Here is a 57,671-nt window from a genome sequence, read left to right as displayed (position 1 = left end):
CAGGCATGGTAGATGTGGAAGTAATAGAGCTTTTTGATAGAGGGACTATGCTGGCCACCAATAAAACTACTATGGGTCTTTCTCCTACAGGAGGCAAGGAACTTTTGGTTACAGGAGGGGAATTTTTTATTGAAGCTACACAAAATGGACAGTTGCTACAACTTATTTGCCCTATGCAAGTTCTCGTTCCAACGGCACTTACCGGAGGTGATGATACTGGAATGACGCTTTGGGACGGCCTAATAGGTATGGATTGTGATATTGAAACCGGATGTGATGATGTTACCTGGGTAGAGCAAAAACGTGATGGCCTAGGAGCTGGTATAGACATTGGTCAAGGTGCTGCCGGGCAATCATTATATATGGCCTTATTCAACAGTTTTGGATGGACAAACGTTGACCGTTTTTGGAATGACCCTAGACCTAAGACGAAGTTATGGGCAGCGGTACCTGAAGGTTTTGATAATGGGAATTGTGCGCTTTATCTGTCCTATAATGGGGAGGCAGGCTCACTTGCCAACTTGGACGCCTATGACCCTGAGACCGGATTATTTTCCGAGCATACCGGTATTATTCCAATTGGTCTAGAGTGTCATGTCATCTTTGTTAGTGAGGACAACGGCAATTGGGTATATGCCATAAACCCCGTTACAATAATTGCAGATGGCACTATAGTTGTCGAAGAAAGCGATTTGAGCACGACCACCGAGAGCCAACTGATTACCATGATAAACGCTTTGCCATAACTGTAATAGACAAAAAACAAAATTTGTTTAGGAAACAGGGTAACAAAAACAAAGGACTGTTGATATAGAAATATAAAACAATAAACAATACAAATTTAAAATAACCTATTATGAAAAAATTGATGCTAATATTAGTTCTCGGAATTGTGTCCTGTACTCCAGATGACGGTGACCCCACAGTGTTTTGTGATAATTCCACTTCGGACTTCCAAACACTTTATCAAAGTATGATCAGTGCCGGTCATTCGGACAATGTAACGTATGACACTGAAATACACGAATATACTTTTATGCTATCTGCAACCAAGGAAGTATGCGAAATTGGGTATCAGAGTCAATCTGGTGTTGCCACTACACCTTATGTTATAGAAATAGTGGACAACACTACAACAAATACTATTTACACTGGTTCCCACATTTTCTCGGCTACAGGAACATCATATGTAGCACCTTCTGCTACCATTAACCTAGTAGCAGGAACCTCCTACACCATAAAACGAATTCAAACCAATTGGGGGGCGAACATTGGAAATACTATTGGACGATTGGCAACCAATAATGCTATGAGTTTTCCATACAGTAACGGAATAATGACCATTATAGGTTCAAATTTTCATCAAAATGGCGGACCGGCAATAGACTTTGGCGTGCCCTATATTGATATAATCTTTAAATAAACCCTTTAAAAAACAGTTTTCGAAAAAAAAATAGAAATCAGGGGTAACAAAACTGAAGCCCTCTTGATATAAGGATGTAAAACATTAAATAAACAAATCTTAAAACAATCAATTATGAAAAATACTAGAAAATTATTCGGAATGGTAGCAATGGCAGTAATAACAATGGCCAGTTGTACAAGGGAAGAAGGCGATCAAACGGACGAACAGGGAATTCCGTTCCAAGCGGCCACACCGCAGGAATTTGCTGGCCTGAAAGCGGATGCCTTGGCAGAATTGACCCAAAATTTTCAGTTCGATGCTTCTGGAATGGGAGTTTTTACAACCGAAAATGGAACCCAAATAAGCATTAATGGTACTTGTTTAACAAAAAACGGGAATGCCGTTACTGGGCAGGTAGCTGTTGAGATTGTAGAACTTTATGACAGGGGTAATATGTTGTTGACCAACAAAACAACAATGGGCAGAATGGACGACGGAGGGAAAGCTATTATGATCTCAGGCGGCGAGTTTTATGTCAATGCCACGCAAGGAGGTGATCAATTGAACTTAGGTTGTAATATGCAGGTAGTTATTCCTGTTGATTTAACCGGTGGTGCCGATAACCAAATGTCATTATGGAAAGGTACCATTGGTGAAGATTGCGATAACACCGTGGGATGTGACGATATAATTTGGGATGAAATTCGTGATGAAGAAGGAAATATGCCTGGTATAGAAATAGGTAAAGGTATAACTCAGGGAGACGCCTATTATACCTTCTTCCAAGAATTTGGATGGACCAATGTTGACCGTTTTGCGGGCGACCCTAGACCGAAAACTGGACTCTTGGTTGATGTGCCAGAAGGATTTAATGATGAAAATAGTGCCGTCTATATCTCCTATGATGGAGAACCAAACGCCCTGGCCTTTTTGGATAAATATGATGAAGACCTAGAATTGTTTACAGAGCACTATGGTCAAATACCTATCGGTTTGGAGGCTCATGTCATCTTTGTAAGTGAAGACAACGGAAACTGGTTATATGCCATAAAAGCGGTAACCATTGTGGACAACGGGACAATTACCTTTAATTTATCGGAAACGGCAACTAAATCGGATACCCAGCTTAAAGCCTTGATAAATAATTTACCATAGTAATTAGGCAGACATTATATATTGAAATGGTTTTGAATTATATTTCAAGAATGGTGGCCAGAGAAGGCCACCATTCTATAATTCGTTAATCCCGCAAAAGAATTTTAACATATACCAAAGAGTTATAGTAAACGTTAGGTACTTGGGAGTTTTAAAAGTTAAACCCAATTTCGCTCCAATGCAAAAACAACTCACATTACTTTTTCTGTTATTTTTCGGATCAATTGTCCATGCCCAAGAAACGGTTGCCAAGGATACGGTAGTGCGTTACGCCAATATAGGGTATGATGCCAAGGGCAATGAGGTGTCCTTTCTTTCCGATACCCCGCCATTACAACAAATAGCAGGGGCACCAAAGGCTTTTTATAGCTATTATTGGGAGTTTGGGGATGGCACTTATAGTACCGAAAAAGACCCAAAACATACCTATAAAAAAACGGGTAGCTATGAGGCAAAACTCTGGGCAACCAACAATTACGATACAGGGAAACCACCGGCCACCAGACCTAAAAAGGTGGTCATTAACGAAATTACAAAGGACGTAGACGATCTGGCTACCATGACTGACGATTTCATGTTGAAACGCAATCGAGAGCCAATGATAGATGAAGAAATGGTCATGATCGTAAGTTACAAGAACACCAACAACTACACATCTTCAGGTAATATTCATCTGTTTTATAACGAAATGGCATTTAAGAACGATAACTTCTTAGAACCTGAAATTAGGTTGCACCATGGTGAAAGTTTGATTCTTACGGATGTGATGGTCTATAATAGGGACTATAATCCAACAAAAACCTTTTTGACTTCAATAGAAAATGAACTGGTTTCTTATAGCACACAGGCACAGGATTCTACAAAAAAAACCAACCTTCCGCTAAGTATGGAGGAAGCTAAACAAGCCTATCGCTCACAAAAATCAATTTCATTTGAGAATATGCAGCCTGGTGAAGAAAGAAATGTTTTTTTGACCATGCGCACAGCGCCCGAAATGATAAAGGATACCAGTGCCATTATTTCGGTTAGAGGTATTTACGTACCCGACAATAATTATGGTGACCATACGGTGAAAGATATGGAAATGGAAATCGTGACTTCCCATGACCCTAATAAAATGTCCTCCAACGGGGTATTAATGAACTACCGTTTGGTGCGTTTTAAAACCTTGAAATACAAGATAAAATTTCAGAACAACGGGGAGGGACCAGCACGGACTATCCGCTTGGAAACAGATATTCCCGAAATGTTGGATATGGCTACCTTAAAATTGGAGGACCAATATCCGGCATGTCCAATTTGTCCGAAAGAACCGGTGCGCTACAGTTGTTTGGATACCACTTTCTTGAAGAACAAGGCCATTTTTACTTTTAAGAATATCTATCTCCCTGGAACGGAACAAAAAAATGTACAGGAAAAAGATTCCACCAAGGGATTTGTAAAATATAGCATCCGTTTTGCAAAAGACTTCCACAAGAAGAAAACGAAGAGTCGAACGGCGATTATATTCGATAAAAATGAACCGATTATAACCAATTATGCAACAACACGGTTTACACCAGGTATTTCCATCGGGATCAAAGCGGGGTATAATTACTATCCCAATGTAGAAAACGCAAAAAGCTATTTTCTAAGTGCTGTAGTCTCTCCGTACAAACCGTATCGTTTCTATGGACAGGCGGAATTCAGCAATAGTTTCAATTCCAGTACAAGTACAACAAGTGTTGACCAAGTTGTTGACGATCCCAGAAATGGAAGCATACAGCTACAACGTACCATTACCGCCACCGAACAAAAAAGTGTAAATTGGGAGGTGCCAGTTTTGCTTCGCTATAATATCAATAATTATATTGGGATAGGTGCTGGTGTGCAATCTAATATTAATGTGAGCAATACGACCCAGAACAGTACAACCGTCGAATATTATGAAGGGGATACGGACCAATTTTTAATGGATTCCAAGACCGATACCAATTCTATGAAGGAATCCTTTACCAACTGGAGAACTGGTATCTTTTTGGACTTTACTGCAGGATTTTCCCGAATAGGACCAAGTTTAGGTGCTCGCTATGTTATGAACAATAAAACGGATTTCAACTATTGGCAACTCTACGCCTTATGGCGTTTCTAATTGAAAAACCTAAGTAAAATATTCGTCTGTGTTTTTTGGGCGCTCCCCTTCTGGAGTTCGGCCCAAGGTACAGCGGATGAACTTTACAAGGAATTGGACCATGTCGTGACCAAGCCAACACTTGAAAATCTCCAACGACTTGCAAGTTATGCGGACAATTTTGGTTCAATGGCTAAATCTTCTGACCAACAACTTGCTTTGGTTATAGCCAGATCTAATCTTGGATATTATTTCGAGAAAAATGGGGACCTTTCAAAAAGTGTCGAAAACTATGAAGATGCCTATCATCGCTTTAAATCCAACGAATTATCGGATTACAATATTTATGAAAATGCAGTAGTGCCTTTGGCAGCTATTTATATCCGACAGGGAGACTATTTAAAGGCAGAAGAATTGTTGATACAGTGCGCTTCCCATGCCAAAAACACTGCAAATAATTCCCTGTTGTTCAATACAGTATTATCGCTATCTGCCCTTTACAATTCCACATCCAGATATGAAAGGTCGTATTTGTTGATAAACGAAACTCTGAAGATGAAAGGCATTCCTAAGGGAACTGCAGCGGCTTTGAAGAATAACCTTGCCACGTCTTATTTTCGGGTCGGAGATTTTGAAAAAGCAAAACAGCTGCTTTCTGAAATAAAAGTAATAACAGGAGTTGAACTTGTTAATACCTACAAAAGTCTCGCTTTTATAGCGCTTAAAGAGGGACAGAAGAAAATGGCTTTGGATTACATTGATAAAGCGAAAACAGCTCTTTTGAACGATGAAGGTGTATCTGCACACCAATGGGTAAACTTATTGGTGGAAGAGGCAGAATTATTATTGGAACTAGGTAATATCCTTGATGCTAAAAACACATTGCACAAGGCATTATCGGTACTGCTTCCCTCCTATTCCAACCAAGGACTACCGGACGAAACCAAATTATTTCCAGATCGGAATTTTCTGCGCATTTTTGATGCCTACGCTGCTGCCACTGAAACTGTCACGGATGCCTTGAGAGCATATGATCTTGCATTTTATGTGGCCAATTTATTACAACAGGACTATACTTCCCAAGAAACCAAAATAATACACCAGGCCGACGTAAAACATCGTACTGAAAAATGTTTGGACCTTATCTGGAAGCTCTATTCTGACAGCAAGGATCCAATATGGGCCGAAAGGGCCTTTACTTATGCCGAACAGGGAAAGGCTTCGGTCTTGATAGAAAGAACTGTGCTTAACAAGCAGCAGGATGGAAAAGCTAGTGGATTGGAAGTTCTCCTAAGAAATCGTGATAGGCTCACCGATCAATTATTACGGGCGCAGTTCAAAAACTTGGGAGACAAGATATTGAAATCATTAATTTCTGAATTGGCGGACGTAGACCGGCAAATAAAGATGGTACAATCCCATTTACCTAAAATACTCCGGACGGAGCTAGATCTAGTTGCATTGCAGCAGAAGCTAAAAACGGATGAAGCTGTGCTACAATCCTATTTTTTGGGGGCAAAAAGCAACTATCAATTTACAATCGACAATTCTGGATTACGGATGTACCAACTTCCCGATACCGAAGAACTGTCCCCTTATATTTTGAAATTTGTACATCTATTTGATGGTCCCGAAGCTATAAATAATGACGTGCCCCACTTTACAAAAACCGCTTATGAGCTATTTGAGGTGCTACAAATACAGAATGGTTTGAATAAAAACCATCTAGTGTTGATTCCGGACGGACTACTTAATTTTCTTCCTTTTGAATCGCTTTTGACCGAACCCGCAAAGGGAACCTCGTTTTCCAAGATGCCTTTTTTAGCTGTATCCAAAAAAGTAGCTTATGCGGTAAATGCCCAACAGTATCTTACATCAAAATCCGATAGCAAAAGAAAATCGGTTTTAGGAATTTTTCCTGTTTTTAGTGGAAGCCCCGAGGAATTATCTTATTCCGAAGAAGAGGCAAAAGCAGTTGGGAATGCAATGTCCGCTGAATTGGTTATGGAGTCCCAGGCCACGAAGGACAATTTTATCAAGAAGGCCAAAAACCATGACCTTATACATTTGTCTACCCATGCCGGCAGTGGTAATTTTGTAGTTCCGGCCTTTGTACAATTCTATGATGATCTGCTGTACCTGCCTGAACTACATAGTTTGGATATGAATGGCAAGACCATTGTTTTAAGTGCCTGTGAAACCGGAATAGGAAAACTCCAAAAAGGGGAAGGAGCTATCAGCGTAGCACGTGGTTTTCAGTATGCAGGTGCCTCCTCTGTACTTTTTTCACTTTGGAAAGTAAACGACCAGAGCACTGCCTCGGTAATGTCCCGATTTTATGAATCTTTTAGATCTACAGCATCCTTATTTGCATCGAATCAAGAGGCAAAGCTTTCCTACCTACAGGATAAAAATGTACCCAATTCTAAAAAATCGCCCTATTACTGGAATGGTTTTGCGTATTATGGAGCCATTGATTCCTATGAAAAACCCCATAATACTCTTTGGTGGTGGGCTGCTTCACTATTGTTTGTTGGATTCTTGGCAATAGTATTTGGCTTGAAGAGAAAACAGCATTGAAGTATAAATGGTTTACTTTTTCTTTATTGGACCTATAATATTAAACCCATACTTGCAGTTGTTTGATGGAACTCCTATTTTAGTCTGATTAAATATAGCAACATAAAATCCGGTTGTCTTACTTTTCAACATTAATTGATAGGACTTCTTATAATCAAGTATATCCCAATGAACTCCACTGTACTACAAACGCCTATTGTCTACCTGAAAGGCGTTGGTCCCAACCGTGCTGAGACCTTACAATCGGAGCTTGGAATACATACCTATCAGGATTTAATCAATCTTTTTCCCAATCGCTATATTGATAAGACCCAATATTATAAAATTAGTCAATTACAGCGAACCAGTTCGGATGTTCAAATAGTTGGAAAGATTGTCAACATTAAAACGGTTGAACAAAAAAAGGGAAAACGATTGGTAGCCAAATTTATAGATGATACAGGAGAAATGGAACTGGTTTGGTTTAGGGGCCAAAAATGGATCAGGGAAAACCTCAAGTTAAACATTCCATATGTTATTTTCGGTAAGGCAAATTGGTTCAATGGCACTTTCTCTATGCCACACCCTGAAATGGAATTGTGGGAAGACCATGAAAAAGGCTTAAAAATATACATGCAACCCGTTTATCCTTCCACCGAAAAATTGGCAAACAAGGGCATTACCAATAGGGTGACCAACAAACTTATACAGCAATTATTTTTGGAAACCAAAGGACGGTTTACGGAGACCCTATCCTCTGGCCTCATAAATGAATTAAGCCTGATTTCTAAAGCGGAGGCACTTTTTAATATCCACTTTCCAAAGAATCAGGAATTATTGGCCAAGGCACAATTTCGACTAAAATTTGAGGAATTGTTTTATATACAATTGCAGCTGATTTCCAAAAACTTAATGCATAAACAGAAAATAAAGGGTTATAATTTTGACAAGGTTGGAACACTTTTCAAGACTTTTTATGAGCAGCACTTACCATTTGAACTGACCAATGCCCAGAAAAGGGTAATCAAGGAGATCAGGGCCGATTTGGGCAGCAATGCACAAATGAACAGATTGCTACAGGGAGATGTAGGGTCTGGCAAAACTATTGTGGCACTTATGACCATGCTACTAGCTATAGACAACGGCTTCCAGGCCTGTTTAATGGCCCCTACGGAAATTCTGGCCAACCAACACTTCATGGGCATAAAAGAACTTCTAGGAGATATTGGCGTTAACATAGCCTTGCTTACGGGATCGGTTAAAAAATCTGCCCGTAGGGTAATCCACGAGCAATTGGAAAATGGGGAGCTACAAATTCTAATCGGTACCCATGCCCTTTTGGAGGATAAGGTTGCCTATAAAAATCTGGGACTTGCCATTGTGGATGAACAACATAGATTTGGTGTGGCACAGCGCGCCAAGCTATGGCACAAGAATGATATTCCTCCCCATATCTTGGTTATGACCGCTACCCCTATCCCCAGGACTTTGGCAATGAGTTTATATGGGGATTTGGACATTTCTACCATAGATGAACTTCCCCCTGGAAGAAAACCTATTAAAACGGTCCATAGGTACGATTCCAACCGCTTAAAAGTATTTCAATTTATAAGGGACGAGATTAAAAAGGGACGGCAGGTATATGTGGTCTATCCCTTGATCCAGGAATCCGAGGCCTTGGACTATAAAGACCTTATGGATGGTTACGAGAGTATAGCCAGGGATTTTCCCTTACCGGATTTTCAGATTTCTATAGTGCATGGTAAAATGAAACCAGCAGACAAGGATTACGAAATGGAGCGATTTGTTAAAGGGGAAACACAAATTATGGTTGCTACAACGGTAATAGAGGTGGGTGTAAATGTCCCCAATGCCTCTGTAATGATCATTGAAAGTGCGGAGCGGTTCGGGTTGTCGCAACTGCACCAACTACGGGGCCGGGTTGGTCGCGGGGCCAATCAAAGTTTTTGTATTCTAATGACGGGACATAAGTTATCCTCAGATTCAAAAACCAGATTGGAAACCATGGTAGGCACCAATGACGGATTTCAGATTGCAGAGGTAGATTTGAAGCTACGTGGTCCCGGAGATTTAATGGGTACCCAACAAAGTGGTGTTCTTAATCTAAAAATAGCAGATATAATCAAGGACAATGATATTCTAAAAACAGCCAGGTACCATGCCCTCAAAATATTAAGGGAAGATATTAGTTTGAAAAGGCATCCTGTTATACTCCATACCTATACGCAACTGGTTAAGTACAAAAATATTTGGAACTATATTAGTTGAAATTGGCCAAGAGGATTGGTCAATTAGTTTTATTACGGTTTTTTGGGAGACTTGCACCTCTTGCAGAAATCGGATAATGCATTGATCTCCTTTTTAACTATTTCATGTTCTTTTTCCAACATTGCCGCCTCGTTGCCAAAGTCCGTTTCCGAATAGACCCTTGAACTAATCTTATTTCGCTCCGTAATCATTTTATCAAAATAAGGTTGAAAAAACGTGGCGTTGGAAAAGGTTTTTTTGTTTTCGAATAGTTCCTTCCTAATCTTTCTGGCATAAAGCTCGGAGAGATCAAAATCAAATTTAACAAGGGCTATAAGTCTTTCTGCAGCCAAACTGTCCGTAGCCATTATCACTGCTGCATCCTTATGAAATGTACAACTCACTTTGGAATTAAAGTTCTTAGTGAACATAAATTCAACATTAGACATTTGAAATTCAAAATCCAAAATAACCCCAGATTGTACCAATACTTTGTCTATGTCCTTCTTAATAGCTGTTTTTGTGCCTTGAAAATCTTCAATTTTGAAATCATAATCTGGTTCCCATTCAATGGTATTCACCTGAGAGAATAATCCATTGGTTAGTATTAAAAAAAGAAATAATAATTTGGTTGACATATTATTGATATCCCTTGTCCACAAACAATCTGCTTTAATGATCGTTCATATCTATTTATGAAGTAAATATAGTAAATATGAGGTGTTATTGAAGGTTTCTATTAAAACGGAACTTTAGGTTACAAAAAAACCCTGTCATTTCTGACAGGGTTATATTTCTGGGTGGAAGACCGGGTTCGAACCGGCGACCCTCGGTACCACAAACCGATGCTCTAACCAGCTGAGCTACAACCACCATTTGTAAGCGGTGGCAAAGATAAATCTTTAGTGCTATCGTTCAAAATAAATTTTAGATTATTTTATATCATTTCATAAAATGCTCATATAGCGAATTATACCATAATTTTCCGCCCTAACTATCGACCAAATACTCATAATACTGGACGAAACACACAAAAAACCGCACTTTCACAACATAAATTAGCCTATTTTTTAAAGGAAAGATATTTTTATCAACAGATAAATTAGGATAAATGTCTTTTAAAGCATTAAATATAAGCTCACGGGAGATTAAATTAAAATTAACCGTGTTCTGGATTTTCCTTTTCTTTTGTGGAATCAACTCCGCCCAGGAATCCTCCATTGGAGAATTAAGGCAAAAAATCACCACTTTACGAAGTCAGAAGAAACAGGTTAATAAGGATACCATATACATTGGGTTATTGATGGATCTTGGCGCCAAGCTAAGATTCTTAAATCCTGATAGTCTCTTATTGCTTTCCAGTGAAGCCCAAAAATTAAGTAGCAATATAGATTATAAAAATGGAGTAAGTGAGGCTCTGTTCAACCTAGGGACTTATTATTCCGATATAGGTGAACACAGCATTGCAATAGATAATTATGAAATGGCCTTGGTCAATGCCAAAAAGGGTAATAATTATGCCTTATCCCTGAGAATTGGTAATGAATTGGCCAATGAAAACGTATATAGCGGTAATTATTCAATTGCCTTGCTAGGCTATTTGGAGAATATTAAACTGGCACAGTCCTATGGCAACAGGAAAATGGAGTCGATCCTGTATGAAAATGTAGCCGATTTATACGCTACACAAAAAGATTATGATCAGGCACTATATTTTTATAACAAAGTTGAAAAAATAAATAACAAAATAGGAAATGATATTAACTCTGCCCAGACCATGAGCAATGTGGCGTCCATATATGCTGAAACTGGGGATTTCCAAAATGCCCTTTTTAAAATAAACCGAAGTATCAAAATTTTTGCACAAGGTGAGGTATGGGATTGGCTGGCCTATTCTTATGAAGTGAAGGGCAAAGTATACCTAAAACAACAACAATATACCAGGGCATTATATTGGTACGACAAAAGTGCAGAACTACATGAAAATCTTCAGGACGACCGAGGGATAATAGATCTGTACAACGGGATGGCCGAAGCTAATTTTGGACTGGAAAAAGACAGTATTTCACATAAGTATGCCATGATGGCCTACGAAATATCCTCGACTATTAAATCTATGGAGGGTATAAAAAAATGTTCCAACACTCTTTATAAAGTATATAAAAATCAGGAGAACTACGCTTCAGCCCTTAAATATCATGAAATTTTTAGGCAAATATCGGATACCTTGTCCAGAGATGAGAACAAGATGAGTATGACTATGTTGAAAACAGAAATCAGCCATAAAAATCAGCAGGAAGCACTGGTATTAAAAAATGAAAAAGCCTTAGCAAAACAGCGCCTCTATATCTATATAGCCATACTCTTTGTTATCATTATGGGGGCCATAGCATTTTTAGTTGTAAGAGGACAAAAAATCTTAAAAAAACTGAACAAGGAACTAGAAGTTCAAAAGGAGGATCTAGAACTGAGAGAGGCCGAGTTATGGGAGACCAATAACACTAAAAACAAACTTTTCTCTATTATTGCACATGATCTTCGAGGTCCTATTGGGGCTTTGGAGGGACTGTTGAAATTACTGAACAGCGGTGATATTAAAGAATCGGAATTCAAGGAGTTTATTCCCAAATTAAAGAACGACGTAAATAGTATTTCCTTTACCTTGAACAACCTTCTTACTTGGGGTCAATCGCAAATGAGGGAAGCCACTACCGACCCTGCCAATGTAGATCTAAACGCCCTGGTAGAGAACAATATTAATTTGCTCGGTGAATTGGCATTTACCAAAATGATTACCATGGATAATTTAATAGTCAATAAGGCTATTATTTGGTCCGATGAAAATCAAATGGATATTGTTATAAGAAATCTTTTGAGCAATGCACTAAAGTTCACCCCCAACAACGGACATATTACCATTGGCTATGTAGATAGACCGGATTATTTGGAAGTATTTGTTAAAGATAACGGCATCGGTATGGACGATTACGTTCAGGAACAAATACTTGCAAAAAACACCAATATCACCACCTATGGTACCAATAATGAAAAGGGAACAGGGCTTGGCCTATCGCTTTGCAGAGAAATGGTCATAAAAAATGGTGGTACCTTATGGGTCAAGAGTGAAATAAATGAAGGTTCTACCTTCTATTTCACAGTTCCCAAGGGAAAAAAGCAGTTCCAAAAATCGGCCTAAATTAGGCTATCAAGGCTTTTAACAGCAACAAATCTTTCTGTAGTAAAACCTTCCCCATAGGCTATGCCGATCATCCTACCCAGGTCTCTTGATCTGTAAACAACACTATCTATAAAGTTTTTGCTACTGATAGGCGTTTCCGGTTCCTTACTTTTGGGGTCGTAAAATTGGGAACTGTAAGCCATTATTGCCTTTACCTTTACATCTATGAATTCCGATACATCTACCACAAAATCAGGTTCAAGGTTTTTCCACTGAATATAATGATGCACAAGTTTTGGTCGCCAAGCTTCCTGCCAGTTTTCTTCCCCATCAATCTTAGTATCTATTTTTATAAGTCCACTTAGGAAGCATGCATCACTTACCAGCTTGCTACCCTTGGCATGATCAATATGCCGATCTTCAATGGCATTGCACAATACCGTTTCTGGTTTGTATTTCCTGATCATTTTTATTACTTCCAACTGATGCTTCTTGTCGTTTGTGAAAAATCCATCGGCAAATTCCAAATTCTCACGGACAACTACCCCTAAAATATCAGCCGCTGCTGCGGCTTCCTTATCCCTAATTTCTGCTGAGCCACGGGTACCTAATTCCCCACGGGTCAAATCCACTATACCTACTTTTTTGCCATTGGCCACTTCTTTTGCTATTGTTGCCCCTGCCCCTAATTCGGCATCATCAGGATGTGCACCAAATACTAATATGTCTAATTTCATTTAATCTATGTCTACTTTGTTCTTGAAAGCTTTCAAATTTTCTTCCTTAAAACTTCAATTTTATTGATGGTATGTTATCTCTAGTTATTTGGCCGAACGTGAATCTAAACAGCCAATTCCTTTTCCTTCCTCACCTTTTCCAAAGCCTGTTCAATATCTGCAATTAAATCCTCTGTTTCTTCAATTCCTACAGAAAAGCGTATTAAACCATCCGCAATACCTTGCCGCTTTCGCTCTTCAGCGCTCAAAAGAGAATGTGAGGTTAAGGTTGGTGAAAGTACTGTACTTTCTACTCCCGCCAAACTCATGGCAGGTTTTATTAATTTTAAGGACTTTTGAAATTTGGAAGCATTGAAATCCGCATTTAATTCAAATGACAGCATACCTCCGAAGCCCTTCATCTGCTTTTTTGCTATATCGTGGTCCGGATGTGAGGGCAGGCCAGGATAATACACGGCAGATATATCTTTATGGACATATAGGTATTCGGCCATAGTGTGGGCATTTGTATTTTGGGCCCTAACCCTGATTCCCATGGTTTTAATACTCCTTTCCAATAACCAAACGGTATAATCGCTAAGACTACCTCCAAAATTTTTAGCCAGTTGGAAAATGCGCTTAATATTAACTTCGGTAGAGGCAACGGCACCCGCACAAATATCGGAATGTCCGCCCATATATTTTGTAGCACTATGTATTACTAAATCTATGCCAAAATCAATAGGATTTTGATTCACAGGACTAGCAAAAGTATTGTCGATCATGGATATAAGACCATGTTTTTTGGAAATATCGGCAACAGCCTTTAAGTCGGTTATGTTCAACAATGGATTTGATGGAGTCTCAATATAGATAACCTTGGTGTTTTCCTGAATTTTTGATTCAAAATCCTCTGCACTAAAACCATCCGTAAAGGAGTACGATATCCCAAACTTTTCAAATTCTTCCACTACAAGATTATAGGTGCCTCCATAAATAATCTTTTGTATTACTATATGGTCCCCAGCTTTTAAAAATGCCAGTAGTGAAGTGCTGATGGCGGCCATACCGCTACCAAAAATCAATGCTGCCTCGGCATGTTCCAAGGCCGCTATTTTTTTGGCCAAAGCTACCTGATTGGGAGTGTTAAAATATCTTGGGTATCGTTTAACGTCGATATCTTCAAAGGCATAGGCGGTTCCCATATACAATGGGGAAATAGCCCCTTTGAATTCCTTATCCTCCAACTGCCCAACATGGGTACAGATGGTATTAAGGCCTTTTTTTTGCTGTTTCATTCTATCGATTTAAATTGATTAAGATAATGGTGCATAAAGTTACAAAAATAGCTCATACCTTAATTTCTTTCCATTTACCCTTTTTAAAGAGTATGTAGCTTATTACGGTAAGCAATATCTCAGCTATTGAAATGGCCAAAAATACCCAAACCGCCCCAAACTTAAATGTGATAGCCATAACATATGCAAAGGGAAGCTGTAATACCCAAAAAATTAAAAAATTAATTTTAGTAGGGGTCCTTGTATCTCCTGCTCCGTTAAATGCCTGGGTTAATACCATTCCGTACGCATAGAATACATAACCTGCTGCAATAATTTGTAAGCATAAAGTGCCATATTCAACAACTTGCGGTGTGGTATTAAAGAGCATAATAATTTTTTCTGGGAAGCATAAATATATTAATGAAATTGAAAACATAAAGATGGCATTATACTTGCCCGTTTTCCAAACAGATTCTTCGGCTCTATCAGGTTTATTGGCACCCAAATTTTGGCCTACTAAAGTAGCCGCCGCATTGCTCATTCCCCAAGAAGGCATTAAGGAAAACATTATTACCCTTATGGCAATGGTATAACCGGCCAGGACTTCACTACCAAATTCAGACATAATTCTCATTAAAAATATCCAACTAGACGTTCCAATCAAGAATTGTGCAATGCCACCAGCAGATACTTTAATGATGTTCATCATCACTTTAAATCGGATTACGATATCGGAAATGCCAATTTTGATCTTGCTCCATCCATAGAACAAAATAATAAACTGAAACAAGACTGCAGTTCCCCTTCCAATGTTGGTTGCTATTGCAGCGCCCATAACTCCATATTCGGGAATTGGTCCCCATCCAAAAATAAAGATTGGATCAAGAATAATATTGAGACCATTCGACAGTACTAATATCCACATGGCCACCGAGGCATCCCCCGCTCCTCTGAAAATTGCATTTATTAGGAAAAGAAGCAAAATAGTGATATTCCCTCCGATCATCAGCCGTGTGTATCCATGGCCCTCTTGAATAAGTTCAGAACTTCCCCCCATTAAACCAAGGATTTCCTTGGAGTATATAGCCCCGATTAATCCGGTGATAATGGCCACAGTTATCCCCAAAATGATGACTTGTACCGCCGATTCCCTAGCGCCTTGTAAATTTTTTTCACCAACCCTTCTGGCTACTATTGCCGTTGCGGCCATACTTAAGCCAATGGCTACGGCGTAAATCAATGTAATTACCGATTCTGTGAGTCCTATTGTGGCTACGGCATTGACACTAACCCTCGATACAAAGGCAATATCTACCAAGGCAAATATAGATTCCATCAACATTTCCAATACCATAGGAATGGAAAGCATAAAGATGGCTTTTCTGATGCTCCCAGTGGTAAAATCAGAGTCCTTGCCCGTTAAGGCAATAATAAAATACTTATATAATCTAGCTGGAGTAAGTTTGTTTGTATCCGGCATGTGTAAAGAATTATGTTATACGAAGAAAATAAACACCATCAATAGTTAAGAATTCAAAACATGAATTCTTAACATTCCTACTATGATGTCTATAAAAAACATAATTCCTTTACTTCATAATAACACAAAATTGCATAAATATTGCAACATATCAAAATTACTTGGCGTAGTATTTTTTATTTCGCCAGTAACTTAAAGCTCCCAATACCAATACCCCAAACACAGTGTAATAAATAAAAGTAGGGGTTATAACCTGTGCCCCACTTGCATAACTATGAAGCCCTACCAGATAGAAATTAACCCCAAAATAGGTCATCATAATACTACCAAAGGCAACTACACTTAGAAAATTGAACATCCATTTACCACGCAGACCAGGAATCAACCTTGTATGAATTACAAACGCATAGATCATAATTGAGATCAAAGCCCATGTTTCTTTTGGATCCCATCCCCAATATCGGCCCCAACTTTCATTGGCCCATTGCCCTCCCAAGAAATTACCTATAGTCAACATAACCAGACCTACCGTTAGGGACAGTTCATTGATAATGGTAAGTTCCTTGATATTCAAATCCATCCTTTCCTTGTTTTTGTTGTTCGTCATTATAATCAACAACAGGCTCACCACACCCAGGATCATACCTACGGTAAGGGGACCATAACTTCCAACAATTACGGCAACGTGGATCATTAGCCAGTAACTATCCAACACTGGGACTAGATTGGCTATTGAAGGATCTACCCAACTCTGGTGGGCAATCCATAATAACATAGCTGTTACAAAAGTAGCCGCAGCAACAGTCATATCACTCTTTTTACTAAAAAGGAGCCCCATACCCAAAGTTGCCCAGGAGACATATAAGATACTCTCATAAGCATCGCTCCAAGGTGCGTGTCCGGATATGTACCAGCGCATTGCAAGTCCGAGCGTGTGCAAGATGAAAAATAAATAAATTAAGACTTTGATACTGGCTATGCTAAATCGAAGCGCCTTTCTATCCCTAATAATCTGGAATACCAAGAGAACAAACATCAACAGACCAACAAGGGCATAATACTTATAAAGCTTATTATATAAATCGGCCTTGTTGTAAAATACTTCCGCGTTAATCTTGTTTTCCGATGGCAATACTTCACTACCATGGTTTTCCTGGTTCTTTTTAAACGCTGCGAGTAATTTATCGGCTTCGGAATAGTCTCCGCTATTTACGGCCTTTTCAAGGCTCATTAAATAAAAGGGAATTGCATTTTTTATGAAATTGGCATAAAGGGAATCCGATACCTGGAACTGGCCTCCCCTATATTCCACGGCTGAGATCCATTTATTATTCTCGTCATTGAGCAATGGGAATATCTTGACAATTTCACCTCCCAACGCCCTATTCAAGAGCACCAAACGTTCGTCCAAACTCTTAAAATCCTTTTGGTACTGGTTTGGGGTATTGGTAGCATAGGCCTCTTGAAGATAAGAGGTTAATTTGTATTGCCCTTTTTCATCAAAAAAATCAGTGGCCTTGGCAAACTTTTTACCATGTTCCAAACCTATGATCTTACGAATACTGTCGTTTTGCCCTTTTTTGTCCAAGGCAATAAATTCTGCATAATACCAGACCCGTGGATTCAGCATCATGGATAGAAATACCTGATCGGAATTAAAGTCGGTATACTTGTCTTTGAGACTTAATTTCCTCAACAGTTCGGAAGAGAATGTATTTATGGGTTTCATACGTCCTCCGGCATCCTGAATAACCAATTTGCCAAAAGATGCAGCATGCTCCTTTGAAGGGGTCATGGCGTGCAGCAATGAATCTACCTGCTCGGCAGTAGGTGTATTATCGTGTGCATGCGCATCTGCATCTACATTTTCCTGTGCCAACATACTTAAACTGCTACCGAGAATAAATAGCACTGCCAATTTGGATCTTTTATTTTTTAATTTTTCCAAGGAAGCACCCAAACTTTTAAACCTGGTCTTACCAAAAAACATAATACCCATAAGACCGGCATACAGTAGAAAATATCCAATATAAGTTATCCAAGTACCCCAAAAGTCATGGTTAACCGACAATACAGTACCCTTTTCATCAGGGTGAAAACTGGCTTGAAAAAAACGATATCCCTTGTGGTCCAATATATGGTTCATATAAATATCATAATCATAAGGACGTTCGTCCTCAATGGTAACCTTGCTCATAAACGAAGCATAGCTGTTCTCTGTTCCCGGATGCTTTTCGGCAATAAAATCGTTTAATTTAATTCCAAATGGCAAGGTATATACCTTAGATCCGTAGGACATATTAAAGGATAATCCTCCTACCTCAAATTCCCCTGAAAAATTGGCCACGCCTTTTGCTCCCAATAATTTTTTGTGCACTGTTTCACCATTGCTACTAATATCTACGATCAAGGCATCCAGGTCATTCTCTGTTTTTTCGTTCTCGGGAATGGAAATAACTCCATAAGATCCCTTGACAATCGGCTCGGGAATTACGAATTGCATGCCCGCGGTGGTATACAGGGATCTTAATTGCAGCGTTTGAAGACTATCTTTCAATAATTCTCCCTGCAACTGATCGGCCATTCTCATAAATTGTCCTTCAAAGGGCGATTTTATTTGATAATTACCATCAGACTCAATAATATTGATGGCGCCTTCGGTCATCTTGTTCAAGGAAAAGAGCACATTGTGAATGCTGCTAACCTCTCCACTTTCCAAATAATGCTCATGACGTTGTCCATCACCCGCTTCTACAATCTTTAAATATTCCTTTCCATTGGAATCTTCTACCAAACCTTCTTTTGCCCCCTCAATAAAGCCCACATAGGAAATGGTAAATGGTTGTCCGTTAAAATCTGACTTCCAGGGTAAGTTGGATTTAATAGCTTCAGAGGTAACCAATATATCGTCTTCCAATATCTTCCGCTTGGGCTCGTTGTCTATTTCCCCATCCACATAAACCGTTAGAAAGGTTTTGTCCGAGTAAAAAACATTTTCTGTATTTCCCTCCCTAATTGGCATCATTCCTTCGAAGCTTATGTAACGGGTAACAAATGCCCCAACAATAATTAAAATCCAAGAGAGGTGTAAAATAAGTACTGCCCATTTTTCCTTCCTCAGTAGGTTATAACGAGCAATATTCCCTACGAAATTGATGACAAAAAATACCATGATAGCCTCGAACCATGTGGTATTATATATCCAAATTCTTGCGGTTTCCGTACTGTACCAGCTTTCAATAAAAGTCCCAAAAGCCATTGCAGTAGCAAAAACAATAAATAAAACGGCCGTTAAACGTGTGGAAAAGAAGATTTTTTTAAGGAGTTCAATCATTTTGGCAGGAAAGGTTTGATTTAAACATGCAAAAATACATTTTTATAAGGGTTTAAATATTAAATCTTTTGTTAATTGAGTATTTACTTTTTTAAAATTTGAACAAATTTTTGACAGATAAAAACAGCTACTTTCCCTAAGGCAAGTGTTAATTGGAAAAAAGTACTTATGAATTTTCATTTTATATTTAGTTTCCGCTAAAATTATGTCGAATATTTTCCAGAGGATTTATCTATTGGTATTTGGATACATTCCTAAGGTTTAGGTTACATACAATTTTATAATTAAGATCTTTTAAATCCCAAGAAGGGTTGTGACATGAAGCGACCAAATAATGCATAGTCCTCATAGTTTGATTTTGAAGCGTTTCATTTAATCAGAAATTATCAACAAATAGCACGGAATTGGCTGCCCACTTCGGACTTATTAAAACAATAACATTCAAAAAACTTATCGCCTAGAACCCTATAATTTTGATTTAATATTTACTTTTGACTATGATATCTATTGTTTTACTAGGAACTGGCAATGTTGCCAAACATTTGTTCAATGCCTTTTTAGGTGTCAATGAAATAAATGTATTACAGGTTATTGGTCGGAACGAAGGCCACCTTGACCATTTTAAGGACAAGGTTCAAACTGGAACGGATTTTACCAAAATTACCGACGCCAATATTTATATTATTGCCGTGAGCGATGATGCCATTGCTCTGGTAGCACCTTATCTAAAAGATAAGAAAGGATTGGTGGTACATACCTCTGGAAGTGTACCCATAAAATCTCTAGGAGAGCTAAATAATAGCGGAGTCTTTTATCCATTGCAAACCTTTAGTGAAGGCAAAACAATCGATTTTAAAAAAGTGCCTATCTGCTTAGAGGCAGACCACAAGGGCGATATGGACAAATTAAGGAAATTGGCAGGACTCATCACTTTGGAGGTCCATGAGATTACGAGCGACCAACGTAAATCGCTTCACTTGGCAGCAGTATTCGTTAATAATTTTGCCAATTATCTTTTTACCATCGGCCACGACATTTGTACGGAACACAATATGCCCTTTTCCATGTTAAACCCTTTGATTAAAGAAACCGTTAATAAATTAGATTATTTAGCTCCCTTGGATGCCCAAACCGGACCGGCGAAAAGAAATGATGTTAAGACTATGGAAAGCCATTTAAATCAGCTAAAAAATAAAAATTATCAAGATATTTACAGCTTGTTAAGCAAATTGATAGGAGAAAGATATGGACAAAAGTTATAAGGAACTGCTTCAGGACATAACCACTTTTGTATTTGATGTGGACGGTGTATTTACGGATGGAAAAATTTTGATTACCTCTGATGGAGAAATGTTAAGGACTATGAACGTCCAGGATGGCTATGCTGTTAAGGTAGCCATTCAACAAGGGTATAATATCTGCATCATTTCCGGTGGAACCAATGAAGGCGTAAGATTGCGTTTAAGGGGTTTGGGAGTTACCGATATACATATGGGGGCACATCATAAAATAGACCCTTTTGACGAATACTTGGATATTTACAATATAAACCCGCAGCATGTTCTTTATATGGGGGATGACATCCCCGATATTCCTCCAATGAGATTGGCCGGTATTCCAAGTTGCCCACAAAATGCTGTCCCGGAAGTAAAGGCAATGTCCAAATACATCTCCCATAAACATGGAGGGGACGGATGTGTAAGGGATGTAATAGAACAGGTATTGAAGGTGAGAGGGCATTGGGCCGAAAATTTCAGCGCCAAGAACGATTAACAATATGCCCAACAACAAACTAAAGGAATATCGGGTTATACTAGCTTCGGCATCCCCTAGAAGACAGCAGTTCTTTAGGGAAATGGAAATAGATTTTACAGTACATCCCATACATGTAAAGGAAATATATCCCGATCATTTAAAGAGTGCAGAAATTTCGGATTATCTGTCAATATTAAAGGCTGCTGGATATGAAAAAAAACTGGAGAACAGGGATATCCTCATAACTTCCGATACCGTGGTTTGGCATAACAATGCCTCTTTGGCTAAACCTGCCGATCCTGACCAAGCCTTTTCCATGTTAAATACACTTTCCAACGATTGGCACGAAGTAATTACCTCTGTTTGTTTTACAACCAGGGAGCAGCAAATAACTGTAAATCAATGTACCAGAGTGAAATTCAAGGAATTGACCTACGGGGAAATTGAAAACTACATTCAGAACTATAATCCGTTCGACAAAGCCGGGGGCTATGGCATTCAGGATTGGATAGGACTTATTGGAATTGAAGAGATCCAAGGTTCCTATACCAATGTGGTAGGTCTGCCGACCCAATTGGTATACAAAACGTTAATGGCCATGGTGGGTTAGGTTATTTTGAATAATTTTAGGAAAATTTAATTTCTATGCAACGGCTGTTTACTTTCATTTTTGTCCACATAATATTATTATTGGTTCTTTTTAGCGCTTGTAAGGAAAACGCTAAAGAATCCGAAAACATTTCCTTGATAGGAAATGATATGAAAATGTCCGAGGCTAAACCAGTAAAAACTCCGTTATCCAAGGAGTTCAAAGATTATTGGTATGCCGGTAAGGCCGAAATCACTTCTTATAAATTGGAACAGGCCCGTTATGGTGAATTAAGGAACGGAAGTGCGGTTTTAATATACGTTACCGAACCTTTTTTGGCGGACAAACAGGTGAAGGCCGATCAATCCAACCCCGATAACGTATCTGTACTAAAACTGAACAGTACCAAAAATTTCTTAACCGGTATTTACCCCTATTCCATAATGAACAGCAGTTTTTATCCCGTATCGGACAATCAGCATGCCATAAAACTTACCACCTCTGTTCAGGAATGGTGCGGCCAGGTATTTGCCCAGTTGAACAACAGGGATAAATTTGAGGTAAATTCCTTTTCTTATTTTGAGAGCGAAGGTGATCAAACCATAACATTGGACAAAGCAAATCTAGAAGACGAAATTTGGAATAAAATAAGGATCAACCCCAACAACCTTCCTACGGGTAATATAAATATGGTTCCCTCTATGGAATATTTACGTTTGGTGCACAAACAACTAAAGGCCTATGAAGCCCAAGCAGAATTGAATACTGAAGCAACTCTTAACACCTACAAAATTACTTATCCTGATTTGGACAGAACCTTGGAAATTAACTTTTCCAAATCCTTCCCTCATACCATTGAAAATTGGTCAGAAACTTCTAAAAGTGGGTTCGGGCCCAATGCACAAACACTTACTACCACGGCAACAAAAATAAAAACATTAAAAAGAGCTTATTGGCAGGAAAACAAAAATAGTGATGTATTTTTGCGCGACAGTTTAGGATTATAATTTTTATGGAAACATTTTATTTGGAGTACAAAAATGAACTTTTAGGCACTGGCATATGTTTATTAGTGCTATTGATATTAAAGTATTTAGGTACCAAAGCAATACAAAAAGTTGGTAAAATAAGTGATATTAATGAGGTCCGTACGCGGTTGATCGTAAAATACTCCACTGTTGGACTTACCACATTTGGAATAGTTGCCTTGATTCTGATCTGGGGAGTAGAAATGAAGGATATCGGCCTTGTCTTTTCCTCTGTTTTTGCTGTTATAGGAGTGGCGCTTTTTGCCCAATGGTCCATATTGAGCAATGTTACTGCCGGGGTTATCCTATTTTTCTCATTTCCATTCAAAATTGGGGATAAAATTAAAATAATGGACAAGGAAATTGAATTGCCCAATGAAGTATATCTTATTGAGGATATTAGGGCATTTCATGTGCATCTTAGAAGGAATAACGGAGAACTTTTCACCTACCCCAATAACATGATGCTTCAGAAAGCCATAGCTTTGGCACAAACCTATGAAGACTCCTTGGAAAGCAGCGAAGTTTTATAAGGTGTTAAAGTAGTTGTAAAAATTACAGCCACGGATTTTATATTTTTATATTTGGGAACCAACTAAAACATAAATTATATGCGCCTTCCTTGGGTATTCTTTTTTGGGATACTACTTTCATGCCAACTTATTGACGCTCAAGCACCTAAAAAAAATACATCTTCGGACATATTTAATTCCCTTCAAAAATTAAATTTTTTGGGTTCGGCCCTTTATATTGCCGCACATCCCGATGATGAAAATACACGACTAATTTCCTACCTTTCCAATGAAGTAAAGGCTAAAACTGCTTACTTATCTCTAACCCGAGGGGATGGAGGCCAAAATTTAATAGGTTCCGAACTAAGGGAGTTGCTGGGAGTTTTAAGAACACAGGAATTGTTGGCTGCCAGACGTATTGATGGTGGGGAACAATTTTTTACAAGGGCGAATGATTTTGGCTACTCCAAACATCCGAACGAAACCCTTAAAATTTGGAACAAAGAGGCTGTGTTAAGTGATGTCATCTGGATTATACGCAATTTTAAACCAGATGTTATTATCAATAGATTCGACCACAGATCACCTGGTTCTACCCATGGCCATCACACCTCTTCGGCCATGCTTAGTTATGAGGCCTTCGATTTGGCCAACAATCCAAATGTATATCCGGAACAATTAAAAAGCACGGAGGTTTGGCAACCAAAACGACTTTTTTTTAATACCTCTTGGTGGTTTTATGGTAGCGAGGACAAATTTCAAAAAGCGGACAAATCCAAAATGATCGATCTGGATGTTGGGGTCTACTATCCACTAAGGGGGGTGTCTAACAACGAAATAGCATCTCTTGCGAGTAGCCAGCATTTGTGCCAGGGTTTTGGAAGATTGTCAACGCGGGGTGGTGAGAATGAGTATATAGAACTTCTAAAGGGCGACCTTCCAAATAATAATTCCGATATTTTCGACGGAATAAATACTACTTGGTCACGCGTTGAAGGCGGTGAAGCCGTTGGGAAGATTTTATATGAAATTGAAAGAAATTTTAATTTTGTCCAACCGTCAACACACCTGCCACAACTTATTGAAGGGTATAAGGCCATTTTGAAATTGCAGGATGAGCACTGGAAGGAAATCAAGAAAAAGGAGTTGGAAGACATTATCCAATCGGTTTGTGGACTTTATTTGGAAGCTACTGCTACAGAATCCAATACTTATCCCGGAAGTACTATCGACATAAATATTGAAGCATTGAATAGAAGCAATACCGACATTAATCTATTAGCTGTTTCCTCTGGCCAGGATAATCGTGTAAATAAAAATATCGCCCTAAAAGAAAACAAGAAGGAGTTATTCCAGATAAATCTAAATGTTCCCAGTAATAAGGGATACACCAGTCCATATTGGCTAAACAATAAGGGCACTACGGGAATGTATAAGGTAACGGACCAAAATCTAATTGGTAAACCAGAAACGCCCAATGCCTGTGAGGTAAGTTTTGAAATGGTATTCAATGGATTTACCATAAATATTAAAAAACCCATTGTATACAGATATTCCAAACCTGAAAAAGGTGAAATTTATCAGCCCTTTGAAATATTGCCGGAGGCAACAGCGAGTTTTAAGGATAAGGTAATCATATTTGCCAACTCCGAACCCAAGGAGATTCCGGTTACTATAAAAGCGCTTAAAGACAATGTTAAGGGAGAACTACAGCTGTGTTATGGAAAAGGTTGGAAAGTTGATCAAGAAATAAAATCTTTTGAAATAGCAAAAAAGGGTGATCAGCGAATATTACAATTCCTCTTGACTCCACCATCCACCGAAAATGAAAATTATATATCTCCTATAATTAAAGTGGATGGTAAGGAAATAACTAAAGAATTGATAGAAATATCCTATGACCACATCCCCAAACAATCTGTGTTAATGCCTTCCGAGACCAAAGTGGTTCGACTGGACATTAATAAGAATGGAGAAAATATAGGATATATAAACGGGGCTGGTGATGAAATTCCTGAAAGTCTGTTACAAATAGGATATAAGGTTGAAAAAATAGACCCTTCCACCATACAAGCCGGATCCTTGGCCAAATTTGATGCCATTGTTGTTGGCATAAGGGCATACAATGTTGTGGATGAATTAAAATTTAAGCAACGTTATTTATTAGATTATGTAAAGGAGGGCGGTAACTTAATTATTCAGTACAACACCGCTGGCAGAAATGGATTGGACATGGAAAACCTTGCCCCCTACCCCTTATCCATTTCCCGTGATAGGGTAACGGATGAAACCTCCAATGTAAGCATACTGGCGAAAACACATGCCCTTGTCAACTATCCAAATAAAATAACCCAAAACGATTTTAACGGTTGGGTACAGGAACGTGGTCTGTATTTTCCAGATCAATGGTCCAAGGAGTTTACTCCTATACTTTCAATGAACGATGAAGGGGAGCCAGCTTTATCCGGTAGTCTATTAGTTGCACCTTACGGTAAGGGAAACTATATTTATACGGGATTAAGTTTTTTCAGGGAGTTGCCGGCGGGGGTAACCGGTGCCTATAGACTGTTCGCCAATATGCTTTCCCTTAAACAGGATAGCCAAAAATAAAAAACAAATAACAAGAATATTATGTTCGAGAAATTTGATTGGAAAAAAGAGTATACGCTAGTATTAGTGCTTAATATCATATATATTATTGTTTTTTATTTAATAATGACCGGAAACCGATAAAATGGCTGAAATAGATTGGATCATACTTATTGGAACCCTTATTTTCATAGTTGGATATGGTGTTTGGAGGACAAAGGGAAGTAAAGATGTAAAGGACTATGTCCTTGGCGGTCACGATGCCAAATGGTGGACCATTGGTCTTTCCGTAATGGCAACACAGGCCAGTGCCATAACATTTCTATCCACTCCCGGGCAGGCCTTTCATGATGGAATGGGATTTGTACAGTTTTATTTTGGCCTGCCGCTGGCCATGATTATCATATGTATAGTTTTTGTACCCATTTATCACCGGCTCAATGTATATACCGCCTATGAATTTTTAGAGAATCGATTTGATCTAAAAACAAGAACCCTGGCAGCATTGTTATTTTTAATTCAACGTGGTCTTGCCGCCGGTATTACCATTTTTGCTCCTTCAATTATTCTTTCTGCTGTATTGGGGTGGGATCTAAAAACTCTTAATATTTTAATAGGTATTCTTGTAATAATTTATACCGTCTCTGGTGGTACCAGAGCTGTAAGTGTTACGCACAAACAGCAAATGTTCATCATAATGACAGGGATGTTTATTGCATTCTTTTTTATACTTGGCTATTTACCGGAAGACATTACTTTTAGTAAGGCACTCAAAATTGCCGGGGCTAGCGATAAATTGAATATTTTGGACTTCAGTGTCAATACCACAAGTCGTTATACCTTTTGGAGTGGAATTACAGGAGGTCTTTTTCTTGCCTTGGCCTATTTTGGAACAGACCAAAGTCAGGTTCAAAGATATCTTTCTGGAAAAACTGTAAGGGAAAGTCAGCTTGGGCTTATATTCAATGGCTTGCTTAAAATACCTATGCAATTCTTTATCTTATTGGTGGGTGTAATGGTATTTATATTTTTTCAATTCAACCATTCTCCTTTAAACTTTAATCCAGCAGCTACAAATGCCATATTGGAATCTACCTATTCGGAGGATTACAAGTTATTGGAAGAGGCACATTTGGTTTTGGAGGACGAAAAAAGAATGGCCCAAAATAAATTTTCAGGCGCCCTTGATCTCAAGGAGTACGATGCCATTGAGGATGCCAAACAACATATTATAAGTATAAACAATAAGGATAAGGAAAATAGAAAGGCTGCCCAGGCTTTAATTTCTATGGCCGATGATGGTGTAGAGACCAATGACAAAGATTACGTTTTTATTCATTTTATTTTAAATTTTTTGCCCAAAGGACTTATTGGCCTTTTATTGGCTGTGATTCTTTCAGCTGCTATGTCCTCTACCGCCTCTGAATTAAATGCTTTGGGAACGGTTACATCTTTGGATTTATATAAAAGAAATAAGAAAGGTGAATTTACACAGGCGCATTATGTAAAGGCATCAAAATTATTTACCCTTATGTGGGGTGCTGTGGCCATTGCAATTGCTTGTGTGGCCAACCTATTTGATAATCTCATTCAATTGGTCAATATTATAGGCTCTATTTTTTATGGGAACGTTCTAGGTATTTTTATGATCGCCTTCTTTCTTAAATTCATAAAGGGCAATGCCGTTTTTGTAGCAGCCTTAATAACACAGTGTATCGTAATAATTGGCTGGAGTTATGACTGGATGTCCTATTTATGGTTAAATGCCTTCGGTTGTTGCCTGATAATAGTATTGGCAACCATATTGGAAGGTTTTGATCGTCTTCTTAAAAATCCCCCTATAGAGGCATAATATTTCACTGCATTTTAATTGTTTTAATATTGCACCTAGGTGCAAAAACGAACTTTTAACTATCCATTTTTACTTGGATACAGATAGCTCTGATAGTTAGTATAAACTGAAAATTTATCAAGTCCACGAAAATTTTAGGTAATTTATATGGATTATTTCTATATTTATTGTTAGCAAACTGTTAAAAGTTTCTTGATATGCCAAAAATAAAATCCTGTTCTCGTATCCAGTACTACAATGATTAAGGAGAAATATACTATAAAGGACATTGCCCAAATGGCAGGTGTTTCCAAGGGAACAGTAGATAGGGTATTGCACAAACGAGGCAAAGTTTCCAAAAATGCTTTCGAAAAAGTAGACAAGGTATTAAAGGAGATCGACTACAAGCCCAATCCCATTGCCAGGAACCTTAAAAAAAACAAAACTTATAGTATCCATGTTCTGCTTCCGGATCCGAATAAGGACCCCTATTGGATTCCTGCCTATGAAGGAGTTGTAGAGGCTTCTAATCAGTTCACCCCGTTTGGAATACTTATTAAGAAGTTTTTTTATGACCCTACAGATAAATCTTCCTTTATGGGTCAATCACATGAAGCTATCATATCACAGCCCGATGTACTTTTGATGGCACCCATTTTTGAAAATGAATCCCAAGTGGTGTTAGGACAATGTTGTGTAGCCAAGATTCCGGTAGTTCTGTTCAACAATCATATAAATTGTTTTAAGGAACAGATTTTTATAGGTCAGGACCTAAATCAAAGTGGCAGGGTTGCCGCAAGTTTAATGGAGAAAATAATTGGAAAGAATGATGGAATAGCTATTATCCATATAAACAAAGAACCACATATGCAAACAAAGGAAAATGGGTTTATAGAGTTTTTTACGGAAAAGTCGGACAATAATCACATTATGGTTTCCAAAACTTTTAATTCAGCTGAAGAAAACGTTTTTAAACATGAAGTATCCCAATTCATAAAAAGTAACCCAAAAATTAGCGCCTTTTTTGTAACCAATTCAAAGGCATATATGTTGGTAGAAGCTTTTCAAGATCTTAACAAAGATGATGGGATTATAATAGGATACGATTTGTTAAAGCCTAACATTAAGTACCTGAAACAGGGGGATATAAAATTTTTAATTCACCAGAAACCAAAAAGGCAGGCATTTCTCAGTGTTAATTATTTGGCAGAACATTTCCTTTTCGGAAAGCCCTTGCCTCCGCATGAGTTCCTTCCTATAGATGTTATTACTACAGAAAACGCGCACTATTACCTTTAATTAGGTTGGTAAAACAGAATACTATTCAGCAATAACCTTAAAAAAATTAAGGTTTTATTTAATGTGCTCGAACACATTAACACCGATACTATTTGTTTTATTAAAAAAAAAGATTAATTTCACTCTTAACTTAATATTAACAAACAACTAATTTATTAACTCAAACAATTTTATTATGGTCAAAAAATTGCTATTATTTTTTGTACTAGTGTTCGGAGCTTATCCGTTACTGGCGCAAAGCAAAACGGTGACAGGTACGGTCACCGATGCTACGGATGGTTCCCCTCTACCAGGTGTAAACGTACTTGTACAAGGAACCACAACTGGATCTCAGACTGATTTTGATGGAAATTATTCCATTGAGGCAGAAAACGGAAGCGTATTGGTATTTTCATTTCTTGGAATGAAATCCCAATCTGTAACCGTAGGAGCATCAAATACAATTAATGTATCTATGCAAGAAGATGCGGAACAACTGGGCGAAGTGGTTGTAACGGCATTGGGTATTAAAAGGGAAGAAAAAACCTTAACCTATGCCCAGCAGACCGTTCGGGCAGATGAGTTGACCGCAACCAGAGATCCTAATTTCATGAACAGTATATCCGGTAAAGCTGCCGGTGTTGAAATTAAGAAAAGTAGTTCTGGTGCTGGTGGATCTACAAAAATCGTTCTTAGGGGTAACAAATCCTTGAGTGGTGATAGTTCACCATTATTTGTAATTGATGGTATTCCTATGGCCAACAATAAAGGAGGCCAACCAGGAATGTGGGGAGGAGTTGATGCCGGTGACGGACTTTCAGCCATTAACCCGGACGATATTGAGAGTATCAGTATTCTTAAAGGTTCCAACGCTGCCGTACTTTATGGTAGTCAAGGTGCCAACGGGGTTGTTGTTATAACCACCAAGGCAGGTAAGTCTGGTAAAACCACCGTAAGCTTAAATTCCGGTTATACTTTTGAACACTATCTTGAGTTGCCTGATTTGCAGTTTAAATACGGAGCTAATGGTAATGCCAAGGAAAGCTGGTCCACTACCCCCGGTGACTATCAAAGCAGTTATGTAGAAGAATTTTTCCAAACTGGTCATAACTTCAACAACACTGTAACCGTTAGTGGAGGAAATGATAATACCACAGCTTATTTTTCCTACGGTAATATTACTGCCTCGGGAATAACACCAGAGAATAAATACCAGAAGAATAACTTTACCTTTAAGCAATCTACAAAGATGTTCAATGATAAGGTAACTGTTACTTCCAGTGTTATTATGGCTTTGGAGGAAACAGAAAATAGGTTACCTTCAGGGTATTACCTAAACCCATTAACGGGGTTATATATGTTTCCAAGACAGAGAGATTTTTATAGTTTCAAGAACAATTACCAGACTTTTGACACTGACAGAAACTTATATGCACAGAACTGGTTTGTTGTGGATCACCATCAATCCAATCCTTATTGGATAATTAACAAAGAGCCTAAAACTGATGAAAGCAAAAGGATAATAGGTAGTTTGAGCCTTGAATATGATATTGCCGAAAAGCTTAAATTACAGGTGAGAGGTAACTATGATTATGCTGCAAAAGAGTTTGAACAACAGCACGCTGCTACCTCCAACTCTACTAACGTACACCCAAAAGGTGCTTGGGATTACAGAAAGTATGAGGACCAATTGGTATATACCGATGCTATTCTTAGCTACGATACCGATTTAAGTGACGACTTTAGTTTAAACGGTGTAGTGGGAGCAAGTTATCAGAAAACTGTTTACGGCGATGGGGTAAGTGTAGGTACCGGTACCTTAGGTTTACTTTATCCTAATGAGTTTACTTTTCAAAACTTACCAACCAACGTTCAGGTACTTTCAACCTATGACGGATCTGTTATTAAGCAAGGTGCTTTTGCCAACCTTCAATTGGGTTATAAGGAAATGTTATTCTTGGATCTATCTGGAAGAAATGACTGGGCTTCAACTTTGGCTCTAACAGGAAATGATTCTTATTTTTATCCTTCTGTTGGTGTAACCGGTATTCTTAGTGAAATGTTTACTATGCCAGAGGCTATTAGTTTTGGTAAATTAAGGGCTTCCTATACCCAAGTAGGTAACGAAGTACCTTTTAACAGAATTAATCCGCAAAACACTATTGCCAGTAATGGTGGTGTAAACAGAAATACGGTAAAACCATTTTTGGATGCGAAACCTGAAATTATTACCAGTTTGGAATTCGGTGCTGATTGGAGATTTTTTCAAAACAGATTGGGATTAGACATTACCTATTATAGTCTAACCAGTAAAGATCAGTTCATAGAAGTACCTTTATTACAATCCGAATCTGAGGGTGGATACACTACCAAATTCATCAATGCCGGGGAAATTACCAATAAAGGTTGGGAAATTACGCTTAACGCTACCCCTGTTCAGACTGATGATTTTCAGTGGGTTACGGCTTTTAACTTTACGAACAACACCAATGAAATTGTGGATATAGGACCAGATGATGATAAGGTAATCAATCTTGGATCTTCAGAAGGTTATCAATCCAAATTGGTTGAAGGTGGAGCTTTTAATGACCTATATGTACTTAAATTCTTAAGGAACGATCAAGGACAAATATTGTTTGATGGTGGAAAACCTTTAAGGACAGCAACTACTGAGCTAATTGGTAATTTGGATTCTGACTGGACCCTAGGCTGGAACAACAACTTTAGTTATAAGAGATTTACCCTTGGCATGCAAATAAATGGTAAATTTGGAGGTAACGTGTTTAGTCAAACCGAATCCATGTTGGACGGTGCAGGAGTTTCACAAAGAACTGCTGATGCAAGGGATGCAGGTGGTGTTACTGTTAACGGTGTAGACCAGACCTCTGGAGCAGCTATAACAACTGTGGATTCCGAAACTTGGTTTAGGGCCATAGGTGATAGAAACGGTGTTGGGGAGGCCTATGTTTATGACCGCACCAATATTAGAGTTAACCAACTTTCTTTGGGTTATAATATTGATGTGTCAAAATTAGGATTACCGATATCTGCGGCATCATTGTCTTTCATTGGAAACAATTTGTTCTATATCTACAAAGATGCTCCGTTCGACCCAGAATTGGCAATGAGTACCAATCAAAATGCTCAGGGATTGGATAACTTTAATCTTCCTTCAACAGGAACTTATGGATTTAATCTAAAAGTAACATTCTAATTTATAAAAGATGAAAAAGTTAATATATCTAATTACAATGGTCATTGCCTTTAGCGGATGTACCAACGATTTTGAAGAAACGAATACCAATCCATATCAAATATCCGGTGAATCATTAAAGCAGGATTTTAATCATGTGGGGGCATTTTATTCCTCTATGCTGAGCCAAATATTTGGTAACCAGGTAGACCATAACCTGACCAATGTTACCTTTGCGCAGCATTTGGCCACTCCTACCCCATTTGTTGGCGGTGTAAACAACACTACCTACTATATACGTTGGAATGGTTATTGGGCTAGGGAATACAATAATGTTATGGCTCCTGCCAAGCAAGTAATAGACATTGCAGCAGCGGATGGCTATGATGTATTCGTAGAATGGGCCAATTTAATTAGAATTGTATCCATGTCCAGGGTTACTACCTATTATGGACCAATTCTTTATACCAATTATGGTTCTACTGGAAGTGCACTTTATGATAGCGAGGAAACTTTATATAATGCTTTCTTTAGTGATTTAGATAGAATCATTTCAGTTTTCAGTGCCAATACGGACTATGTAGGTCTAACTAATTTTGATGCCAGTTATGGTGGAGATGTTAGTAAATGGGCAAAATATGCCAATTCATTGAGATTACAATTGGCCATGCGTATCTCCAAGGTAGCTCCTGACGTGGCTAAAACCCAAGGTGAGAAAGCTATGGCAGATCCAGTAGGACTAATTGAGACCAATGCTGACAATTTTAATATTTCTTTGTATGGCGTAAAATTTCACCCTGCACAAATTTGCTTTGAATGGGGCGATACTAGAATGAGTGCTACCATGGAGTCTATTTTGATTGGTTATAAAGACAACCGTATTGCGCCTTTCTTTGATCCAGTAACCGATATGTCTTTGGTAACTGATCACCCAGACTATCCTTACAAAGGTATCCGCAACGGTGCCGAATTGGTGGCCAAGGATGACCGATTGAGCTTTTCAACCATAGATATTTCGTTTAACGATCCCGCAAAAGTTACCAAACGTAAGGTAATGAGCGCCGACGAAGTATTCTTTATTAAAGCAGAAGCTGCTTTACGGGGATGGTCCGGTGCTGGAGATGCACAAGCCAATTATGAGGCTGGTGTTAGGGCTTCCTTTGAATTATGGGGAGCAGGTGGTGTTGATGCCTATTTAGCGGACAACACAAGTTTGCCAATAGATTATAATGATCCAGTCGCAGCAGGTGCCGTAAACGATTTTGTGAACCAGATCACCACAACGGTTGCTTGGGATGAGGCTGCGAGCAATGAGATTAAATTGGAGAAAATTATTACCCAAAAATGGATTGCTGCCTATACCAACGAAATGGAAGCCTGGGTAGACTACAGAAGAACCGGGTATCCAAAATTACCTCCCGTTTATCAAAATAGCAGTAATGCCGATTGGGGTGTTATTCCTGATGGCGAGGCTATTAAAAGAATGCCGTTCGTGAATACAGAACGCGAAGGTAATGCCGCTGGTGTTGCGGACGCAACGGCCAAATTAGGTGGACCGGATGAAATTGGAACACGACTTTGGTGGGATACTGGCGGACCAAATTTTTGATATTTAAAATTGTAATTTATTAGTGTTTAAGAGAAAACCTGTGACTTTAAAATCACAGGTTTTTTTTATTTGATCATCCTATAAGCAATTAAAAGATTATTATAAAAGTCTAAGAAATTCTTTTATATCCCCCCATTTATAGTGGTGAGTCCATAGAATTAATTAACTTACCTTTTGTAATTTTTACTGTTATATCATTGGCTTTTGATTTTATAATGCAATTCACAAAATCTAGCCTATGTTGATAAATTCCTAATTATTATGATTCAAAATATCACCAAAATATACCTTCTTGTTACGACATTATTTATTTTTTCTTGCCAAGGAGTAGATGATAGCAAAATGTTCTCCCTAATGCCGAGCAACAAAACTGGAATTACATTTAAACCTGTTTTACAGGAAACCGAAGAATTTAATATTTTAACCTATGGCTATATCTACAATGGTGGTGGCGTAAGTGCAGGTGACATCAACAATGATGGTCTTACGGACCTTTATTTTACAGCCAGCATGGTAGGAAGTAGGCTATATATTAACAAAGGCAACTTTAAATTTGAAGAGATTGCCCAAAAAGCTGGAGTATTTGCCGAAGGTTTGTGGAATACCGGAACCACCATGGCCGATGTTAACGGGGATGGTTTTTTGGATATCTATGTATGTAGATCGGCTGCCAAGGACGATTATAAAAGAAAGAACTTATTATTCATTAATAATGGGGATTTAACTTTTACGGAAAAAGCGGCGGAATACGGAATTGATGATAGTGGCTACTCCACTCAGGCTGCTTTTTTTGATTATGACAGGGATGGCGATCTAGATGTATATGTAGTAAACCATTCTTCACAGGAATATTCAAGCTTTAGACAAATATCCAATAACCTTAAGCAACAAAGAAACCCTGCCTATGAAGACCGACTTTATAGAAACGATAATGGAAAGTTTGTGGACGTAAGTGATTCGGCCGGACTTGTTTCAAATGTGTTAGGTTTTGGACTTGGTATAGCCGTATCGGATGTAAATAATGACAATTGGCCAGATATTTATATATCCAACGATTTTAAGGAACAGGACTATTTGTACATCAATAATCATGATGGTACTTTTACTGAAAGTCTCGAAGATTATATTGGGCACACCTCCCATTTTTCTATGGGTTCGGATGTAGCAGATATCAATAATGATGGCTTTCCGGAAATTATGACCTTGGACATGCTCCCAGAAAATAATTACCGCTTAAAGATGGTCTCCGGTCCGGACAATTATGACAAAAATACCTTCTTGGAGAAATCCGGATTCTATTATCAGACCATGAGAAATATGATGCATTTGAACAATCAAGGGAAATCTTTTTCTGAAATTGGACAATTTTCGGGCGTTTCAAATACTGACTGGAGTTGGGCCTCACTTTTTACTGATTTGGACAATGATGGTTTTAAGGATTTATTTATTACCAACGGTGTAAAACGGGACTACACTAATATGGATTTCTTAAATTTTGCGGTTCAGGATAGAGTCAATCAAAATAAAACCGGCGTTGAGACGGCCATTACCGATTTACTGGAGAATATGCCTTCTACCATTGAAGAGAATTATACCTATCACAACAACGGCGACCTTACTTTCTCCAAAGTGAATGAAGCTTGGGGCCTAAATCAGAAATCGCTTTCCAATGGAGCCGTATATGCCGACCTGGACAATGATGGAGATCTCGATCTGGTGGTCAATAACATAGACGAATACCCCTTTGTTTATAGAAACAATAGTGAACGACACAATTCCAACCACCACCTAAAAATTAATCTTAAAGGTGAAGGAAAGAACACTTCTGGCATCGGCTCCAAAGTCACTTTGGCTATTGGAAACAAATTACTTATGCAAGAATTGATGCCCACTAGGGGGTTTCAATCTTCTGTAGATTTTAATCTGATTTTTGGACTTGGGGATGCGGTTTCCGTAGATCAACTTAAGATTATTTGGCCTGATGGCAAGGTACAGGTTATGACCGATGTAAAGGCCGATCAAATAATTACCTTAAATCAAAAGGATGCAGCTTTAGTGGAGAATAATTCCGAAGCAATAGTTGGTAAAACCTTTTTTACGGACATAACTATAGACAGTCTTATCCCCTACAGGCATTTGGAGAATGATTATAATGATTTTAAACGGGAACAGTTGCTCCCCCAAAAATTATCAACCCAAGGACCTACCATTACCAAAGCGGACGTAAATAATGATGGCCTGGAAGATATATATGTCGGCGGTGCCAAAGGAAGTGAGGGGAGAATGTTGATGCAAACATCATCCGGAAATTTTTTACCCATCAATGAAAAAGTATTCATTGCAGATAAGGAATCGGAAGACATTGGCTCCCTATTCTTTGATGCGGATAACGATGGCGATATGGATCTATATGTGGTAAGCGGCGGAAACGATTTTGAAGAAGATTCCAGTGAACTACAAGACAGGCTTTACATAAATGACGGAAGAGGTAATTTTGTAAAAAGTGCCACAGGATTACCTAAAATGATTAGTAGTGGTTCCTGTGTGCATGCTAATGATATTGACGGGGATGGGGATTTGGACCTTTTTGTTGGTGGTAGATTGGTACCCGGGAAATATCCCACAGCGCCAAGAAGTTATATTTTACAGAACAATGGTAAAGGCGTTTTTATGGATATAACATTTACCATAAACCCAGATCTGGAATATCCTGGTATGGTTACAGATGCTCTCTGGACCGATTTTAATAACGATAATATTAATGATCTAATTTTAGTAGGTGAATGGATGAAAATCAGAACGTTCAAAAATGTAGATGGTAAACTTGTGGAAGTCTATGATGACAACGGTCTGAATGATTCCGAAGGATGGTGGAACAGTATTGAACAGGGAGATTTTGACAAGGATGGAGACATGGATTATATTATTGGAAACTTTGGTAGAAATTCTCAATTAAAAACGTCCATAGCTGAGCCGGTTGGTTTATATACCAAAGATTTTGATAACAATGGGTCCTTGGATCCTATAATGACTTCTTATAATATGGGGGAAGAATTCCCTGTGTTTTCAAAAGATGATATGGTGGGGCAATTAAGTGGGCTCAAAGGGAAATATTTAAATTATTCGGACTATGCCTCTGCAAAAATCACGGATGTTTTTAGCCATGAGGAATTAAAAGGGGCCATGGTCTTAAAAGCCAAAAATTTTGATAGTAGTTATATGGAAAATCAGGGTAACGGAAAATTTAAATTAATTCCATTACCCAACGAAACACAATTTTCCCCTATTTATGGAATTCTAATGGAGGATTTAAATAATGACGGCAATGAAGATATCGTCATGGGAGGTAATTTTTTCGGAACTCGAGTAAAATTTGGTAGGTATGATGCCAATAAAGGAATAGTCTTATTTGGTGATGGCAAAGGTAATTTTAAACCTTCTACAGTAATGGAAAGTGGTTTAAATATTGACGGAGAAATAAGGGATATCACCAAAATTACTTTGGCCGATAAATCAGAGGTAGTATTGTTCGTAAGAAACAACGATGCTATAGCAATGTATAAAATAGAATCAACTAAAAAATAGCAAAGTGAAAGTAAAGAATATCAGCTTAATAATTGCATTGGGATTATGTCTTGGAACCATGGCCCAAACGCCATCAGTGACCATAAAGGAGGAAATGATGTCCTTGGAAACGTATGACTTCAGTAAACCCAACCCCGTCCCTATCCTGACCGACAATGCCAAAATATTTCCGTATTTCAAGTATGAAGGATATGAAAATATCGCAAAGAGGAAAAATTGGAAGGTAGTTACTTTGGAGAATGAATTCATCAAAGTCTTTGTACTGCCCGAAATAGGTGGAAAAGTCTGGGGAGCAATAGAGAAAAGTACCGGGGAGGAATTCCTTTATAAAAATGAAGTAATCAAATTCCGGAATATTTCAATGCGTGGACCTTGGACCTCTGGAGGTATTGAATTTAATTTTGGAATTATAGGGCATCATCCGTCTACTGCTACTCCGGTAGATTATGTGGTAAAAACTAATGAAGATGGTAGTGTAAGCTGTATCGTAGGCAGCGCTGACCTCCCCTCAGATACGGATTGGAGGGTAGAAATTAGGCTTGAGAAGGACAAGGCCTACTTTGAAACCAATGCCTCTTGGTACAATGGTTCTCCTATTGATCAGTCCTATTACAATTGGATGACCGCTGCAGCGGTGGTTTCGGACGATTTGGAGTTCATATATCCAGGGAATCAATTTTTGGAACACGGAGGAGCAGCCAAACCATGGCCAATAGATGAAGAAGGCAGAGATCTTTCCCTTTATAAAAACAATAATTTTGACAAGGATATTTCCGAACATGTGGTAGGCGATTATAAAGATTTTTTTGGAGGGTACTACCACAATAGAAATTTTGGTTTTGGCCACTGGGCTCCCTATGAAGAAATGCCGGGACAGAAACTCTGGTTATGGTCCATGGCGAGGTCGGGAGGTATTTGGGAGGATTTACTTACTGACACCGATGGACAGTATATGGAATTTCAAGCGGGGCGACTTCTTAATCAATATTCTCCAGGAGAAACCAACCCCATTTCACAAGCAAATTTTGAACCCTATGTAATGGATCGTTGGAAAGAAATCTGGTTTCCTTTCAAAGAAATCGGTGGTATGGTAGATGCCACGGAATACGGCGTCCTTAACGTTAAGGAATCGGATAAAGGCCTCTATATCGGTATCAATGCCCTACAAAGTCTTAGGGATAATTTAACGGTATCCATCAATGGGAAAGAAGTTTATTCTGAGGAAATCGGCTTAGAGCCTATGGGAATTTTTTCCAAAGTGCTTCCATTAGAGCACTCCGGGGAAATAGTGGTGCAATTAGGCGATAAAAAATTATTTTATACCTCCAATGGCGAAAGTACCCTCATAAAACGTCCGTTTATTGATGATGAAGCACTTAAAGTCTCCAAGAGCGAACAACTGTACCATGAAGGTTGGGAGGCCCTAAAGTTTAGGGACTATGAACTTGCCGCCAAAAAATTAAATGAATTGGTGGCTTTTGATCCCTCGCATCAGGATGGACTCTTGAAGTTGGCAGGATTGGAATATCGAAAAACCAATTATGACAAAGCCCTGGAATATGTAAATAGGGTTTTAAAATTGGATACCTATAATACTGAAGCCAATTACTTGGCCGGAATTATATATCGTTCCCTAAATGATAGTATAAATGCTTTGGAATCTTTAGGCTGGGCGGCTAGAAGCATTAACTACAGATCTGTCTCCTATGCCCAAATGGCCGAAATTTATTTCTCGACACAAAATTTGGAAAGAGCGGATCTATATGCAAATAAGGCGTTGGATTACAATACCTACAATCTAAATGCGCGAAAAATTAAATTATTGTTGCAAAGGAAAAATAATAGGTCCAATGCATTTAATAAAGAATATGCCGAACTAATAAAAATAGATCCCCTGAATCATTTTGCTTTAATAGAATCCCAATTTTTATCCGGGCCTACCCCTCTAATTATGCCGAAGGAAATCAGTAATGAATTTCCCGATGAATCTATTCTGGAACAGGCCATTTATTACAAAGACATAGGATTGGTATCGGAGGCCATGGAGATTCTAAAATTGTCCAAAACATCAAATGCCAAAATACACCTTTGGTCAGCTTATTTATCCCAGGATATGGCTGCTGGGCCGGGTAATGAATATTTGGCTAAGGCCATAGCAGCTCCTGTGGATTTTGTTTTCCCCTATAGGCCCGAAACCATGGATGTTCTGCATTGGGCTATCTCCCAAAATGCAAATTGGAAATTTAAATACTACTTGGCGCAGAATTATATGGCTGTCGGACAAAAGGCTTTAGGATTACAGCTTCTAAAGGATTGTGGAAATGAACCAGATTCTGACATTTTTTATCGTTTTAGGGCAAGAATGTTCGAAAATGAAGATTATATTGCCAATGAAAAGGATTATTTAAAAGCTTTGCAGATAAACGGTTCTGATTGGAAACTTAAGGAAGAAGTAGTTCAATTTTATTTAGACAATAATAAAATTGAACAAGCGTATAAATTGGCTAAAAAGTCATATGCCAAATACCCCAACAATGCCAACATAGGGTTGATTTATGCCAAATCCTCCCTTTTGAACGATCAGTATGGGGAAACCATTGAAGTCTTAAAAGACATAATGATATTGCCTTTTGAACATGCTTCTGAAAGTAAAAAAATATATACCGAAGCTCATATATTAATGGCTTTGGACAATATGAAAGCCAAGAATTACAAGAGGGCAATATCCTTTCTGGAAGCGTCAAAAGAATGGCCAGAAAACCTGGGAGTTGGAAAACCTTTCCATGCCGATGAAAGACTACAGGATTATCTACTCGCGGTAAATTTTGAATTGCTCAAAGATTCAAATAAAAGTGAACAGTTATTGACAGGTATATTGTCCTATCAGAATAAGAACAATCAGAAGGTGGTATACCCCAATGAGCTGTTTGAACTTTTGTCCCTAAAAAAATTAGGGAAGAGCTCGGAATTGGAATCTTCTATAAAACGAATTTCAAATATCAAAACCAGCGCAATGGGTGAGTTGGTTTTGTCATTGTACGGTAATGTTACTTCGGCAATGCAGGATATAAGAAACCAAAACGTTTTGAGCAATTCGTCGCTGAGGATAATGGAAGCAGCCAGTAAATATTGATTGCAGCTATTAGAGAGATAATAATTTAAAGGTCAGTACTGAGGTCCTAGGAATTACGAACCATTGATAGATTAGTTTTTTATATACAAAACTTCCAAAAAAAAAGCTCACTGAAAAGTGAGCTTTTTATATTTGGTACGCAAGTATATTACTTGGCTCCCCACTCCTTCAAGGAGTCTTTGTTCATCTTAATATAGTCGGCATTACCTGCGGCTTCGGCAGCAGCCAAAGATTTTTTTGCAGTTTCAATGGCCTGCTTTTTATCACCTGCCTTAGCGTAGATCAAAGATTGTTGTCTTAACTGCCAGTATGCAGGTTCATAGGTCAGGCTCATGGCCTTATCCATCCATTCCTTGGCCTTATTGATATCCTTACCGGAATTCATGTAATATACAGCAGCTGCATAATAATCATTGGCATCCGGGCCCTTCATTACTTTTTCTATGGAACTAGTGACCGTTTTATCCGTAGGAACATCAAACTTAACACCTACATATACATTTGACCAAAACATGCCTAAAGTAGCAGCGTTATCAGAAAGGCCGTCGATAGTCATCGTAAAAGTTTCAACCTCAAATGGCAAGTTTTGCACTTGAGCAGAAGTTTTGGCAGCTACCTTGCTTTCATCCCAATCAGACGGAGTTCCACCACCATTGTAATCGGAATAGAAAAAGACTTCCCAAGAAGAAGCACCCGGCTTGGTAAAAATGGCATAGGAACCAGCTTTAAGTTCTTGACCTCCAATCATTACATTTTCACTAAAGGTTATTTTGGTCCTGGCGTTGGCCCCAGTTCTCCACAATTTATCATAAGGTACCAAATCTCCAAAAATGGTTCTTCCACGCATGGATGGTCTGGAATATTCCACCGTTACATCGGTCAATCCAACCTTTTGGATCAAAGTAGAGGCCGGACTCGCTGCCGGCGTTGAGATTTGCGACTGTACTCCAAAGGATACAGCAATCATAAATACTAAAAGTGTTATTTTTTTCATGTTAATAAGTGTTTAGAACGTTTCTGCTAAATTACATATTAAAAGCCTAATCTGGAAGTGGGTTTGCAGTATTGTATCCAACTAATAATAATATATTCCCTATCGATAATGATATATAGTCAATCTTATTTTACTCCTTTTTTAGTAAATTTATTGAACGCCAATGTCTAAAAGATGACAGAGAACAAAACCAAGCCGAACAATACATCTGTTATAGATTTTCTAAATTCTGTTGAGGGTGAAGAAAAACGTAAGGATGCACATGCATTATTGGAATTATTTAAAAGTATAACCCTTGAGCCAGCAGTAATGTGGGGTGAAAGTATAGTCGGCTTTGGCAGTTACCATTATAAATACGATTCTGGTCGGGAGGGAGATATGTGCATTACCGGATTTTCCTCTAGAAAATCCAATTTTTCAATCTACATCATGTCGGGCTTTGCAAATAAGCAAGAGCTTTTGGAACAATTGGGTCCCCACAAAACGGGCAAAACATGTCTGTATATAAAACGATTATCAAATATTGACATGGACGTTCTTTCCCAAATGATAAAATCATCCTATCTTCATTATAAAAACAAACATTCCAAATGAATACTTACATGCAAAATTTCACTAAGTATCTCAAGACCAAGGCGAACATAGCGGAACCTGATTTTCAGTTGCTTATAAAAAAAGTAGAATTCAGAAATATTGAAAAAGGAGAAATACTCTTGCGTCCGGGAGAAGTGTGTAAACATTCCTTCTTTGTTGAAAACGGCCTCCTGCGGTCCTATACAGTGGACGACGCTGGCAAGGAGCATATTATTCAGTTTGGTTCCGAAAATTGGATCGTTTCCGATAGGAGCAGTGCTTTTTTTAATGAACCTTCAGATTTGTTTATAGATGCCATAGAGGATACCAAGGTAGTTTTAATAAGTTCGGACTTTTTAAATGAAGCTAGTGAAATTAGTGCTTCCTTCAGGAACTACAATCAAATAGCACTTCAGAACCACATTAGACACCAACAAAAACGAATAAATCTTTTGTTGAGCGCTAGTGCGGAAAGGAGATATATGAATTTTATCAAATTATATCCTGATCTAACACTAAGAGTACCGCAATGGATGATTGCCTCCTATTTGGGCATTACCCCGGAAAGTCTTAGTAGGGTACGCAAAGAATTGGCACATAAGAATTTTAAGCCAAACTAGCGTCTGCATTACTTATCATACATCAATGCACAGGACCCCATTTCCACGTATTATTGCTATATAATTATTAAATAGATATTGATGAATATAAAGAATATAGAAATAGTGGTGGCGCCAAGGGAACCGCACTATGTAGGGGACGGATTTAGGGTACATAATTTTATCCCCAGTGGATATAGGTTGGATATGGAAAGAATGGATCCTTTTATTCTTTTGGATTACAATTCCCCTTTTTACTTCCCTCCCACCGATAAGCCTAGAGGGGTAAGTGTACATCCCCACAGGGGTTTTGAAACGGTTACGATTGCCTATCAGGGGAAAGTGGCCCATCATGACAGTTCTGGCAATAGTGGCGTAATCGGTGTAGGGGATGTACAGTGGATGACCGCAGCCTCAGGGATACTTCATAAAGAATATCACGAAGAGAAATTTAGTAAAGAAGGGGGGTATTTTCAAATGGCACAACTTTGGGTAAACCTTCCGGCCAAGTACAAAATGTCTGCTCCAAAATATCAGGGAATAACCAATTCCCAGATAAATAAATATCAGTTGGAAGACAATAAAGGAGTTGTTGAAGTTATAGCAGGGAACTATAATAATGTTGCAGGTGCAGCCTCTACCTTTTCCCCTGTTAACATGTTAAATGCGAGGCTTGAAGAAGGTGGAAAAGCGGATTTTAGTTTTCCAGCTACCTATAATACAGCCTTACTGGTAGTTGCTGGGGAAATAAATGTTAATGGAACACAGACCGTAGCCGAAAATCATTTTGTACTCTTCGAAAATGAAGGAGAAGATTTTAACATCGAAGCCACTAAAAAGTCGATTGTACTCATTTTAAGCGGAGAACCCCTTAACGAACCTATAGCTGCACAAGGGCCATTTGTGATGAATACCCGTGAAGAAATAGCCCAGGCCATAAGAGATTATAATTTGGGCAAATTTGGCTATTTGGAAGAATAAAATGTAAATTGGAAATAGGATTACTGGATTATACTGTACAAATAATAACGATAGGTATGGAATACAAATTAATAGATAATACGGAAGGAAAGCAATATGAATATCATATTGATGGCGTTATTGCCAAAATTGAATATATACGGGCAAAAGATAAAATTTATCTTACCCATACGGAGGTTCCCAAGGAATTGGAAGGGCAAGGGGTAGCCTCCGCCCTGGTTAAAGATGTCCTAAAAGATATAGAAAAGAAAGAATTGACCTTGATTCCCATGTGCCCATTTGTAGCTTCCTACATAAAAAGACATCCTGATTGGAAAAAATTAGTATTAAAAGGAATTAATATCGCGTAATTATGGAAAAGAAAGAAATTGCAAAGGAATACACCAATGGTGAACTTACAGTAGTATGGAAACCTTCAAAATGTATTCACGCCGGAGTATGTGTAAAAACCTTGCCACAGGTTTACGATCCAAAAGGGAAACCGTGGATAAAGCCAGAGATGGCCACGACCGAACAATTGAAATCACAGATCATGAAATGTCCGTCCGGGGCTCTATCGTTTTACATGAACGGTGAAAGTTAAAAACTTATATCTATCGACTAATTTGAAATGTGCGATTCGCTAATTAAAGAGTATCTTTATACAGGACTAAGCGATCGTAAAGGGAGCATTAGTTTCTAGTTTTAATGATGTAATGTTTAAAACGAAGTCTAAAAGAATGATTAATATATTTCGCAGAAGTATCTATTTAACTGGAATAAAAATATGTCTTGCCCTCTGCTCCCTGCTTGTGATTATAAGTTGTACGGAGGAAAAGTCCGTTAGTCATATAGATCCCATTAATTGGGAAAAGCGATACCTAACCCTACCCGTTCAGGACTCGCTTATAAAGGGCAGTTCCTATTTGTCCATATATTCGTCCATATACGATGGCACGGAAAGAACGCTACATCATTTAACGGCTACGGCAAGTATGAGGAATGTAAGCAACACCGATTCCATTTATATATTGAAAGCCGAATATTACAATACTCAGGGAGATCTTATCCGTACCTATTTTAACAAACCTATATATCTGAAGCCTTTGGAAACTATAGAAATTGTTATTGATCAAGATGATGAATACGGTGGAACAGGCGCAAATTTTGTTTTTGACTGGGCAGTAGAATCGAATAATCACGAGCCTATTTTTGAAGCCGTCATGATCTCCACCACAGGACAACAGGGAATCTCCTTTACTACACGGGGAATAAAATTGTAGGCCTTGCTTAAGCCATTAAATTGACTTGGCATTAAAACTCCCTGTCCGTACCAATTAAAAAAAAAGACTATATTTATTATGGTTTAGTCAAAGGCATATTTACCACCCTTATTATTATTTCTTTTAACCTAATTCATTGCTGCATTATGGTCAAGGTACCTTCTTTTGGTAGTAAGCTAAGAAAAAATATCGTGGAAGTACCGGAGGTAATCAACTCTTGTTCCGGAATACGGGTTTTTGGACAATTGCTAAAATCATTCCTGTTCAGCACAGATGTTGCCATCATTAGAAACACCAATGCCAATGCTATAATTGCCGTCTATCCTTTTACGCCCCAGCCATTAATCAGCCATGCCTTAATTTTGGCAGCGGATAAACCTATCTTTTGTGGTGTTGGTGGCGGAATTACTACAGGTAAAAGGTCTGTGGAACTGGCATTGCATGCAGAATTTCAAGGTGCCTTGGGTGTTGTCTTGAACAAACCCACTCCCAATGAACTTATAGCGAGATTAAAGTCGAAAATTGACATTCCGGTAACCATCACCATTGTTTCTGAAAAAGATGATATAAAAGGTAGAATAGCCGCTGGGGTGGATATCTTTAACGTTTCAGGAGCTGGTAAAACTGCTGACATTGTTAAGCGTATCAGGGATATTGACAGCGATATTGCAATATTGGCCACAGGAGGCCATATAGATGAAGACATTGTAAGAACTATAGAAGCTGGCGCCAATGCCATTAGTTATACGCCCCCTTCCACAAGCGAGTTGTTCAAGGACATCATGTTAAAATACAGAAACGAATAATTAAATACCGATCAACAATCAATACATAAAACCATTAGCCCTTATTGCATGAATATCATACACAGTATCCCAGAAAACATTTTTGAAAGTATAGGAATTGCAGCCGGTCTAAGTGCCTGTCTGGTAATTGCTATTCAGGTCTTTAAAGAATATCGTTATAAGGGTCCCAGCAGCCTCTCCAATGGCTTTATTTTTGGCTGGGTATTCATTTATCTGTTTTGGTGTTTTTACGGAATTCGTTTTAATACCGTAGCCCTATGGCTCACCAATGCCATTGCGGTAGTCATCCAATTGGCCCTCTGTTTTATTGTGGTCAGAAAAAGAAAATTATATAGTTCTCAAACCTAACCAACGGGATATTATTTTTTTTAGCATGAAAACAAGGCAGAATGCCTTTATTGGCGTATTTATTCTTTTGGTGCTCTTGGATCTGGTAACAGGATACTTACACTTTCAAGGCTTGAGGCAATTTACCAAGCCTCTTATACTACTTTCGCTACTATTATTTTTCGGGATATACGGAAAGCAACTAGCTTCAAAGACATACAGTTACAGTTTATTAGCGCTTTTCTTTTCCTTAATGGGGGACATATTCTTGCTCTATGATCATCTTTCTCCATTGTATTTCATGCTTGGATTAATAGCTTTTCTCCTTGCCCATATAACTTATGCCATAGTATTTCTCATCCAGGGCAAAACTATTTTTAAAAAGGAAATACGCTTGGTTGCCTTTTTACTACTGGTCTATGGCACTACCCTTTTCATAATTCTACAAGATCATTTAGGGCCGTTAACAATGCCAGTAATTATTTATATCCTTGGCATTCTAGCAATGGCCGTAACAGCCTATAGCAGAAAAGACCAGGTAGATCCCACAAGTTTTAAATTGGTGTTTATTGGGGCACTGTTCTTTATCTTGTCCGATAGTATCCTGGCCCTTAATAAGTTTGTTGTGTCTATACCCGGATCACATATTCTGGTTATGGGCACTTATGCTACGGCTCAATATTTAATAGTCCGCGGGTTATTGGCACGTAAAGACTGAATTGAACATGGAATAAATAACAATTTCCTAAAAATTACCACAAAAGTAGATTGGCTTCAATAAATTGATTCATTTTTATTTACCTTTCTTTCCTGCTAAAGTTTACGTTGCCTTATAAACCAGATAGCCTAAAGAAAATAACACCTTATAATTACTTTTAAAATTAAAACCTAATATACATGCACAAGCCATTATTTCTGCTTCTCAGTTTTATTATACTACAAATCCATGCCCAAGATTTTGATTTCCAAATAGACCATTCTTCCTTGATCGTCAATAATCTGGACACTACTGCTGATTTCTATTCCAATATTCTTAAGCTGAAGGAAATTCCACACCCTGACAAAGCTCCGGGATTCCGTTGGTTTGCAGTCCAGGGCAATTCACAGCTGCATCTGATTTATAAGGATACGGTTGTAATGAAAAAGCACAAGTCCATGCACCTGTGTTTATCAACACCCAACTTGGAGACTTTTGTTAAACATTTGGAAAGCAACAATATTGAATATGAGGATTGGCCGGGTACAAAAGGAGCGGTTACCTTACGCTCGGATGGAGTTCGACAGATATATCTCACAGATCCCGAAGGCTATTGGATCGAAGTCAATAACGCCAAGCACGATTAAAAAACCTAAGCAATATTTTATCTAGATTTAGTAAATTTGGGTAATAATGAAAAAAATAAATTAAAGCATATGAACAAGGACAATGCACAACGGAACACTGTAATAGATGCCCTCCTTAAAAACGAAACCACTGATTGGCAGGAAGTCCTTTCCACTGTAATTTCTGCTTTTGACTGTACTACCGGTACCATTCATTTTTTGGATGAAAAATCAGGATTGTTAAAGGTCCAGGCACATCAGGGTATTCCTCCCTTTTTAATTCCCAAACTTTCCGAGATTCCAATAGGTAAGGGTATGGCGGGAATAGCGGCGGAGCGGCGTGAACCAGTTGAAATGTGTAACCTACAAACGGATGATTCCGGGGTAGCCCGTCCTGCGGCCAAAGAAACAAAAGTTGAAGGTTCCATAGCAGCTCCAATGATGCTCAATGGCAAACTGTATGGAACCTTGGGAATTGCCAAGCCCGTTCCCTACGATTTTACCAAGGAAGAAGTGAGTGATCTTTTAACTATTGGCGAAAAAATTAGTAAGAAAATAAGTTCATAGTCACATTGGTCCAATTGTATTCTGTATTTTTATTACTTAAACATTGGTGCATATACAAAATTAAACAAGGACTTTCGATTGGAAAGTCCTTGTTTAATTTATGATGTTTTAGTCTTGATTACACTCTGGTAATCTTGGCACCAATAGCCCTCAATCTTGTGTCTATATTTTCGTAACCCCTATCTATCTGTTCTATATTATGAATGGTAGAGGTACCTTTAGCGGATAAGGCCGCTATCAGCAAAGAAACACCCGCCCTAATATCCGGAGATACCATGGTGGTGGCTTTTAGGCTGGATTTAAAATTATGTCCAATAACAGTGGCCCTATGTGGATCGCAAAGTATAATCTTGGCCCCCATGTCTATTAATTTATCTACAAAGAACAAACGGCTTTCAAACATCTTTTGGTGGATCAAGACCTCTCCTTTGGCTTGTGTAGCCATCACTAGGATAATGCTCAATAAATCTGGAGTAAGTCCAGGCCATGGCGCATCTGCCACGGTTAAAATGGAACCGTCTATATAATTTTGAATCTCATAACCGTCCTTATGTTCGGGTATAACGATATCGTCCCCTTTTCGCTCCAGCTGTATCCCCAACTTTCTAAAAACTGTAGGGATTTGGCCCAAATCGTCCCAGCTAACATCTTTAATGGTTAGATGGCTCCTTGTCATTGCAGCCAAGCCAATCCAACTACCGATCTCAATCATATCAGGCAGCATTCGGTGATCTGTGCCTCCCAGGCTATCAACACCTTCTATTTCCAATAGATTGGAACCGATTCCAGTAATTTTGGCTCCCATCCTATTCAGCATTTTGCACAATTGCTGTAAATAAGGTTCACAAGCTGCATTATAAATGGTTGTTTTGCCATCCGCTAGTACTGCGGCCATTACAATGTTGGCTGTTCCGGTAACCGAAGCCTCATCCAGGAGCATATAGGTGCCCTTCAATTTTTTGGCTTCAACACCATAAAAGTGTTCCTCCTTATTATATCTAAATTTGGCCCCCAATTTTATAAAACCTTCAAAGTGGGTATCCAAGCGCCTACGTCCTATTTTATCACCGCCTGGTTTGGGAATATATCCCTTACCAAATCGCGCCAATAATGGACCTACGAGCATAATAGACCCCCTAAGGCCTCTACCGTCCTCTTTGAATTGAGCGGATTGCAGGTAGTCCAAATTAATGTCATCTGCCATAAAGGTATATGACCCTTGACCTTTCTTTTGGATCTTAACCCCCAAATCCTCTAATAGGGATATCAGTTTGTTTACGTCAACAATATCTGGGATATTGGTAATCGACACTTTTTCTGAAGTAAGTAGTACGGCACAGAGTATTTGTAATGCTTCATTCTTTGCCCCTTGCGGTGTAATCTCACCATGTAATTGATGACCGCCTTCTATTTTAAATGTTCCCATTAAAGTTTGAGAAGATTAATACCGCTTTTTACCACGGTTTTGATTTCTTTGCGTTTTTTTACCAGAACTGATCCTAGGTGTTTTTGCCACACGATTTTTCAGGAATTGTCCACTTTCAGTCAGGTTTTCCCCTTCCTTGGCAAGATCTATTTGTCCGTCGCTTAACTCGTAAAGATGCTTAAAAATAGCCTTGTCGTCCACAGTGTCCTTGTTCCAATTCAGGTAACACTTTTTCATGTGGTTGGCTATGGCATACTCCAATCCGTCTCGCATATCGCCTTTTTCCCACTTAACAGCCACATCGATCATACGTTTTATGTTGTTTCCATAAAACCTATATTTTGGAAAATTTTGTGGATACTCCAATGGATCCGGACGCTTTTGCAAGGTCTCCTTGGAGGTAATTGGGAATGGCGAGTCCACGTTCAATTTAAAATCGGACATGATGAACAATTGGTCCCATAGCTTATGTTGAAAGTCGGGTACGTCCCTCAAATGTGGTTGAATATTGCCCATAACACTTATGATGGCCTGGGCCACACGGTTACGTTCCTCATCGTCGTCTATGGAGATGGCATGGTCAACCATTTTCTGGAAATGGCGCCCATACTCGGGTATAATGAGCTTTGGTCGCTCAGTATTGTATTCTAAGTTTTCTACTAAATTCAAATTGAAATATTTATTGCTATTTATTTATGATAAGGAAGTGCTCTTATAACGTCTGCAAATTAACAAAATTATGCTAGAAATACTATTTTAGAGCGATATTACCCCTTTTACCTCCCCTACTTCCTTGTATTTACGTATTACTTCATCAGGATTTTTAAGGTTAACCGTAATGCTCAAACTGGTATATTTTGCATTTTTGGATTGCTTGGATTCGATTACTGCCCCAGTATTATCAAAAATATCCTGAATCTGTTTAATTTTTTCAGTGTCTGTGGGTACTATGAATTTATACAGGTAATTGGAAGGCCATGTGCTACTTTCCGCCAATTGGTCCCTTAATCTACCATAAAATTCTTCTGATTTATCCTGATCCATGCCAATGTTTTTGCAAATATATAAAGTATCATTGTCAATTTTTTAATCTTAAGGCTATTTCATTACTTTGTAACACTATTTTATGCATTTAATTGCAGAAACTTAAACGCCACTATTTGAATTTAGAAAGAATTGTCATCACAGGTGGACCCAGTACAGGAAAGACATCTGTCATAGAAAAAATTGAAAAGGTAGGCTTCTATTGTTTTGGTGAGATATCCCGCGAAATTACGCTGGAAGCCAGGCAGCAAGGTATACCGCAGTTATTTGTTTCGGATCCTTTACTTTTTAGTGAAAGAATTATCGAAGGAAGGATCAGGCAATTCCAAACCGCCAAGGAGATGGATCAACCCATTGTTTTTTATGATCGCGGTATTCCGGACGTAGTGGCCTATATGGATTGTTTTGGCCAGTCCTATGGGGACCATTTTGTGGAAAGCTGTAAAAATTACCAATACGACCACGTATTTTTACTGCCACCTTGGAAGGAAATACATGAGTCCGACAATGAGCGTTATGAAAACTTTGAAGAAGCGGAGCGTATCCACACCTTTTTGGAAAAGGCCTACACCCATTACGGCTATAAAATTATAAATGTCCCCAAGGAAACCGTAGAAGGAAGAGTTACCTTTATACTAAATAAATTAAAAAGGCTATAGTGCAGCAGCACCCTAAGGATATATTGGAAAAATTTTGGGGTTTTCCGGATTTTAAAAATTCCCAGGAAGAAATCATAAACGCCGTATTGGGCGGACAGGATGTATTGGCGCTGCTGCCTACAGGAGGTGGCAAATCTTTGTGCTATCAGGTACCGGCTTTGACCAGTGAAGGTATCTGTATTGTGGTATCGCCATTAATAGCCTTGATCCGAAACCAGGTTGACACCCTAAAAAAATTGGGCATAAAGGCCATTGCCCTTACCGGGGGCATTTCTTTTGACGAAGTTAACAACCTCTTGGACAATTGCCTTTATGGCAACTATAAATTCCTTTACCTATCCCCAGAAAGACTTCAACAGGAATTGGTACAGGAGCGCATCAGGCAAATGAACGTCAACCTTATTGCCATAGACGAAGCGCATTGCATTAGTCAATGGGGTAACGATTTTAGACCTGCCTACTTGGAATGCCATATTTTAAAGGAATTGGCGCCCAATGTTCCTATGATAGCATTGACCGCTACGGCAACCACTATGGTAGTCAAGGATATCTGCCAAAATCTACATTTGGAACAACCATTGGTAGTGAAGGATTCCTTTTCCAGGAACAATATTACCTTTAGTGTTTGCTGGGAAGAGGACAAAAAATACCGTCTTAAGGAATTATGCGCCCAGACCAATACCAGCTCCATAGTATATGTGCGGAGTAGAAAAATGACCATGGAACTGGCCTATTACCTATCCAAACAGGGACATACAGCAACCTTTTTTCATGGAGGTATTTCCAAAAAGGACAAGGATACCAGATTAAACCAGTGGTTGGAAAACAAAGTAAAGATCATGGTGGCCACCAATGCTTTTGGAATGGGGATAGACAAGCCAGATGTTGGACTTGTTGTACATTACCAAATTCCGGACAGTATGGAAAACTACTTTCAGGAGGCGGGCAGGGCCGGAAGGGACGGGAAACCGGCAAATGCTGTTTTAATTACCAACCCCACGGATGAGGCCCAGGTACGCAAACAATTTTTAGGGGTCTTGCCAGATGTTGACTTCCTTAAGTTGTTGTACCGTAAACTGGCCAACTATTTTCAGATTCCCTTTGGGGAAGGTAGTGGGGAAACTTTTCAATTGCCCTTTAATTCCTTTTGCGAAACCTATAAACTAAATACTACATTGACGTATAACGGTTTAAGGCTGTTGGACCAAAACTCTGTAATATCCCTAACTGAAGCTTTCTCACAAAGAACGACTATACGCATGATAGCTGCCAAGCATCAAATATTTGATTATCTAGATAAAAATAAGCCATCGGTAGCTATCGTTCAAACCATATTAAGGACCTACGGCGGAATATTCGATTTTGATACCAAAATCAATCCCCTATTGATTTCGCGAAAAGCGAACACAAGCGAAAAGGAGGTAATAGCCGTATTGGAAAAAATGGAAAAGGATGAAATAATTGAATACCATGCCCAACACAGCGATCTGGAAATTACCTTTTTGGTACCCAGGGAGGATGAACGAACCATCAATATTTTCGCCAAAAAAATAAAACAGATACAACAGGTAAAAAAGGACAATGTAGAAAGTATGTTGACCTATATAAAGGATTCCAAGCTATGCAGAAGTCGGCACATTCTAAACTACTTTGGTGAAACTACCACTGAGAACTGTGGTAAATGTGACGTATGCCTTCAAAAGAATCCTATAAACAATGACATTGTTAAAATCATAGAACAGGATATTCTACAAATCTTGATGGTAAAAAAAGAAAGTTCCAGAGGGCTGATAAAATTATTGACCTATAAGGAAAGTGCCATTATTTTGGCCTTACAAAGATTATTGGAGGAGCAGAGAATAAGAGTGAATTCTATTAACCAGTATGAAATAATCAAAAGATGAGCAAACTGCGAATAGTGTTTATGGGTACCCCGGATTTTGCCGTGGCCATTTTGGACAAGCTAGTAAAGAGTGATTGTAATATTGTTGGGGTAATTACTGCGCCCGATAAACCGGCCGGGCGTGGTAGAAAATTAAATGAATCTGCCGTGAAGGTTTATGCCATGGAACATGGACTGAATATTATGCAGCCCACCAACTTAAAGGATCCCAATTTTATTAAGGAACTGGAAGCAATACAACCAGAGCTTCAGATAGTGGTGGCTTTTAGAATGCTGCCCAAAGCGGTTTGGGATATGCCCAAGCTGGGCACTTTTAACCTACATGCTTCCCTCCTGCCCCAATACCGCGGAGCAGCCCCTATCAACTGGGCCATAATAAACGGAGAGCATGAAACGGGGGTGACCACCTTCTTTATTGATGATAAAATTGATACGGGTGCCATATTGCTTCAAAAGAAAACCATCATCTCACAAGAGGATACTGCGGGAACCTTGCACGATAAACTGATGCATTTGGGAGCGGACCTGGTGTTGGAAACCATACATAAATTGGAGAGCAAAGAAATAGCACCGTCCCAACAGCAAGAAGATAGCCCCTTAAAGGAGGCGCACAAACTTCATAAAGAGACTTGTGAAATTGATTGGACACGAGATATTACAACCATCTACAATTTTATTAGGGGATTAAGCCCCTATCCCACTGCCTGGACTACCATGCACAATGGGGAGGACCAGTTGTTCCTAAAGACATACTCCGCCAAAATGGATTTGGAACCGCATCAATTAAAGGTAGGGACCATTGCTGCCACCAAAAATGAACTAAAGGTAGCCGTGAAGGGAGGTTTCATTAATTTATTGGAAATTCAACTGCCCGGCAAGAGAAAAATGAACACCAAAGAGGTATTGAACGGATTAAAATTGGCAGAAAACGCCTATGTTGGGTAAACCCCTATGTTCATTGGGGGTATGAGAAATCGTAAAAAAAACCCTACTTTATCAACAAACGTTTCAAGTTATCAACAAAATTGCGGATTTCCCCCCATTTTACTTGTGTTAATGGCAAATCCGTATAAATTTGTTGAAGTATTTAATTATAATTAATAACACTTAATTTATCGAAATTATGAACAAAACAGAATTAATCGATGCAATGGCAGCTGATGCTGGCATTACTAAAGCAGCAGCTAAAAAGGCATTGGAATCTTTCTTAGGAAACGTTGAAGGTTCTCTAAAAAAAGGTGGTAGAGTATCTCTAGTAGGTTTCGGATCATGGTCTGTATCTAAAAGAAATGCAAGAGAAGGTAGAAATCCATCAACTGGAAAGACTATCCAAATTGCAGCTAAAAATGTAGTGAAGTTTAAAGCAGGTGCTGATTTAAGCGGTGCAGTAAACTAGTCATAATATCATTATACATAGAAAGCACTTCTTTCACAGGAAGTGCTTTTTTTGTGCAAAAGACTTTTCAGATTAACGGAATTGTTTTATTTTAGAGATACTAGAACAAATAATATGGTCGCTGAAAAGCCAAAAAAAGGCAAACTCCTTATTGCAGAGCCTACACTTTCAGGTGATGTTTCCTTTAACAGGTCTATAGTTCTGTTAGCGGAGCACAACCATGAGGGTTCTGTGGGGTTTATCCTAAACAAGCCTTTAGACTATAGTATAAATGATCTGGTTACCGAAATAGATTTGCCTTTTCAGGTTTACAACGGGGGTCCGGTAGAACAGGACAATCTCTATTTTATCCACAAGGTTCCGGAACTCATAGAAAATAGTATTGAAATTTCCGACGGGATTTATTGGGGCGGAGATTTTGGTTCTATTGTGGACCTGATCAATAATAAGGTCATTTCTGAAAACGATATCCGCTTCTTTTTGGGATATTCCGGTTGGTCTTCCCTGCAATTGGATCAGGAATTGCACTCAAAATCTTGGGTCGTGGTAAAAAATGTCTATGAAAGTGCTATCATCCAAAAATCTTCCAACGCTTTTTGGAAGGAAAAAATGATGGAATTGGGCGGCAATTACCTGATATGGTCCAATGCTCCTGAAAATCCCAACCTAAATTAAACCAAGATACTTAGTTCAACCTTGCAGCCGCATTAAGCTTGCCCAATATATCGGCAGCTACTTTAGTGTCGTACTCCTTCTTTCTATATTTTGTAATGGGCTGTATACCGGTAATTGCATTGGTTATGAACAGCTCATCCGCTTTCTGCAGCTCGAAGGGAGAAATAAAAGCTTCCTCAAAATGGTACTTGTCCAGCGAACCCAAAATACCGATCAATTTCTTACGGACAATTCCGTTTAAACAACCATCTTTTAAGGATGGCGTCTTTATAAGTTGGTCCTTCACCAAAAAGAGATTGCCATTCAGGGCTTCTACCACCTTTTTTTCCTGGTTCAGCAACAGACAGTTCTGGTAACCATTTTCGGAAGCAAAAATACTGCCTACCACATTGATTACCTTATTATTGGTCTTTAGGGTAGATAGCATATCCGCGTTAATATAAAAATCCTTAAAAAGCTCTACTTCGTAGGCATCATTGTTTAAAGTAAAGAAGGGGGAATCCAAAACATTGGCCTCAATAATATAGGATACATCATTGGTCTCTGGGAGATATAGTCCGCCGTTATTTCTAAAAACGGTAAGTCTAACCCTTGCCGATTGTTCCAATAGTCCATTCGCCTTTACGGCTGCCATTAGCTGTTCTTCCAAAAATTCCATGGTAAAATTCATGGGGATTTCCATTCTCAAAATTCGCATGGAGGCCATAAGTCGAAGGTAATGGTCTTCCCAAAAGAAAATTTTCCCGTTGACTACCCTGATGGACTCAAAAAGGGCATCACCGTAACGGAGTCCCCTATTTTCGTGATTAAGGTAAAATGTATTCTTAGAAAGAAGGTTTCCGTTAAAATTAACCATAAAAAAAGCCTTGAAAAATCAAGGCCAAAGATACGTTTTATTCCCTAAATGCCTTAGGCGGAACCCAATACTTGTTTTAAGCTGGATACTTGGTTCTCCCATAGCATTTTAGACTCGTCCACTTCATCCTCATCTGCAAAATCTGTAATAAACAGGGACACATCCTTGGTTATTTCGTCTACGATGATACGCATTTCAAAAAAGCTATCATCTTCTTCCGCTACCCAAGTGAATTTTACAAACTCATCGCTCTTGCGTTTTAATAATTTTGCCTGCTCTTCGGATCCGTCCCAAATAAAATTGAACATTTCTCCTCTGGAATTCACGTTGTCCGCGAACCATTCCGAAAGGCCCGAAGGGGTTGATATATATTGGTATAGTAGCTGTGGGGAGGACTGAATTACAAATTCAACTTCATATTTAATTTTATCGCTCATTCTGAATAGTGTTTATGGCGGACAATATATATATTTATAAATGATAAAAAAATAAAACCGAGATAATATTTTTAGCGATCTAATTTGGAAAGGACCAAAAATTAACTTTATATTTGCACCCGTTTAAAACGGCACGGCGAGGTAGCTCAGTTGGTTAGAGCGTCGGATTCATAACCCGGAGGTCGGGGGATCGTGCCCCCCTCTCGCTACAAAACTTAAGTTTTTAAAAATCAACGGATTGGTTACTGCCAATCCGTTTTTTTATGCCTTCTATTTACTTAAAAGCAACTTTGCAGTAGGGAGTTATCGGAAAAAGTGCTAATAATCTCTATCCACACATTAATTGGACGCATAAAATTAACAAAGAGTCCAATTTTGTGTTACAGCAATGCTTTTATTGGATTATACTTAATAAAAGAATCTGCAATTGATATGGTGGCTATGGTAGAATCAGAAAAAACTGCTATTATCATGTGTATTCTTATGCCAGAATATATTTGGATGGCCACAGGATCTAAAGTCGGACGTAAGCAAAAATTTCTTAATCCTTCACATGGTTTTAAGTGATTTTGTTCCCGGATAAGACGGAGTATAGTGCTTGGGCATACAAAACCACCTTACTAAGTAATTTTAGGCTTTTGTTAAAAAATTCATCTAAATATTTGACGGACAATATTTAGATGAATTTTCATTGGGAGTTATCCAATACAATGTTCTGTTATTGGTTCTTTACCAAACGTACGCTAATTGCAAAGGTGTCGACTGAATTTGTAAACCTGAAGCATGATGGACTTGAAATGTTAATTTTTCTTCTGAAAATATTTCCACCCCCTTCATCCGTGTTTACCCACAAATACGTATTGATGTTTATTGAGAAGTAAGAGCTTCCATCTCTATATCCGGCCATTGGGAAATTCAATCCTGACGATCCTCCAGATTTCATTTGTGTGCCTTGGTCTGTCCCTCTTGGTGTTGATTCACCAGTAATATTGAGATCACTTGCGGGCATTCCTAATTCAGTTTCCAACGTTTTCCATTCATCATCCGTTGGCAAGTGCCATCCTGTAGGAATTGCAGCTTGTACAAAGGCCCATTCATACAGACGGCCATAGTCTGCATCGTTGGAAGCATTATCGCCGTAACTGTATGACCCCGTAGAAGTGAAGACTAAATTCTCCGTCATCCAAACTTGGGATCCAATTTTAATTGTTCCATAAACATGACTATCCCTGTTGTCAGTGAATGATCCAGTGAAT

Annotated in this window: 48 protein-coding genes and 2 tRNA genes (1 of these 50 only partly in view); 37 read left to right on the top strand and 13 right to left on the bottom strand. The window is 38.6% G+C overall.

The genetic code is table 11. The features are described from left to right. The 6 genes from LV92_RS08205 to recG all read left to right on the top strand — a co-directional run. Window positions 1-746: the 3' portion of a hypothetical protein gene (locus LV92_RS08205; protein WP_111623172.1), read on the top strand. Its footprint begins 274 nt before the window's first position; 746 of the gene's 1,020 nt are visible here — the last part of the coding sequence; its start codon lies off the left edge, out of view; it ends in the stop codon at window positions 744-746. A 110-nt stretch (window positions 747-856) separates the two neighbouring features. Continuing rightward, on the top strand, window positions 857-1,423 hold the full coding sequence (locus LV92_RS08200) for a hypothetical protein (RefSeq protein ID WP_111623171.1): 567 nt from the start codon (window positions 857-859) through the stop codon (window positions 1,421-1,423). Window positions 1,424-1,537: 114 nt separating this feature from the next. After that, window positions 1,538-2,560, top strand: a complete 1,023-nt coding sequence (locus LV92_RS08195; protein ID WP_111623170.1) for a hypothetical protein — start codon at window positions 1,538-1,540, stop codon at window positions 2,558-2,560. 178 nt (window positions 2,561-2,738) lie between these two features. Further along, window positions 2,739-4,691 (top strand): PKD domain-containing protein, encoded by a 1,953-nt coding sequence (locus tag LV92_RS08190; protein WP_111623169.1) that lies wholly within the window; start codon window positions 2,739-2,741, stop codon window positions 4,689-4,691. Further along, window positions 4,692-7,250, top strand: coding sequence for a CHAT domain-containing protein (locus LV92_RS08185; protein ID WP_111623168.1), 2,559 nt, complete (start codon window positions 4,692-4,694; stop codon window positions 7,248-7,250). Window positions 7,251-7,418: 168 nt separating this feature from the next. Further along, a complete protein-coding gene (gene recG / locus LV92_RS08180; RefSeq protein ID WP_111623167.1) occupies window positions 7,419-9,518 on the top strand; it encodes an ATP-dependent DNA helicase RecG in 2,100 nt (699 codons plus the stop codon). A 32-nt stretch (window positions 9,519-9,550) separates the two neighbouring features. Here recG and LV92_RS08175 read toward each other — a convergent pair whose 3' ends face one another. Next, window positions 9,551-10,135 carry a hypothetical protein gene (locus LV92_RS08175; protein WP_111623166.1) on the bottom strand — a complete coding sequence of 195 codons (585 nt, stop codon included), beginning with the start codon at window positions 10,133-10,135 and terminating at the stop codon, window positions 9,551-9,553. 160 nt (window positions 10,136-10,295) lie between these two features. Continuing rightward, a tRNA-His gene (locus LV92_RS08170) sits at window positions 10,296-10,371 on the bottom strand. A 237-nt stretch (window positions 10,372-10,608) separates the two neighbouring features. Between LV92_RS08170 and LV92_RS08165 the strand changes: the two genes are divergently transcribed. Next, window positions 10,609-12,693, top strand: coding sequence for a tetratricopeptide repeat-containing sensor histidine kinase (locus LV92_RS08165; protein WP_111623165.1), 2,085 nt, complete (start codon window positions 10,609-10,611; stop codon window positions 12,691-12,693). Here the strand turns inward: LV92_RS08165 and bshB1 are convergent. From bshB1 to ccsA, 4 genes are all read right to left on the bottom strand, one after another. Continuing rightward, window positions 12,690-13,412 (bottom strand): bacillithiol biosynthesis deacetylase BshB1, encoded by a 723-nt coding sequence (gene bshB1, locus LV92_RS08160; RefSeq protein WP_111623164.1) that lies wholly within the window; start codon window positions 13,410-13,412, stop codon window positions 12,690-12,692. The genes LV92_RS08165 and bshB1 overlap by 4 nt on opposite strands. A gap of 104 nt (window positions 13,413-13,516) precedes the next feature. Beyond that, entirely contained in the window at window positions 13,517-14,689 is a 1,173-nt protein-coding gene (locus tag LV92_RS08155; RefSeq protein ID WP_111623163.1) for a trans-sulfuration enzyme family protein, read from the bottom strand. 52 nt (window positions 14,690-14,741) lie between these two features. After that, window positions 14,742-16,151 carry an MATE family efflux transporter gene (locus tag LV92_RS08150; protein ID WP_111623162.1) on the bottom strand — a complete coding sequence of 470 codons (1,410 nt, stop codon included), beginning with the start codon at window positions 16,149-16,151 and terminating at the stop codon, window positions 14,742-14,744. A gap of 157 nt (window positions 16,152-16,308) precedes the next feature. Beyond that, window positions 16,309-19,485: a cytochrome c biogenesis protein CcsA gene (gene ccsA / locus LV92_RS08145; RefSeq protein WP_111623161.1), complete on the bottom strand. Its 3,177-nt coding sequence runs from the start codon at window positions 19,483-19,485 to the stop codon at window positions 16,309-16,311. 497 nt (window positions 19,486-19,982) lie between these two features. Between ccsA and LV92_RS08140 the strand changes: the two genes are divergently transcribed. The 12 genes from LV92_RS08140 to LV92_RS08085 all read left to right on the top strand — a co-directional run bounded on the left by LV92_RS08140 (window position 19,983) and on the right by LV92_RS08085 (window position 40,587). Beyond that, window positions 19,983-20,747 (top strand): Rossmann-like and DUF2520 domain-containing protein, encoded by a 765-nt coding sequence (locus tag LV92_RS08140; protein ID WP_111623160.1) that lies wholly within the window; start codon window positions 19,983-19,985, stop codon window positions 20,745-20,747. Next, window positions 20,731-21,258 carry a KdsC family phosphatase gene (locus tag LV92_RS08135; RefSeq protein WP_111623159.1) on the top strand — a complete coding sequence of 176 codons (528 nt, stop codon included), beginning with the start codon at window positions 20,731-20,733 and terminating at the stop codon, window positions 21,256-21,258. Before LV92_RS08140 ends, LV92_RS08135 begins: the two co-directional genes overlap by 17 nt. Before the next feature lie 4 nt (window positions 21,259-21,262). Then, window positions 21,263-21,850: a Maf family protein gene (locus LV92_RS08130; protein ID WP_111623158.1), complete on the top strand. Its 588-nt coding sequence runs from the start codon at window positions 21,263-21,265 to the stop codon at window positions 21,848-21,850. A 35-nt stretch (window positions 21,851-21,885) separates the two neighbouring features. Beyond that, on the top strand, window positions 21,886-22,836 hold the full coding sequence (locus LV92_RS08125; RefSeq protein WP_111623157.1) for a septum formation inhibitor Maf: 951 nt from the start codon (window positions 21,886-21,888) through the stop codon (window positions 22,834-22,836). Between the two features lie 5 nt (window positions 22,837-22,841). After that, window positions 22,842-23,390, top strand: a complete 549-nt coding sequence (locus tag LV92_RS08120; protein ID WP_111623156.1) for a mechanosensitive ion channel domain-containing protein — start codon at window positions 22,842-22,844, stop codon at window positions 23,388-23,390. 78 nt (window positions 23,391-23,468) lie between these two features. Then, entirely contained in the window at window positions 23,469-25,979 is a 2,511-nt protein-coding gene (locus tag LV92_RS08115; RefSeq protein ID WP_111623155.1) for a PIG-L family deacetylase, read from the top strand. A gap of 124 nt (window positions 25,980-26,103) precedes the next feature. Further along, window positions 26,104-27,810 carry a sodium:solute symporter gene (locus LV92_RS08110; RefSeq protein ID WP_111623154.1) on the top strand — a complete coding sequence of 569 codons (1,707 nt, stop codon included), beginning with the start codon at window positions 26,104-26,106 and terminating at the stop codon, window positions 27,808-27,810. Window positions 27,811-28,047: 237 nt separating this feature from the next. Next, window positions 28,048-29,088 carry a LacI family DNA-binding transcriptional regulator gene (locus tag LV92_RS08105; RefSeq protein ID WP_111623153.1) on the top strand — a complete coding sequence of 347 codons (1,041 nt, stop codon included), beginning with the start codon at window positions 28,048-28,050 and terminating at the stop codon, window positions 29,086-29,088. Window positions 29,089-29,263: 175 nt separating this feature from the next. Beyond that, a complete protein-coding gene (locus LV92_RS08100) occupies window positions 29,264-32,281 on the top strand; it encodes a SusC/RagA family TonB-linked outer membrane protein (RefSeq protein ID WP_111623152.1) in 3,018 nt (1,005 codons plus the stop codon). A 10-nt stretch (window positions 32,282-32,291) separates the two neighbouring features. Beyond that, complete coding sequence (locus LV92_RS08095; protein ID WP_111623151.1) at window positions 32,292-33,869, top strand: SusD/RagB family nutrient-binding outer membrane lipoprotein; 1,578 nt, start codon at window positions 32,292-32,294, stop codon at window positions 33,867-33,869. A 261-nt stretch (window positions 33,870-34,130) separates the two neighbouring features. Beyond that, window positions 34,131-37,454 carry a VCBS repeat-containing protein gene (locus LV92_RS08090; RefSeq protein WP_111623150.1) on the top strand — a complete coding sequence of 1,108 codons (3,324 nt, stop codon included), beginning with the start codon at window positions 34,131-34,133 and terminating at the stop codon, window positions 37,452-37,454. Between the two features lie 4 nt (window positions 37,455-37,458). After that, window positions 37,459-40,587: a DUF5107 domain-containing protein gene (locus tag LV92_RS08085; protein WP_146613524.1), complete on the top strand. Its 3,129-nt coding sequence runs from the start codon at window positions 37,459-37,461 to the stop codon at window positions 40,585-40,587. A gap of 148 nt (window positions 40,588-40,735) precedes the next feature. On the opposite strand, the gene LV92_RS08080 is transcribed toward LV92_RS08085, so the two are convergent. Further along, entirely contained in the window at window positions 40,736-41,581 is an 846-nt protein-coding gene (locus LV92_RS08080; protein WP_111623148.1) for a DUF2911 domain-containing protein, read from the bottom strand. A 174-nt stretch (window positions 41,582-41,755) separates the two neighbouring features. Between LV92_RS08080 and LV92_RS08075 the strand changes: the two genes are divergently transcribed. The 11 genes from LV92_RS08075 to LV92_RS08025 all read left to right on the top strand — a co-directional run bounded on the left by LV92_RS08075 (window position 41,756) and on the right by LV92_RS08025 (window position 48,019). Next, a complete protein-coding gene (locus LV92_RS08075) occupies window positions 41,756-42,175 on the top strand; it encodes a DUF1801 domain-containing protein (RefSeq protein ID WP_111623147.1) in 420 nt (139 codons plus the stop codon). After that, the gene (locus tag LV92_RS08070; RefSeq protein WP_111623146.1) at window positions 42,172-42,774 is read left to right on the top strand and encodes a Crp/Fnr family transcriptional regulator; all 603 of its coding nucleotides are present in this window, start codon (window positions 42,172-42,174) and stop codon (window positions 42,772-42,774) included. Before LV92_RS08075 ends, LV92_RS08070 begins: the two co-directional genes overlap by 4 nt. A gap of 81 nt (window positions 42,775-42,855) precedes the next feature. After that, window positions 42,856-43,734, top strand: coding sequence for a pirin family protein (locus LV92_RS08065; protein WP_111623145.1), 879 nt, complete (start codon window positions 42,856-42,858; stop codon window positions 43,732-43,734). A 56-nt stretch (window positions 43,735-43,790) separates the two neighbouring features. Then, window positions 43,791-44,084, top strand: a complete 294-nt coding sequence (locus LV92_RS08060; RefSeq protein WP_211322950.1) for a GNAT family N-acetyltransferase — start codon at window positions 43,791-43,793, stop codon at window positions 44,082-44,084. Window positions 44,085-44,086: 2 nt separating this feature from the next. After that, window positions 44,087-44,317 carry a (4Fe-4S)-binding protein gene (locus LV92_RS08055; protein ID WP_111623144.1) on the top strand — a complete coding sequence of 77 codons (231 nt, stop codon included), beginning with the start codon at window positions 44,087-44,089 and terminating at the stop codon, window positions 44,315-44,317. A 136-nt stretch (window positions 44,318-44,453) separates the two neighbouring features. Further along, window positions 44,454-44,996, top strand: coding sequence for a DUF3124 domain-containing protein (locus LV92_RS08050; protein ID WP_111623143.1), 543 nt, complete (start codon window positions 44,454-44,456; stop codon window positions 44,994-44,996). Between the two features lie 146 nt (window positions 44,997-45,142). After that, entirely contained in the window at window positions 45,143-45,802 is a 660-nt protein-coding gene (locus tag LV92_RS08045) for a beta/alpha barrel domain-containing protein (RefSeq protein WP_111623142.1), read from the top strand. A 48-nt stretch (window positions 45,803-45,850) separates the two neighbouring features. Further along, entirely contained in the window at window positions 45,851-46,150 is a 300-nt protein-coding gene (locus LV92_RS08040) for a hypothetical protein (RefSeq protein WP_111623141.1), read from the top strand. A 25-nt stretch (window positions 46,151-46,175) separates the two neighbouring features. Continuing rightward, window positions 46,176-46,847 (top strand): lysoplasmalogenase, encoded by a 672-nt coding sequence (locus LV92_RS08035; RefSeq protein WP_111623140.1) that lies wholly within the window; start codon window positions 46,176-46,178, stop codon window positions 46,845-46,847. A gap of 179 nt (window positions 46,848-47,026) precedes the next feature. Next, complete coding sequence (locus tag LV92_RS08030) at window positions 47,027-47,473, top strand: VOC family protein (protein ID WP_111623139.1); 447 nt, start codon at window positions 47,027-47,029, stop codon at window positions 47,471-47,473. A gap of 69 nt (window positions 47,474-47,542) precedes the next feature. Continuing rightward, window positions 47,543-48,019 (top strand): GAF domain-containing protein, encoded by a 477-nt coding sequence (locus LV92_RS08025; protein ID WP_111623138.1) that lies wholly within the window; start codon window positions 47,543-47,545, stop codon window positions 48,017-48,019. A gap of 118 nt (window positions 48,020-48,137) precedes the next feature. On the opposite strand, the gene murA is transcribed toward LV92_RS08025, so the two are convergent. From murA to LV92_RS08010, 3 genes are all read right to left on the bottom strand, one after another. Further along, window positions 48,138-49,445 carry a UDP-N-acetylglucosamine 1-carboxyvinyltransferase gene (murA, locus tag LV92_RS08020; RefSeq protein WP_111623137.1) on the bottom strand — a complete coding sequence of 436 codons (1,308 nt, stop codon included), beginning with the start codon at window positions 49,443-49,445 and terminating at the stop codon, window positions 48,138-48,140. Window positions 49,446-49,460: 15 nt separating this feature from the next. Continuing rightward, complete coding sequence (locus LV92_RS08015; RefSeq protein WP_111623136.1) at window positions 49,461-50,114, bottom strand: DUF4290 domain-containing protein; 654 nt, start codon at window positions 50,112-50,114, stop codon at window positions 49,461-49,463. A gap of 87 nt (window positions 50,115-50,201) precedes the next feature. Then, the gene (locus LV92_RS08010) at window positions 50,202-50,489 is read right to left on the bottom strand and encodes a DUF493 family protein (RefSeq protein WP_111623135.1); all 288 of its coding nucleotides are present in this window, start codon (window positions 50,487-50,489) and stop codon (window positions 50,202-50,204) included. A 116-nt stretch (window positions 50,490-50,605) separates the two neighbouring features. On the opposite strand from LV92_RS08010, the gene LV92_RS08005 reads away from it, so the two are divergent. From LV92_RS08005 to LV92_RS07985, 5 genes are all read left to right on the top strand, one after another. Then, on the top strand, window positions 50,606-51,148 hold the full coding sequence (locus tag LV92_RS08005; protein WP_111623134.1) for an AAA family ATPase: 543 nt from the start codon (window positions 50,606-50,608) through the stop codon (window positions 51,146-51,148). Next, window positions 51,148-53,052: a RecQ family ATP-dependent DNA helicase gene (locus tag LV92_RS08000; protein WP_111623133.1), complete on the top strand. Its 1,905-nt coding sequence runs from the start codon at window positions 51,148-51,150 to the stop codon at window positions 53,050-53,052. Before LV92_RS08005 ends, LV92_RS08000 begins: the two co-directional genes overlap by 1 nt. After that, window positions 53,049-53,996, top strand: a complete 948-nt coding sequence (fmt, locus tag LV92_RS07995; protein WP_111623132.1) for a methionyl-tRNA formyltransferase — start codon at window positions 53,049-53,051, stop codon at window positions 53,994-53,996. The genes LV92_RS08000 and fmt overlap by 4 nt, the downstream gene beginning before the upstream one ends. Before the next feature lie 178 nt (window positions 53,997-54,174). Then, on the top strand, window positions 54,175-54,447 hold the full coding sequence (locus LV92_RS07990) for an HU family DNA-binding protein (protein ID WP_031443811.1): 273 nt from the start codon (window positions 54,175-54,177) through the stop codon (window positions 54,445-54,447). A gap of 114 nt (window positions 54,448-54,561) precedes the next feature. After that, window positions 54,562-55,122, top strand: a complete 561-nt coding sequence (locus LV92_RS07985; protein WP_111623131.1) for a YqgE/AlgH family protein — start codon at window positions 54,562-54,564, stop codon at window positions 55,120-55,122. A gap of 10 nt (window positions 55,123-55,132) precedes the next feature. Here LV92_RS07985 and LV92_RS07980 read toward each other — a convergent pair whose 3' ends face one another. Together LV92_RS07980 and LV92_RS07975 are read right to left on the bottom strand one after the other, a co-directional pair. Then, on the bottom strand, window positions 55,133-55,978 hold the full coding sequence (locus LV92_RS07980; RefSeq protein WP_111623130.1) for an aminotransferase class IV: 846 nt from the start codon (window positions 55,976-55,978) through the stop codon (window positions 55,133-55,135). Window positions 55,979-56,031: 53 nt separating this feature from the next. Continuing rightward, window positions 56,032-56,415: an START-like domain-containing protein gene (locus LV92_RS07975; RefSeq protein ID WP_111623129.1), complete on the bottom strand. Its 384-nt coding sequence runs from the start codon at window positions 56,413-56,415 to the stop codon at window positions 56,032-56,034. A gap of 135 nt (window positions 56,416-56,550) precedes the next feature. Here LV92_RS07975 and LV92_RS07970 point away from each other — a divergent pair. Together LV92_RS07970 and LV92_RS22165 are read left to right on the top strand one after the other, a co-directional pair. Beyond that, window positions 56,551-56,624: transfer RNA gene (locus tag LV92_RS07970), tRNA-Met, on the top strand. 106 nt (window positions 56,625-56,730) lie between these two features. Next, window positions 56,731-56,982: a DUF6371 domain-containing protein gene (locus LV92_RS22165; RefSeq protein ID WP_394336259.1), complete on the top strand. Its 252-nt coding sequence runs from the start codon at window positions 56,731-56,733 to the stop codon at window positions 56,980-56,982. A 151-nt stretch (window positions 56,983-57,133) separates the two neighbouring features. Here LV92_RS22165 and LV92_RS07965 read toward each other — a convergent pair. Further along, a partial coding sequence (locus LV92_RS07965) for an FISUMP domain-containing protein (protein WP_317046759.1) occupies window positions 57,134-57,671 on the bottom strand: 538 nt, incomplete at its 5' end.

Origin of the sequence: Arenibacter echinorum, assembly GCF_003259375.1 — a bacterium.
GTDB lineage: Bacteria > Bacteroidota > Bacteroidia > Flavobacteriales > Flavobacteriaceae > Arenibacter > Arenibacter echinorum.
Note: the sequence above shows the minus strand (reverse complement) of the source record. Positions and strands in the feature narration are given on the sequence as shown.

Coding starts and splice junctions, on each gene's coding strand:
- LV92_RS08200 (WP_111623171.1), top strand. CDS start 857: ATGAAAAAATTGATGCTAATATTAGTTCTCGGAATTGTGTCCTGTACT.
- LV92_RS08195 (WP_111623170.1), top strand. CDS start 1,538: ATGAAAAATACTAGAAAATTATTCGGAATGGTAGCAATGGCAGTAATA.
- LV92_RS08190 (WP_111623169.1), top strand. CDS start 2,739: ATGCAAAAACAACTCACATTACTTTTTCTGTTATTTTTCGGATCAATT.
- recG (WP_111623167.1), top strand. CDS start 7,419: ATGAACTCCACTGTACTACAAACGCCTATTGTCTACCTGAAAGGCGTT.
- LV92_RS08175 (WP_111623166.1), bottom strand. CDS start 10,135: ATGTCAACCAAATTATTATTTCTTTTTTTAATACTAACCAATGGATTA.
- LV92_RS08165 (WP_111623165.1), top strand. CDS start 10,609: ATGTCTTTTAAAGCATTAAATATAAGCTCACGGGAGATTAAATTAAAA.
- bshB1 (WP_111623164.1), bottom strand. CDS start 13,412: ATGAAATTAGACATATTAGTATTTGGTGCACATCCTGATGATGCCGAA.
- LV92_RS08155 (WP_111623163.1), bottom strand. CDS start 14,689: ATGAAACAGCAAAAAAAAGGCCTTAATACCATCTGTACCCATGTTGGG.
- LV92_RS08150 (WP_111623162.1), bottom strand. CDS start 16,151: ATGCCGGATACAAACAAACTTACTCCAGCTAGATTATATAAGTATTTT.
- ccsA (WP_111623161.1), bottom strand. CDS start 19,485: ATGATTGAACTCCTTAAAAAAATCTTCTTTTCCACACGTTTAACGGCC.
- LV92_RS08140 (WP_111623160.1), top strand. CDS start 19,983: ATGATATCTATTGTTTTACTAGGAACTGGCAATGTTGCCAAACATTTG.
- LV92_RS08135 (WP_111623159.1), top strand. CDS start 20,731: ATGGACAAAAGTTATAAGGAACTGCTTCAGGACATAACCACTTTTGTA.
- LV92_RS08130 (WP_111623158.1), top strand. CDS start 21,263: ATGCCCAACAACAAACTAAAGGAATATCGGGTTATACTAGCTTCGGCA.
- LV92_RS08125 (WP_111623157.1), top strand. CDS start 21,886: ATGCAACGGCTGTTTACTTTCATTTTTGTCCACATAATATTATTATTG.
- LV92_RS08120 (WP_111623156.1), top strand. CDS start 22,842: ATGGAAACATTTTATTTGGAGTACAAAAATGAACTTTTAGGCACTGGC.
- LV92_RS08115 (WP_111623155.1), top strand. CDS start 23,469: ATGCGCCTTCCTTGGGTATTCTTTTTTGGGATACTACTTTCATGCCAA.
- LV92_RS08110 (WP_111623154.1), top strand. CDS start 26,104: ATGGCTGAAATAGATTGGATCATACTTATTGGAACCCTTATTTTCATA.
- LV92_RS08105 (WP_111623153.1), top strand. CDS start 28,048: ATGATTAAGGAGAAATATACTATAAAGGACATTGCCCAAATGGCAGGT.
- LV92_RS08100 (WP_111623152.1), top strand. CDS start 29,264: ATGGTCAAAAAATTGCTATTATTTTTTGTACTAGTGTTCGGAGCTTAT.
- LV92_RS08095 (WP_111623151.1), top strand. CDS start 32,292: ATGAAAAAGTTAATATATCTAATTACAATGGTCATTGCCTTTAGCGGA.
- LV92_RS08090 (WP_111623150.1), top strand. CDS start 34,131: ATGATTCAAAATATCACCAAAATATACCTTCTTGTTACGACATTATTT.
- LV92_RS08080 (WP_111623148.1), bottom strand. CDS start 41,581: ATGAAAAAAATAACACTTTTAGTATTTATGATTGCTGTATCCTTTGGA.
- LV92_RS08075 (WP_111623147.1), top strand. CDS start 41,756: ATGACAGAGAACAAAACCAAGCCGAACAATACATCTGTTATAGATTTT.
- LV92_RS08070 (WP_111623146.1), top strand. CDS start 42,172: ATGAATACTTACATGCAAAATTTCACTAAGTATCTCAAGACCAAGGCG.
- LV92_RS08065 (WP_111623145.1), top strand. CDS start 42,856: ATGAATATAAAGAATATAGAAATAGTGGTGGCGCCAAGGGAACCGCAC.
- LV92_RS08060 (WP_211322950.1), top strand. CDS start 43,791: ATGGAATACAAATTAATAGATAATACGGAAGGAAAGCAATATGAATAT.
- LV92_RS08055 (WP_111623144.1), top strand. CDS start 44,087: ATGGAAAAGAAAGAAATTGCAAAGGAATACACCAATGGTGAACTTACA.
- LV92_RS08050 (WP_111623143.1), top strand. CDS start 44,454: ATGATTAATATATTTCGCAGAAGTATCTATTTAACTGGAATAAAAATA.
- LV92_RS08045 (WP_111623142.1), top strand. CDS start 45,143: ATGGTCAAGGTACCTTCTTTTGGTAGTAAGCTAAGAAAAAATATCGTG.
- LV92_RS08040 (WP_111623141.1), top strand. CDS start 45,851: ATGAATATCATACACAGTATCCCAGAAAACATTTTTGAAAGTATAGGA.
- LV92_RS08035 (WP_111623140.1), top strand. CDS start 46,176: ATGAAAACAAGGCAGAATGCCTTTATTGGCGTATTTATTCTTTTGGTG.
- LV92_RS08030 (WP_111623139.1), top strand. CDS start 47,027: ATGCACAAGCCATTATTTCTGCTTCTCAGTTTTATTATACTACAAATC.
- LV92_RS08025 (WP_111623138.1), top strand. CDS start 47,543: ATGAACAAGGACAATGCACAACGGAACACTGTAATAGATGCCCTCCTT.
- murA (WP_111623137.1), bottom strand. CDS start 49,445: ATGGGAACATTTAAAATAGAAGGCGGTCATCAATTACATGGTGAGATT.
- LV92_RS08010 (WP_111623135.1), bottom strand. CDS start 50,489: ATGGATCAGGATAAATCAGAAGAATTTTATGGTAGATTAAGGGACCAA.
- fmt (WP_111623132.1), top strand. CDS start 53,049: ATGAGCAAACTGCGAATAGTGTTTATGGGTACCCCGGATTTTGCCGTG.
- LV92_RS07990 (WP_031443811.1), top strand. CDS start 54,175: ATGAACAAAACAGAATTAATCGATGCAATGGCAGCTGATGCTGGCATT.
- LV92_RS07985 (WP_111623131.1), top strand. CDS start 54,562: ATGGTCGCTGAAAAGCCAAAAAAAGGCAAACTCCTTATTGCAGAGCCT.
- LV92_RS07980 (WP_111623130.1), bottom strand. CDS start 55,978: ATGGTTAATTTTAACGGAAACCTTCTTTCTAAGAATACATTTTACCTT.
- LV92_RS07975 (WP_111623129.1), bottom strand. CDS start 56,415: ATGAGCGATAAAATTAAATATGAAGTTGAATTTGTAATTCAGTCCTCC.